We start from the raw sequence: 57,671 nt of genomic DNA on the forward strand, positions 1-57,671 counted from the left end.
GGGTGCTGCCTGGGCTACAAATATCGGGATGCTGGTCTACACCTTGCTGGGATGGATTTATTTTGGCAAAGGATTTGCCTCATTCCGAACGAATGTCTTCGCAATTTATCGGGATGCTGCCACAATCAAATCCATAGTTGGACTGGGAATGTCCTCTTTCATTATGAACTTTATGAATCTGGTACAGGCTGTTGTAGTATTTAATGCACTGTCGAGATACGGGACTACAGCAGATATTGCATTTTATGGTGTGGTTTTCCGTGTATTCACCTTCCTGTTGACGCCGATATTCGGATTAATGCGCGCCTTGCAGCCAGTCATCGGCATTAATTTTGGAGCAGAACAGTATGAGCGCGCCATCAAAGCCTATAAAATATTCACACTCGTCTCCATGCTGCTGACTTTGCCTTTCTGGATAATTTCCATGATCTCGCCGGCTTCCATTCTGGGACTAATGCTGCCGGATCAAATCTTTAAAACCAGCGAAATGTTATATTTCCGGTTGAACATGGCGGTTCTGCCGTTATTGTCGCTCATTTTTATGGCCATGACCTTTTTCCCTGCGATTAATAAAGGGAAGCCGGCGGCCGTTATCGGCATCACCAGACAACTTGTTTTTTATGTGCCAGTGATGCTTGTTTTGCCAAGATGGTTAGGCGTCTCCGGAGTATATTGGGGTTCGCTTGTGATTGATACTGTGGTTGTAGTGTGGACGGTAATCCTGGTAACTAAGGAATTCACCCGGCTCAGAGCTAAGTCCAAGCTAGCCAGGACTTACAATATGTGAAGGTAAGATGCTGGAACTTCTGCTTTGCCTGGATGGACAATTTAATAGATATACCCCAAAAGAGCCTTGGAACTATAAGGCTCTTTTTTGTGCTACTGGTTGACATTATAAACAAAAAGAAAGTATGATATTTTAAATCGTAATAATTACGAATAAATATAATTTGGAAGTTGAATTGATTTGTGGATAATGAATGGTCACAAGCCGGCTCTATCGTTCCTCACGAGGACTTCGAACGGCAATTAGCGCAGGTTGAACTGGATTCAGAAAGGATCTTTTGGATTTCTTGAAAATAACCATTTTAAAGGAGCTTTAATAAATAATGAACAAAAGCAGCAACAATCAACGTCTACCCAGAGCAAAAGGGATTGATATGGGTACCTATTATACACCCAAAGAATGTGCCAAAAAGGTTAGACATCTCGTCCTACCCGATATGAATCGAAAGATTGTCGAAGAATTCATTACGATCTTAGGTATGAGGGGAAGCTTTGAAGAACATCAAGTTCCCATTCCCAATAAAGTGGTTATGTATGGTCCACCGGGCACAGGGAAAACACTTACGGCATTTTATATGGCGCAAATGCTGGAGCTTCCACTTATCCTGGTTAGACTTGATGCAATTATTCACAGCCATTTGGGTGAGACTGGAAGTAATATCCGGAAAATATTTGAGTATGCCAAAGCATCTCCTTGTGTTCTTTTCCTGGATGAGTTTGATGCCATTGCAAGAACACGGGAGAGTAATGACGAGGTTAAAGAAATGGCCCGTGCGGTGAATACACTGCTGCAATGTCTCGATGATTTTGGTGACAATAGCATTTTTGTAGCAGCAACGAACCTAGAAAATGAACTGGATAGAGCTATTTGGAGAAGGTTTGATACAAAAATGATTTATGCTAACCCGGATGAATCAAGTAGGCGTCAATATGTTGAACTGTTAATTAATGACTTTGAAAGTGAAGCTGGGTTGATGGAGGAGGCATGCGAACGTCTTTCCGGTTGCAGTTTTGCTGATATTGAACAAATTGTCCTGAAAGCGAAACGTAAGGCGATCATAGAGCATTGTCTGCTAAAACGAGAGCATATTGTTCTATCCTATGAAGAATACAATCCTTCCATAAACTAATTGTGGGCGATTATATATACAGGATATTGTAATTGGAACAATTCAACGAAAAAAAAGAACCCCAGCGACGGAATTATTAATCGCTTGGGTTCTTTTTAAATTCATCAACTGATATTAGGTGTAGAGTCTCTTATGATGAGTTTGGTATAAATATGAGAAACCTGATAGGGTTGCTTCGGATCATGAATTCGGGAAAGTAGCATTTCGGCTGCTTTGACACCCATCTGATTACTATAAATATGAACAGTAGTGAGATGGGGTTCAACAATGTTTGATTCAGGACCATTATCAAAACCACAAATGACGATGTCATTAGGAATGGAAAGCATGTTTTTGAGTGACTTCATAAAGGTAACCGCAATATAATCGTTAGCACACACGAAAGCAGAAGGAAGCTCATTGATTTGACTCAGCCTAGTATCTGCCCACTCCGGATTCGAAAAAAATAGTCGATCGTCATCGAGAATACATTGTGAGAGATCAAGCTGGATGCCAGATTCTATCAATGCGCGATTAAAGCCCACCCATCTTTCATTAAAGCTCCTACAGTGATTATAGTCCCCGATGAACCCCAGTGATGTGTAACCGCCATCAATTAACTTTTTTGTAAGTTGATATGTGCTATGTTCGTTTTCCATGAGAAGTACATCCGCTTGGAATTCAGGGTAGCAGATATCTGCAGAACAGTCGATGAAAATAGTTGGAATGCCAAGACTTGTAATCAGCTTACTATATTCCGAATTGAACAACTCAATACAAATAATTCCGTCTACATTGGCGACATCAAAATTATTTGGAAGAGACAGGGACGCCTGATCAATGTCTCTTATAATGTGCATGGATAAATTATATCCTTCTGCACTGATTCGTTTCTCCATGCCACTGATCAGTTTCGATCCAAAGTGGGAAGTGTTAGGTAAGTTTTCTGTTAATAAAGCGATATTTCCAGAGTTTCTTGGTTGAACACTCTCGGTGTCCATAAAAGCAAATTGTTTATATTTTAACTCTATCGCTTTCTTTATAACCTTGTTTCTAGTTTCATCAGGTATACCATTCGTTCCATTTAAGGCTTTGGAAGCTGTATTTCTGGAGATTCCTAAAGCATCCGCGATGTCTTGTATGGTTACTTTTTCCCTGGCCATCTATGTAATTCACCTCTATATTCTTGTTCTTAACCTTCGCCACAAATAGTGTACTATTTGGCATGATTCCAACTCTCTTTAATGTATATTAGTTTACTCAAAATAGCAATATGATATTTACAAATGCACAATTTAGTTTACATTTTATCGGCGTATAAGTGTGCGAAAAAGGTATTATTCTTTTCATATTCATGAGAATATGTTGACTTTAAAGTATATAATCCTATTTAAATTGGCTGTATTTGTAATTATGTAAAATTATATGCATCATTTATGAACATAATGCTTTGTCATATGCACATAAATATTTTTACAAAATGTATTGACGAACGATTAAGTGTTTGGTAAATTGTAAAAGCAGCAGGACATAAGCCAATTGAAAGCCCTTACTGCATCAAGATATAAACATTGATAAGAACGGAGGTAAAGGCATTGCAAAACCTAATAGAAGCTGAACACAGAACAATGGTGACCAAACATAAGAGCTCCTTACTAGACTATCTAAAGAAGTACTACTTTCTTTATATTTTGCTCGCACCAGCTGTGATCCTGACCCTGATTTTTAAATACGGTCCTATGTATGGTGCGATTATCGCCTTTAAAGATTTCAGCCCAATCAAAGGGATTATGGGAAGTGAATGGGTAGGCTTGTACAACTTCGAGAAATTCCTGTCATCCCCCAACTTCGAAGTTATCTTTATGAATACGCTTAAATTAAGTTTCTTCGGATTAATTCTGAGTTTTCCAATTCCTATCCTGCTTGCGTTGATGTTAAATCAAATTCGCCGTGCAGGCGTCAAAAAGAACATTCAGTTGTTCTTGTATGCACCTAACTTTATTTCTGTTGTCGTTGTGGTCGGGATGTTGTTTATCTTCTTGTCCCCAACGGGACCGATTAACCAGTTTTTTACCTGGCTTACAGGTGAACCAATCATGTTCATGTCTCGTCCGGAGTACTTCCGTTCGATCTACATTCTGTCCGATATTTGGACCGGAGCCGGTTGGGCATCCATTATTTATGTAGCAGCGCTTGCTAATGTCGATCCTGAGTTACATAATGCAGCCAATCTTGACGGCGCTAATCTTCTACAAAGAATCCGCCATATCGATTTGCCAACCATTCGTCCAATTATGGCTATTGTATTTATCCTTGCAGCTGGTGGGATTATGTCCATTGGCTTCGAAAAAGCCTATCTCATGCAAACGGCGATGAACTTGCCAACCTCAGAAATCATTCCGACTTACGTTTATAAAATTGGTTTGCAGTCGGGCGATTATGCCTATTCAGCCGCAGTAGGATTGTTTAACTCTATCATCAACATCGTCCTGCTCATCACCGTTAACTTCACCGTGAAGAAACTGAATGAGGGCGAAGGTCTTTACTAAGAAAGGAGCAACAAGCTATGCCCATTAAACATTCCGGATTAGATCGCTTTATCGTCGTGCTTAACGCGATCTTCCTGACACTGGCCGTACTTATCATTGTACTTCCTTTGATTTATGTAGTGATTGCATCTTTTATGGATCCATCAGTTCTGCTCAGTAAAGGATTATCATTCAACCTTTCGGATTGGTCATTAGAAGGGTATATAAAAATTCTTTCTAATCCGGCCATGATCCGAGGTTTTGGAAACTCTGTTTTATACTCTGTTTCATTTGCTATGCTTACCGTTCTCGTCTCTATCTGTGCAGGGTACGCACTGTCTGATGACAGGCTCAAAGGAAAAGGATTCTTCATGACCTTGTTTATTATCACCATGTTCTTTGGGGGTGGGCTTATACCAACCTATCTGCTCGTTAAGAATCTTGGTCTGCTTGATACAGTCTGGGCGGTGATTATTCCAGGGGCAGTTAATGTATGGAACATCATTCTCTCTAGAACTTTCTTTAAAGGAGTACCGAATGAAATGAAGGAAGCCGCTAATGTAGACGGAGCTTCGGAGATGCGGATCTTCTTCAGTGTCGTATTACCGCTCTCCAAACCGATTGTTTTCGTGCTCGCTCTTTATGCCTTTGTGGGCCAATGGAATTCCTATTTTGACGCGATGATCTATTTAGATAATCCGAATCTTCATCCACTGCAGCTCGTGTTGCGTTCCATCTTGATCCAGAATCAGGTAGATCCGGGCATGATCAGCGATCAACTCGCCATGGCGGAAATGAAACGATTGTCTGAAATCATCAAGTACGCTGCCATCGTTGTTTCCAGTTTGCCACTTATTGTTATGTATCCGTTCTTCCAGAAGTACTTTGAAAAAGGTGTTATGGTCGGTTCCCTTAAGTAGGAAACAGGCTGCACATAGATAAAGATTAATTCATTCATATCTAATTTGGAGGTCATACCCTATGAAAAGAATTAAGAAATCAAGAGTATCAACGAAAGTAGCTTCTGCATCTGTACTTGCTTCGTTTATGTTCCTTACTGCATGCGGTGGCGGAGGAGGAGGGGGAAGTGCGGCTAGTAAAGAACAGGACGCCAGCGGTAAAGTAACTTTGAACTTTATTACGCAAAGCTCTCCACTTGCACCAGTTGATCCAAATGAAAAACTGATTAATAAGCGTCTTGAAGAAAAGACGAATGTTCATATTAATTGGAAGAATTTCACGAAAGACGTATTTGTTGAAAAAAGAAACTTGGCTGTGGCAAGCGGTGATCTTCCTGATGCGATTTTTAATGCGGACTATAGCGACTATGAGCTGCTCAAGCTTGCTAAAGACGGTGCCATTATTGCGCTGAATGATCTCATCGAGAACAATATGCCCAACTTCAAAAAGGTGCTGGAAGAAGCCCCGGAATACAAGAGTATGATTACGGCACCAGACGGTAATATTTATGCCTTTCCGTGGATCGAAGAGCTGGGCAATGGCAAGGAAAGAATCCAGGCGGTAGACAGTATGCCTTGGATCAATGTGGAATGGCTTGAGAAGCTGGGCCTTGATATGCCTACGACAACAGAAGAATTAAAAGAAGTATTAATTGCATTCAAGACAAAAGATCCAAATGGCAACGGTAAGGCTGACGAAATTCCTCTGTCCTTTATTAACAAGCCTGGAGCAGAAGATCTGGTTTTCCTATTTGCTTCGTTCGGATTGGGTGAGAACCCTGACCATGCGGTTGTGAGCAATGATGGAAAGGTAATATTTACGGCGTCACAAGATGACTACAAAGAAGCCGTTTCTTTTATTAACGAGCTGTATAAAGAAGGACTCATTGATATTGAAGCCTATACACAGGACTGGAGTACTTACCTTGCAAAAGGGAAGGATCAGAGATACGGACTTTACTTCTCATGGGATAAAGCCAACATCACTGGAGCAAATGATACTTACGAGGTTATGCCTCCGCTTGCTGGACCAGATGGTGAAGTTAACGTAACAAGAACGAACGCGCTTGGTTTGGGCAGAGGCAAGATGGTTGTTACTAGCGCCAATAAGAACTTAGAAACGACAGCGAAATGGGTTGATCAACTCTACGATCCGATTCAATCTGTACAGAACAACTGGGGAACGTATGGAGACGATAAACAGCAAAATATCTTCGAATTTGATAAAGAAAAAGAAATGCTGAAGCATTTGCCGCTGGAGGGTGCAGCTCCTGTAGAACTACGTGAGAAAACAAGTGTCGGTGGACCATTAGCTATCCTTGATTCCTATTATGGAAAATTCACAACCATGCCGGATGATGCCAAAGGCAGAATGGATATTATCAAGAACATCATGGCGCCAAAAATGAAAGCAGAAAACGTAATGCCGAGTGTATTCCACTCCATTCAAGAGCTTGATCGCCTAACGACAATTGAGACGGATCTTTTTGCCTACGTGCTTAGAATGCGTACTGAATGGTACCAAAACGGTAAAGTTGAAGCGCAGTGGGATGAATACCTGAAAGAATTGGACCGTCTGGGCTTGCAAGAATGGCTTGAAATTAAACAAGGCGGCTATGACAGAGCAAGCAAATAATAAACTATAAATAATATACGGTAAAGACCGTGTTCGGGAGTAAAGGAGAAAACAATAATGTCTACGATTGCGAAACAAAATTACCGCGGAGTGTATCATTTTTCGCCTAAGGAAAAGTGGATGAATGATCCAAACGGAATGGTTTATTTTGAGGATGAATATCATTTGTTTTTTCAGCACCATCCAGGTGGAATGACTATGGGCGCTATGCACTGGGGCCATGCGGTCAGCAAGGATCTTGTTACATGGGAGGAGCTGCCTATCGCTCTTGCTCCAGATGAATTAGGTATGATTTTTTCCGGCAGTGCCGTAGTCGACTGGAACAATACGACTGGATTTTTTGAAGATAAACCAGGTCTAGTAGCAATTTTTACACACCATTTGGATATGCCGGAAGGCAAGCCAGCCATTCAGCGTCAAAGCTTGGCCTATAGTAAAGATAACGGAAGAACCTGGACGAAATATGATGGGAATCCGGTACTTGAACATGATACATTCATTGATTTCCGTGACCCGAAAGTATTTTGGAATAAAGATACTAATAAATGGGTGATGATTGTAGCTTGTGGCCAAACGGTGTGTCTATATCATTCTTCTGATCTGATGAACTGGACATTTGCCAGTGAATTCGGAGAAGGAATCGGTTCTCATGACGGGGTATGGGAATGCCCGGACTTGTTCCCGCTGGCCATTGATGGCGATCCTTCGAACACGAAATGGGTGATGCTAGTGAGCATCGGTGCGGATCCCGCTTTTGTGGAAGGATCAAGAACACAGTATTTTACAGGGGATTTTGATGGAGAAGTGTTCACGCCAGATGAAGATTCGATAAAAGTTCGCTGGCTTGATTATGGAAGAGATAACTATGCAGGTGTAAGCTGGTCCGATATACCGGCTGAGGATGGAAGAAGACTATTTATCGGCTGGATGAGCAACTGGATGTATGCTAACAAGACGCCAGCAGAAGAATTCCGTGGTGCGATGACAATTGCAAGAGAACTTCAGCTCGAATCAAGACAAGGGGGAACTTTTCTTGTGCAGAAGCCGGTACAAGAGTTGGAATCAGCTCGTGTACAAGTCCTTTCTATAAAAAATGCAACGGTGCAAGAAATCAATACTCTTCTTAAAGAGATTCGCTTGGAATCTCATGAGATTATAGCTGAGTTCACTCGGGGTAAATCTGTAGGTTTCAAAGTAAGAATTGGTGCGGATGAACAAACAGTGATCGGTATCAACGGTGACACAGAGGAACTTTATGTAGACCGGAAGGCTTCGGGCCAGCATGATTTCCATGAACATTTCGTAGGACATCATTCAGCCAAACTCGCAGCGCTTGATGAGTCAAATGATCTCCGTATTTATGTGGATCGCTCTTCCGTTGAGGTGTTTAGTAATGGAGGTCAGGCAGTGATTACGGATCTTATATTCCCTGGACTAGAATCTAAAGGTATTGCTGTGTTTGCAGAAAATGAGAATGACTTGCTGATTTCCCTGGATATCTATGAGCTTACTCTCTCTGCTGAGCAAGACAAGAATTAGTCACCGAGAGGAGTCTTGTATATGCGTATAGGAGCGATAGAAGCTGGCGGGACGAAGTTTATATGTGGCATCGGGAATGAAAATGGGATCATTGAAGATCAGATCAGTTTCCCGACAGAACATCCTGAGTTGACGTTGCCCAAAGTTATTCAATATTTTCAAGACAAACCAGTAGAAGCTATCGGAATTGGATCGTTTGGTCCAATCGATATACGCCCAGATAGCCCGACGTATGGTTACGTTACAACAACACCAAAACCAGGTTGGGGAAATTACGATATGCTGGGCACTTTAAAAAGATACTTTTCGGTTCCCTTTGGCTGGGACACGGACGTCAATGCAGCGGCATTTGGTGAAGCCAAATGGGGCGCTGCCCAAGGGTTATCCAACTGTTTATACTATACAGTTGGCACGGGTGTTGGTGTGGGAGTGTATTCAGAAGGCAAACTTATTCATGGTCTTGTGCATCCTGAAGGGGGGCATGTTCTTACAAGACGCCATCCTGAAGATGAATTCCCAGGGGGATGTCCCTATCATGGGGACTGCCTAGAAGGGATGGCGGCAGGTCCTGCTATTGAAGCAAGGTGGGGGAAGAAGGGACATGAACTTCCTATAGATCACCTTGCATGGGAAATGGAAGCATTTTATATTGCGCAGTCGATTACCGGTGCTATATTGCTTAACTCTCCTCAGAAAATCATTCTGGGTGGTGGTGTTATGCAGCAATCACAATTGTTTCCACTTATTCGGCAGGCCGTGCTTCAGAACCTGAACGGTTATGTTAGCTCAAGTACTATTTTAGAACACATAGATGAGTATATCGTTCCACCAGGTCTAGGCCAACAGGCGGGATTATGTGGTGCTCTGGCTCTTGGACTCACAGCACTGGAAAGTCAGATTTCTGCTCAATTGTAAAAGAATATAGAGAGGAGGTCAGTGCAGTAATGAATTGGCCTCCTTCTTGTTTTTCAATATTAATGATAGAAAAGAGGCTGAAGAAGATGAGAAATAAAGGGAAATTAGTTTTGTCCTTTCTCATGGCAACAGGATTTGTTATGACTTCAGCAGGCATTTATGTAGCAAATCCCGGTACTGGGTGGGCTGCGCCCGCTGATCAGGAGGTAAGTAAACAAGCTAAGGAGGGGCTTTCTATTTTTGAAAGCGTAACCAAAACAAACACAAACTTGACAGGTTGGCAAATAAAAGGAAAAGGTAAGTTGGCGGATACTGTTGAAGGGATTTTACTGACTTCTGATCCACAAGAAAATGTAATGGCAATCTCCGAAACGGTATCAGAGGATTTTATCTATGAAGCTGATGTCATGATCAAGGATATGCAAGTGGACGCGACCTTATTGTTCCGTTCTAATGAAGATGGCTGGGGTTCCTACATGCTACAAATTGTTCCGAATGCAGGTATGATCCGCTTACGAGACGCAAGTGATGGTGAAGGGAAATTAAAAGAGGAGCGGAAGGTTACTGTTAAGGCAGGAGAGATCTATCATCTCAAGGTAAAAGCAGAGGGTTCATCACTGAAAGTATATTGGGACAACGAATATAAATCTGTGATTGAGGTTCAGGATCATGCGTATCGTACTGGTAAGCTAGGGCTCAATGTATGGAATGGTTCTGTTTTGTTCCAAAATATTATCGTAAGCGACCTGAAAGGAAATCTGGGTGCTGTGGTTACAAATAAAGGACAATGGCAGCCTAATATCAACGGCAAAAAAGGAATGGCAGTAAACCAGATGAAGTCACAGCAAATTTATAATAAACAAGCTGCTGATTTTGTATATGAAGGAAATATATCTCTTCGTCCTGATTCTGTTGCAGCGCTCGCATTTCGTTCATCGGCTGATGGAACAAAGGGATATGAAGCATCCCTGACAAAGGAAGGAAATCAGGTTCGTGTAAGTTTGACGAAAGCTAACGGAGCAACAATTGCAAGTTCACAGCAAACCTATCCAAGTCAGACCGGAGCAAAACATCATGTAGAGATAAAGGCGAAGGGAAACAGAATTCAGGTCTTCCTAGACGGATACACCCCGGCTGCGATCGATCTAACAGATAAAACCTATACCGATGGATATGCAGGAATCGTCGTTAAACAGGGAACGGCTTACTTCCAGGATACCTATGTGACGGATGCCAGCAGTTATTATAATGAAAAATATCGTCCTCAATACCACTATACGCCAATTCGTGGTTCTGCCAGTGATCCTAATGGACTTGTCTACTTCGATGGAGAATATCATCTATTCCATCAGGACGGAGGCACATGGGCACATTCTGTCAGTAAAGATATGCTGAACTGGAAGCGCCTTCCGATTGCGCTGCCGTGGAATGATCATGGGCATGTCTGGTCTGGATCAGCTGTGGCAGATTTGACGAATGCATCAGGTTTGTTCGGGGATTCAGGAGGCAAGGGGCTGATTGCCTACTACACTTCCTATAATCCCGATGGCCCGAATGGGAATCAGCGTATCGGTCTTGCATACAGCAAGGACCAAGGTCGTACTTGGGAATATTCCAAGACGCGTCCTATGGTTATCGGAAATCCAGGCGATAATGGAGGGGAGCCCGGAGGTTGGGATTTCCGTGATCCGAAAGTGATTCGTGATAACGACAATAACAGATGGGTAATGGTTGTATCCGGTGGAGATCATATTCGTTTCTTTACTTCAACAAATCTACTTGATTGGACCCTAACAGATAGCTGGGGATACGGGGAATATGTTCGCGGCGGTGTATGGGAATGTCCGGATTTGCTTCAGCTTTCGGTAGACGGAACATCACAGAAAAAATGGGTTCTGATGATTAGTACAGGAGCGAATTCAAAAACAGGCGGATCAGATGCTGAATATTTTGTGGGTCATTTAACAGCGGAAGGTAAATTCGTTAATGATAATCCGGCAGGGAAAGTTTTGCGAACAGATTTTGGAAAAGAATTCTACGCTTCAATGTCTTTTTCGAACATGCCAGATCATCGCAGCGTAATGATGGCGTGGATGACAAACTGGGACTATCCGTTTGCTTTTCCAACAACCCATTGGAAAGGCGTACTGTCAATCCCAAGAGAAGTCTCATTAGTAACGACAAAAGATGGGATTCAGCTCGCTCAAAGTCCGATCAAGGAGTTGGAATCGCTGCGTAATCAGCTGTATTCTACTGCTAACAAAGAGGTGAGTCCTTCTTCTCAGAATCTATTGAAAGGGGTTACCTCTGGTGCATACGAAATTGAAGCTGAAGTAGAAATTCCAGCAGGTAGTCAGGTTAGTGAGTTTGGCTTTAACGTTCGTGTAGGGGGAAGTCAGCAAACGGTTGTTGGATATAAACCTAGTGAGGGTCGGATTTTCGTGGATCGGTCTGCATCTGGTTTGACGGATTTTTCGAATCTATTTAGTACAAGACATGAAGCGGCAATGCAAACGGAGAACAAGCGAGTTAAGCTGCGTATCCTTGTAGATGAGTCTTCTGTTGAGGTTTTTGGCAACAACGGTAAAGTTGTTTTCTCTGACGTCATTTTTCCGGATCCAGCCAGCAGAGCTTTGAGTTTTTACACCAAAGGAGGCAACGTAAAAGTCGTATCTCTGAAGGTGAATCAGTTAGGCTCTGTATGGAATCAGGAGACGGGCTCAGCTACCAAGATAATGATGGATACAAGTGATCGCGAACTGAGCAAGGGGCAAAGCGACATACTTTTGGCGATGGTAGAGAATGGTACCGGTAATGGGGCACAGCCGCTTAAATGGAATTCCAGTAACAAGGATGTAGTTGAACTAAACGTGGTGGATAAATCCCAGGCAACCCTTGTAGCTAAAAAAGAAGGCGAGTCTATCATTACCGTCTCTACTCCAAATGGGAAGACATCAGCTAGCTTATTAGTTAAGGTATCTGGGGGTGAATTTCATACGAACTTAAGCGGGTGGACTAAAGATCTATCTGCAGCCTCCTGGGTCATTGGTGAAAATGGGATTCGTGGAAATTATTTGAGTGACGCGAATTATATCGCAGAGAAGCAGGCAGGAGATTTTACTTATGAAGCAGATATGATGTTAGGGAAATCCGGAGGAGCAGGCTCTATGTTGTTCCGTGCCAGCGAAGATGGACGCAGCGGATACTACTTAAATCTGGATCCGAATATGAAGTCCATCCGTCTGTTTTATAAAATCGACGGCCGTATTGAAGAGCGTCAGATTCTAGCAAAAGTTCCGACGTTCATTCAGCCGGGTCAAACCTACAAAGTGAAAATCGAAGCGAAGGGCCCGCATATCGTGGTTTATGTGGATGGGCAGAAAGTCATCGACCTCCAGGACGGCACATTTGCCGAAGGCCGCTTTGGACTACATGTATTTGGCGGAAATGCTTCATATCAAAACGTTAACGTGAGCGGAGAAACACCTGCCAATTTAACCACTTCCAGTCTAGTAAATGCAGAACTACAGAAATCCCTTTATACAGCAAATCTCGCAAATGGTGAAGCTGTTACACTGAAGGATGCAAATGATTCTACGGATCAGAAGTGGGTATTCGTGCCGACGGGGGACGATGCAGGTACTTATTCTATTCGTACAACAGCCGGTCAGGCGCTTGATCTAGACACAGGGCAAAATAAAATTCAGTTATACCCATATCTCGGATATAACAATCAGCGTTGGATTTTTCACAAGAATGATGATGGTACCGTAAGTATTATTTCTGCTCATCATAAGAAAGCGCTAGAAGTATCAGCGGATGGGACGACACTGTCTCTAAGCGAGCTTGATCCTACTCTTGATCGACAAAAATGGGTAATTACCAATTAACCTGAGGAAGATAGAAGCAAGGGAAGGGGGAATAGCGTGTCTAAAAAGCAACTTGTCTGCGGATGAGTTGCTTTTTGTTTTGGCTGCATTTTATGTATTGACGGATATTGGAAATGTAAGTAGAATGTAAATTAGTTAAAACCTTAAAACTTTTGTAAAGAATTTTGGTGTTCTTGATAAAGGCAAAGCTGACATTCAGTGTGCAATTTTCAATCAGAACATAGAAATATCACGAAAGGTAAGGTTTTTTTATTTACCTAAAAAGTTTAATCGTTTAAACTTTCGGGTGACGGAGGTATGGAAGCTAAGATGAATATACATGATGTAGCCAAAAAGTCGGGACTCTCTGTAGTGACCGTATCCAGGGTGCTTAACAATTTACCCTCTGTACGGGAAGCTAATAGACAGAAAGTGCTGAAAGCTATGGAGGAATTGAATTATCAGCCCAATTCAGCAGCGCGGAGTCTTGTGAGGGGCAAAACGGGAGTCATCGGGATGTCGATTACCAACTTTAACGACTCTTTCTATGACCGGGTTATTCGCGTGGTGAACCGGAAGCTGGCAGCGCAAGGGTATTTTTTAGCCCTATCGATCGCCGAGAATGAGGATGAGGGCGACAATTTCCTGTTTCAGAAGGATCGCGTTGACGGAATTATCCTGTTGTCCCCACTTGAAGAAAAGGCATATGTAGAGGAACTGAAAAGAAAAAACATTCCGTTTGTATTGCTGGATAACCAGTTTCAGCATGAGGATGTGCCTAGCGTCGTGGTCGATAACTATCAAGGCGGGTATGAGGCTACAAAGCACTTGATCGATCTTGGGCACACTCAAATTGCCTATATTGGCGGCCCTTCGGTATTTCTAAGTGTAGCGGAGCGAAAGCGAGGTTATGTCCAAGCGCTCGAGGATGCCGGGTTAACGCCATTCGGAACGGAATACTGCAGCTTTACAGTAAGCGGCGGCTATGAGGTGGCCAAGAGATGGATCCGCGAAGATAAGCTGCCGACAGCTTTTTTTTCGGGGGACGATTTTATTGCTCTTGGAATGGTTCAGGCTCTCCGGGAAGAGGGAATTCGAGTACCCCACGATATCTCAATTGTTGGATTTGATGATCAGCAGTTCGTAGGTGAATTTTACCCGCGGTTAACGACGGTCAGACAACCTGAGGCACAAATGGGCAATATAGGCGTTGATTTACTACTAAAAATGATCAATGGGGAGGTGATGCCGCCCGCTGTAACGAAGCTCGCTCCGCAGCTACTCATTCGTGAATCCACCGCATCTGTTAGATTACCTTGAATTTTAGGAGTGAAATCATCCGTGAAGTATTTTTTGGGAGTTGATGCAGGAGGCAGTAAAACCCACGCAATGATTGCAGATGAACAAGGGAAGGTCATCGGAGTTGGCAAGGGTGGGATCGGAAATCATCAAATAAATCGTGAGCAGGCGGTGAACAGTTTGCAGCAGGCCCTATCGGAAGCAATTATGGCGTCAGGGCTGACCAAGGATCAGCTGGATTACTCCTGGTTCGGCTTAGCGGGAGCGGACAGAGAGGCTGATTTCCGGATTTTGCGACCGATCATCAGCAGCTTTGATCTTCCCCAAACTGAGATTTCCTGCGATACATGGATAGCCTTGCGGTCAGGTACAGAGAAGAACTACGGGATCGTGCTGATTTGCGGATCGGGCGTGAACTGTAGTGGTAAAAATCCGTTGGGTGCTACATACCAATGTGGTGGATTCGGCTACCGGTTCGGGGATTATGGCGGTGGCTATGATTTAAGTATTGAGGTATTCCGTAGCGTCCTTCGGGCGGATGAGGGAAGAGAGAAGGAGACGGTCCTAACCGAACGCTTAACGCAATTGTTGGGCTATTCCAATGTGTCGGAATTAAGAGAGGATTACCTGGATCATTTCAGAGACCTGCCTCCCCATATTGCTGAACTATTATTTCAAGCGGCAGAGGAAGGGGACCAGGTTGCCACCGAGCTGCTGGTCAAGCAAGGGGATGAGCTGGGTTTGGCCGCGGTATCGGCCATCCGTCGCTTGGGCATGGAGGAGGACTTCTTCGACATCGTACTTGCAGGCAGCCTGCTGACAAAGGGAGACCGCTCAGGCATCATCCGGCGGGCCATTGAGAGAAGAGTGAAGTTGTCGGCTCCGAATGGCACTTTAAGGATTTTGACCCGGGAGCCGGTTGTAGGATCGGTCGTTCTGGCTATGGAAAGCAGCGGTATGCGTGTAGATCAGAAGGTTCTAGATAATCTATCACAGGGGAAAGTACCGAACACAATAGGCTAGTTTTTATAAGACCAAAATGAAAAAGATGAAGGAAGGGTCTATCATGGAGGAAACATTGAAGCTGGTTGTCATCGGAGCGGGATCATCGTATACGCCTGAGCTTATTGAAGGCATCATCCTGCATCACCAAGAGCTTCCCATCCGCGAAGTATGGCTGGTGGATATTGAGGTGGGAAGGGAGAAGCTGCATACGATTGCAGAACTGAGCAAACGCATGATCGCTGAGTCCGGACTGCCGATTACCGTGGTCCAGACGTTGGAACGCAGGGAAGCCATTGCCGGAGCGGACTTTGTATGCACGCAAATCCGGGTAGGCATGCTGGAAGCGCGCAAATGGGACGAATTAATTCCGCTTCAATACAATGTCATCGGCCAGGAGACGACAGGTCCCGGAGGGATGATGAAAGGCCTACGGACCATCCCGGTCATTCTGGATATTTGCAAAGACATTGAGGAGCTGGCTCCGGATGCCTGGTTGCTGAATTTTACGAATCCGGCTGGTATGGTGACTGAAGCTGTTCACAAATACTCATCGGTAAAAAGCGTAGGATTGTGCAACTCACCGATTGGTTTTCAAAAGTGGCTCTCCGAGTTCTTCGGACTTCCTATGGAGAAGATCTACGCGGAGTTTGTCGGCATCAACCATCTGCACTGGGTATCCGATATCGTGATTGACGGTAAAAGCAAGCTGCAGGAGCTCATTGATTACCCGCAGAGTTACAAGGCGAGCAATGTGCCGTTTGATTCCTGGGACTACCGGTTTCTGAATGCTTTGAAAGCGATTCCCTCTTATTACCTGAGCTATTACTATATGACGGACGCGATGCTTGCGGAACAGAAGGAAGCAGCAGCAACGACTGGATCGCGCGCTGAGGTAGTGAAGAAGGTGGAGGAAGAGCTGTTTGAACTGTACCGGAACGTAGAGCTGAAGGAAAAGCCCAAGCAGTTGGAACAGCGCGGCGGAGCCTACTACTCGGAGGCGGCAGTGCTGCTGATGCGCTCCATTTATAATGATTCCCGCGATATCCAGACGTTGAATGTAAGGAATAACGGAATGATTGACTTCTTGCCGGACGATGCCTCCATTGAGGTGAATTGTATGGTCACCAAGCAAGGTCCGCTGCCGATTCCGCTGCGCATAATTCCTCAGCCCGTAAAAGGCTTGCTGGCTGCAGTCAAACAATACGAGAGCCTCACCATCGAAGCGGCTGTGCATGGAGACCGGGATATAGCCCTGCAGGCTATGGTTCATCATCCGCTCGTGCCTTCGGTCACCGTAGCTGAACAACTGCTGGATGAAATGCTGGAGAAGAACAAATCGTTGTTGCCGTTGTTTCACTAGAATCGTCCAGAGGAGGAAAAGCGGATGAACACGGCCGAGAAACCGCGTAGATGGAAGAAATTTATCAGTCAATTGGATTTGCAGTCCATGGTTTGGCCGGGAATTATCTTTGTATTCATTTTTAGCTACATTCCGATGTATGGCGTGGTTATGGCATTCCAGCAATACGATATTTTTGGCGGCATTATGAAGAGCCCCTGGGTTGGATTTATGCATTTCAGAATGTTCTTCGAGGCGCCGGAGTTCTGGAATGTGATGCGAAATACCCTTGTGATCAGCTTGCTTAAATTGATTATCTCTTTTCCTGCCCCGATTCTTCTTGCGCTGATGCTGAATGAAATCGGGAATATGGGCTTTAAACGCATTATCCAGACCGTCAGTTATTTACCTTATTTCCTGTCCTGGGTTATAGTATCCGGTTTTGTATTTTCGCTGTTATCCGTTGACAACGGGACGGTGAACTATGTGCTGGAGCGATTCAATCTGGTAGGGGAACCAGTTAACTTCCTGGCGTTACCCAAATACTTCTGGTCGATTCTAGTAAGCGTAAATGTGTGGAAAGAGGTCGGATTCGGGAGCATTGTCTACATGGCCGCGATTGCAGGCATTGATCCAACCCTATATGAGGCCGCTTCTATAGATGGAGCAAGCCGGTTTAAGCAAATTCACTTGATTACACTCCCCAGCATTACCCCCATTATCATCATCTTTATGATTCTTGCCATCGGCAGTCTGCTCAGTGCGGGCTTCGAGGACATTTTGCTGCTGGCAACCAATCCAATTCTGCGACCCTACTCCGATGTTATCGACACCTATGTGTACCGTGTTGGGATTTTAAATGCCAGATTCTCTTATGCGACAGCGGTAGGGCTATTCAAGGCGGTGATCAGTGTCATTCTGCTAGTGACGGCCAACAAAATCGCTCGCCGGGCAGATGTTAGTCTCTGGTAGTACTACTACTCATAGCGAATGCTTTCGATGCTCCATAAACCTTTTAGGAGGGGTGAACAATGAGACTAAGCCTAGGCGACAAAATCATGCAGCGGAGTATGTATATCCTTTTGACGCTGCTGGCGTTACTCATGCTATACCCGTTTTGGAATGCGCTGGTCATTTCCTTTAATCTAGGGAGCGATACGGCGCTCGGTGGTGTAACCTTGTTACCGAGAGCTTTTACTCTGGAAAATTATTATATTGTGTTTCAGGATCAACGCCTGCTGAATTCTTTTCTGATCACCATTCTTAGAACGTTATGCGGCACGGCATTGTCTGTCTTTTTCACGGCACTGTTAGCCTACGGAATGTCCAAGAAGACATTGCTATTTCGAAAACAATATATGGTGTTCTTCATGATTACGATGTTCTTCAGTGGAGGGCTCATCCCTAGTTATTTACTAGTTCGCTCTTTGGGTATGCTGGACACCTTTTGGGTGCTGATTATCCCCGGCATCATAAGTGTCTGGAACATGATTGTCATCCGCACCTTCTTCCACGCTCTGCCGGAGGGGTTGGAGGAATCGGCCAAAATCGACGGCAGCAGCAACTACGGCATTTTTTTTCGAATCGTCATTCCCGTCTCCGGTCCGGTGCTGGCCACGATTGCCTTATTCACCGCAGTAGGTTACTGGAATGACTGGTTTACGGGAGCGATCTATATTACAAAGGATCACTTGCTTCCTATACAGACCCTGCTGCGCCAGATTATGAACTCCAACATCATGACCCAAATAGGCTCATCGAATGCTATCGCGCTGGATCATATGAACCGAAATCGGACGATTACCACGAAGTCACTGACTATGGCTACGATGATGATCGCTACCATTCCAATTATCCTGACGTATCCTTTTCTCCAAAAGTACTTTGTTAAGGGCGTAATGATCGGTTCGATGAAAGAATAGCAGTCTCCATATTATGTAGAAAGAAGGGAAAAGATGCGCAATCGTATGAAATGGGTATCTCTTTTGCTGACTTCACTGGTGCTTCTTCTCGCTGCCTGTAGCGGAGGAGGAAATTCTAACACTTCACCAACCACAAGCGAGAAAAATCTGAATACTGAGGCCGCCACAGATGACGGCAGCGGGATCAAGCCCGTCACCTTCAGCTTCTATGGAAACTATGACTGGCTTACGACATCACCATGGGGGGATAATGAGGCGACAAAATGGATTCAGGAGAACCGTAAGGTTACTGTTGAACCCATACAATCCGGAGGAGCGGCCGGAGAAAAGCTCAACACGATGATCGTCGGCGGTGATTTACCGGATGTCATTTTTACTGACCGGGGATCGTCAGTGGAACGGCTGGTGCAGGCAGGACAACTCGTTGCGCTGGATGATTACTATGAGAAGTATCCGAACTTCAAGAAATATGTGAAGGAATCCACCCTGAATTTGCTCCGTTCAGAAGACGGGAAAATCTATCAAATTCCGAACTGGTATACATCCGGGCAATTCGGCAACGGCGGATGGATGGTGAATAAAGATATTTATAACGAACTCGGCAGACCGTTGCTGGAGACCTTTGATGATTTGTATCAATATTTGCTTAAGGTGCAAGAAAAGTATCCGGATGTAGTACCTCTGGAGGTTGGGGAGAAGGGGGCAGGTCTGGAAATTATGTATGGTGGTTTTAAGGAGAACTCCACCAGTAAGTTCATTTCACTCATGGGATATCCGGATGGCGACAAGCTGTCATCTATCTTGGACGATCCCGCTTACGAGGAGATGGTGCTGTATATTAATAAGCTGTATCGTGAACGGCTGATTACGCAGGATGCTCTGCAGCAAACCCAGGATGCGGTCAAAGAAAAGGTCAATACCAACCGGGTAGCAGTCATGGTCGAATCCAATATCACTACGTATGGAGCCGAGGGACACCGGGCACTGACAGCGAATAATCCGGACAGCGGTTATGAGATTATATGGCCGATTCATAAAGCCGGTCTAGACAAAACACAAGTGTTTGTAAGCGGCTTTGAGACGCTGGGTTGGAACGTTAATGTCATTACGAAAAAGGCCAAGGATCCAGAGGCCATCTTCGCTTATTTTGACTGGATTACGGGTCCGGAGGGACAGAAGGTGCTTTTCTTCGGTCCTAAAGGCTTGTACTGGGATGAAGAGGATGCGGACGGAGCGCCAATCCCGAACGAGAAATACAAGACGACTCCTGCTAACGAGCGCACGGAAACGATGCGGAAATTCGAGGACTTTAACTGGGCGGGAAATACAACCTTTATTGATACGGCGAAAATGAGCCTCGAGGCGCTGCTTTCCGCGAACCAGAAATCCTGGGAGACCGTGGCACAGTCCACGGTGACCTGGAAAACCGCGTTGGATATCACGGAGTTTGTAAATACCGATCCGATTCCGGATACGGAGATCGGCATCATCGCACAGAATATCGGGGATATTTATACCCTTGCTTACGCCCAGATGGTACAGGCGAAGTCGGATGAAGCGGTGCTGTCGGCGCTGGAGACAGCTAAAAAGAACACCGAAAAAGCGGGGCTGGCTAAGCTGCTTGAATTCAGAACCGAAAAATGGCAGGAAAATGTTAAGAAAATCAACGCGACGAAATAAGACTATTTATAAAATCTTATACTAGTGGAGGCGAGATTATGGCATTTGCGTTGAGATCGAGGTTCATAGCACTGTTAAGCATCGTGTTGGTTTCTTCGATAGCCGGTGGTTCCGTTCCTGTTATGGCCGAGGAGGAGAGTAACCCCCCTTTCGAAACGGAAGTTATTGTACGGACCGTAAACCAGTTTAAGAACATGGCGGATGTCCAGAATTTCATCGCGCTGTCTACAAGCTATGGCGTCGATGTTATTAGCATGAACGTGAAGCAGGATGAAGATGATGAGGTTCCGTCTGGAAGTGTATTTTATCAGAGTGATATCGCACCAATTGCCCAAGGCTACCAGAATTTCGACGCCCTGCAGGCTGTCATTACGGCAGCCCATGCTGCAGGAATCAAGGTTCATGCCTGGATTCCACAGTTCCATGATCAGCAGGCCTTCCTGGAGCACGATGAATGGCAGATGCAGGCGCTGGTTGACGGGGTTCAGACTCCGTTTACAGGTTCTAACGGCAACGAATACTTCGTCAATCCAATTCACCATGAAGTGCAGCAGTATGAGCGTTCCATCATTCAGGAAGTGATCGAGAATTATGATGTGGATGGCGTTGTGCTGGATTGGATCCGCTTCGATAATTACAACATGGACGTCAGTGATTACACGGTTACGAAGTATCAGGCGCAGTTCGGGTATTCACCGCTCAGTATTGACTTCGAGACGGATTCGCCTCAGAGAGAGCAGTGGAATGAATGGAGGACCGATCAAATTGGACAGTATGTGGGCGATATCCGTCAGGATATCACCCAGTCCTCGAAGCCGGATGTGCAGCTCGGTGTGTATATTTTGCCGCCAGAATTCATTGAAGTTGGGCAGAATGTAGCGAAATTCAAGGATGATATCGACTTTGTTGCACCAATGGCGTACTTTGATGACTGGGAGTTCAACAGTGATTGGGTATACAGCACTTCCTACGGAATCCTGAAGGATACGAGCGACCGGATTAGCGGCAGTGACGTGGAAATTGTTGCGACGCTGGATAATGACTGGACAGATGATCAATATCAGGAGATTTACAAGGGAATCCGCGAGAATTATCCAGGTGTGAAGCGTCTGTCGTTCTTTGCTTACGGGGCCTGGCCAGAAGATGAGCTGGCCAATATCAAAGAACGTGAAACCTGGCCTACGCCAGGCTGGACGCCTCCGGTAGAACAAGACTATCCGGCTCAATTACCAACAGGATGGAAGGCGCGGAATATCGGTTCCATGCCAGGGAACGTTACCTACAATTCTTCCAATAAGCAATTTACACTCAGCAGCAGCTCTACGGATATTTGGGGAAATGGAGATCAACTAAATTATATATACCAATCCGTGCGAGGCAATGCGGAGATTATTGTTAAAGTGCAGTCCACTAGCCGATTGGACGGCTGGGCCAAGGCCGGCATTATGATTCGGGAGTCGCTGGGTCATAATTCGAAGCATGCAGATATGATGCTTACCCCCGAAAATGGGGCAGCCTTCCAGTATCGTGCAGAGACTGCCGGCAATATGGTTGATCAGACTGCGGCTGCCTCGGCTCCAAGATGGCTAAAGCTGACCCGAAGTGGAAATACCTTCAAAGGGGCTATTTCGACGAACGGGAATAACTGGAAAACGGTCGGAACTGTTCAGATTCCGATGAACCGCAAGGTGTATATTGGCATAGCACTTAGCAATCCCGGGGATGACTCGAGGAATAAGGCTGTGTTTGGAAATGTGAAGATTACGGATTAAGCTTAATACAAGGGCACCGGTTCTTCTTTATCCGGGGGAGTTTTCGTTTATCAGGTTAACCAGAAATATCTGGTTAACCTTTTTTATTTCGGTATAAGGTGATGGTGGGGGATAAATCCAATTGAAATCTGAAATGAATATAAAGCTGCTAAATCTGGTGGTATATTTAATGCAGCTAATTTTATAATATAGCTAATTCTATAATGCAGTTTAGCTTATTAATAATAGTCTTTGAGAATAACTTATACAGAATAGGAGAGATACGATGAGCGAGCGTATACCCTGCCAAACCTCAGACTGCAAGGGAAGCATACTTCCTGCAACTGCTTTAAAGACAGGTGGAATCTGCATGCCCTGTCATCAAAGGAAGCTTACGCTGGAGCAAAAGGCTTATATTGAACAAAATCGAAAAGACATTGATTTGTACGCAGGTGTGAATGATCCGGTTGAAATTCTTAAAATCATGCACAAACCGCGGAGGTTGAGCCCGCTTGAACACGTAATTCCCTATCACAAAACCGCGCAAGAGTTATATCGTCAACTGACTGAAAGCGAAAGGGAGCGATTGGAAACCTACGCCATTAAATTGATGGAAGAAGATGATTTTGACCAGGCTGAGACTATTTTACTGTCGCTTATATGTTTTTCAAGTGCTTCCATTGAACGGGGGCTGGAGGCTTTTTTTCTTAACGGGAAGTATTATCCCGGTATTCTCTATAAAGAAGCGGGTCAGGAGATCCGTGATAAGATCATTCATCAGTTAGAGCATGACTCGGAAAACCGTAATCATTTGCTGCTTGCAATGGCCTGGATTGGTGATGAAGAGGTTGTTCGGCAGTTCGAGACATGGCGGCAGAATCCGCCTCGATGGACATCGGAGTTAAATGTGCCTCCGGAAACCTATGCTCACGAAGCAGGATGGGAATTAGATCCCGATGGTGGGAAAAGGCTGCTTTTTTACCCCGAGAGTTATCATTTTGAAGTAAACAGGGACGGAAAAAATGGGATGGATCGGGATCATACGGCGGTAGCGGCGCTACAGGCGGGTGAGCATTCCTGCCCTTGGTGTGGCGGTAAGTTGACAGTGCTGTTTGATTACGATTTGCAGAATCCACTGGTTCAATTTATGAAGCTTTCCGGCCAGCGGTTAAGGATTGCAGCTTGCATGCATTGTAATTGTTATGGCACCGTGTTTATGAAAGCGGAGCTGGATGGCCAATATTCGTGGAGTGAATATAATACCGTTCCTGATTTTTTGCCTGCAAATGAAGACAGGGAAGAAATAGCATGGCATGCCATGCAGCTATCGGAACGGCAGATGGGAACCTATGAAAATTCATATTGGATGCTTGAGGCGCCTGCGTCGCAGATTGGAGGACATCCGGCTTGGATTCAGGATGCGGAATATCCTGTGTGCCCTTGCTGTTCGACGACGATGAAGTTTATTGCCCAAATGGACATGGAACAGGCCGAGGACAGCGAGGGGATTTATTATGCATTTTTGTGTGAGGGTTGCCTGCAGGTAGCTGTGAATTACCAGCAGACGTAAATCAACTTATTTCTGGTTAGCGTAGATTGGAACTTCAGACTTAAAAGAGAAAAATGCTGCCTTAGACAACTAAGGACGGCATTTTTTTATTTTGTATAAACATGATGATCAAAGTACCTTGACTGTCACAGTAGTATGATATACAATGCGATTATGAGGTGATGAAATGAGTGAGAACAAAATCACATCCGATCTGCTGCGAGGACATACCGATACGATGGTATTACGGCTCTTGTCCGAAGCCGATCGTTATGGATATGAAATCGTCAAATTAATTGCTGAGCGTTCCGGAGGCGAATATGAATTAAAAGAAGCTACGATGTACTCCAGCGTCCGGCGGCTTGAGGCAGACGGTGACATTGAATGGTATTGGGGGGATGAGTCTCAGGGGGGACGACGGAAGTATTTTCGGATTACCGAGAAGGGGAAAGCTGTTTACGCCAATAACAAGACTAATTGGGAGTACGCAAAGCGTGTGCTTGAAAACTTATTATAAGGAGACTTGATAATATGAATGAGAAATTAAACATGTATTTAAATGGCGTATTCGCACCCTATGACGGGATAAAAAGCGTTGCTGAATTAAAGAGTGACCTCCTTTCCGATTTGCAGGAGCGGTTCAGTGAACTCAAGGCTGAAGGCAAGGATGATGAAACGGCGTTTAAGATGACGATAGACAGCATTGGCGACATTGAACAGACGGTGCAGGAGGTTGCCAATCTCTCCCGTTCACTTGAGCGGCAGGTGGTGACGAGCTTTAGGGCGAGCAACTTATCGAAGAGCGATTTTGCAGGCGTTACCGCCCATAAAGGGGATTTTAAAGTGAGCGCGTTGCGGGGTTCCGATTTTACAGGCGCTGACTTGACTGGCAGTTCTTTCGCGGGCAGTGACGTAGGCGAGGCCAAGTTCGACAGCGCTAATCTGACCGACTGCAATCTGTCCGGCATTGAACTGGCAAATGCGAGCTTTCACAAATCTATTCTTGTTCGCACCAACTTTAGCTCATCAGGACTTACAGGGGCGAAATTTATCAGTGCAAGACTGACCGACGTCAAGCTGTGTACGACTGATCTTACGAAAACAATCTTTGAGAGCTGTATCTTTGACGGTGTGGAATTTAAAACCTCAGATCTGCGGGGATTATGTTTTGACGGCCAGACCTTTATCGGGGTCAAGTTTGAAAAGTCGGCGCTGAACGATATTTCGTTTAGAGGTGCGACGTTAAAAAATGTGTCATTCCTCTCCGGGTTTTCGTTATCCAAGAAGTTTTATCGTGCAATTAAAACGATCAACTTTGACGGTGCAATGATGGATAAGTTGACCTTCGCTGCGCTCAAAGGCATGGAAGCTGATTTGACAAAGGTTACAGTCCTATAAGCCTGAGCTTCCGAAGTGAGTTTTGCGGGGAAAATTCCATGAAGATATGCTAACAAAACCTTAGGGAGGGAATGCAATGAACAAGTCCATTAAAGTGGTTGGGTTGGAAAAGTCCTACAGACAGCTTCAAGTTTTAAAGGGGGTGGATTTTGAAGTGGAGCAGGGCAGCGTTTTTGCCCTGCTTGGCTCCAATGGCGCAGGCAAGACCACCATTGTCAAAATCCTCACCACTTTGCTAAATCAAGATGGCGGGACTGCTGCAGTGAACGGATTCGATGTCGCCACAAAGCCTGATTATGTACGCCAGTCCATCAGCCTGACGGGTCAATTTGCCGCCGTGGATGAGATTCTGACCGGCCGGGAAAATCTGATCATGATTGCGAGGCTCCGCCATGAGAAGCATCCGCGTCAAGTTGCGGACGATCTGCTGGAACTCTTCACTTTGACCGATGCCGCGGATCGCAAGGTATCCACTTATTCAGGCGGGATGCGCCGGAGATTAGATCTCGCGATGAGCCTTGTTGGAAAACCGCAGATTATTTTCCTCGACGAACCAACCACTGGACTTGATCCTGAGGCAAGGATTGATGTATGGAAGATGGTTAAGGAGCTTGCCGACGGCGGTACGACTGTCTTTTTGACGACGCAGTATTTGGAAGAAGCAGAGCAGCTTGCTGATCAAATTGCCATTCTACATGAAGGTAAAATTATTGCGAGCGGTACACTCGAAGAACTAAAAAAGCGTTTCCCGCCCGCAAAAGTTGAGTACATTGAAAAGCAGCCGACGCTGGAGGAAATATTCCTCGCAATCATCGGCAAAAAGGAGGGGAAGTAAATGGAAATGATTAAGAAGCACTTTTTCAGTGACATGAGTGTAATGCTTGGACGCTCTATGCGCCATATTCTCCGCAGTATGGATACCATCATCACGGTAACTATCATGCCAATTGCATTTATGCTGTTGTTTGTTTACGTGTTCGGTGGGGCCATCCAGGCGGGTACGGATAACTATGTGAATTATTTGTTGCCCGGGATCATACTGATCGCTATTGCAAGTGGTGTAACTTATACGGCTTACCGCCTGTTTAACGATGTGCAAAAAGGGATTTTTCAGAGATTCCATTCTATGCCGATTGCACGTTCTACCATGCTGTGGGGACATGTGCTGACCTCCCTGATATCCAATGCGATTTCAGTTAGCGTCATCATTCTTGTTGCATTGATTATGGGGTTTCGTTCATCGGCAGGAGTGCTCTCATGGCTGGCGGTTGCTGGCATCCTCATATTGTTTACGCTGGCTCTAACTTGGGTCGCGGCAATTGCTGGACTATCCGCAAAATCGGTGGACGGCGCGACTGCTTTTTCCTATCCGATTATTTTCCTTCCTTTCATCAGCTCGGCCTTTGTGCCTACCGAATCGATGCCGCCAGTCGTTCGCGCCTTTGCTGAAAACCAGCCCGTTACATCTATAGTAGAGGCGGTTCGCTCCCTCCTGATGGGGCAGCCTGTCGGCAATGATATTTGGGGAGCCATCATATGGTGCATAGCCATTCTAGTAGTTGCGTATTTATTAGCGATGCGGGTATACAAACATAAAGTTGTTTAATTGCCAGATAACGTTACAGGATTTAGAAGCGACTTGTCTGCGGATGGGTTGCTTTTTTTCATTTCTCTACGTATCACTAAGCTGTATCCCTTTTTCTTTCACAAACTTCTCCAGAACCTTGAAATCCTCAGTAACCTTTTTAAAAGGTAAGGCTTCCAGTACCTGATCCCGGTAATCCTTTTTGGCGGCAATGGATAGGCGGGAATCGAGTATGCTGAGTACACCAAGGTCAGTTTCACTGCGGATCAGGCGCCCGGTTCCTTGTCTTAACCGAAGCAGCATGTCCGGTACAAAAACCTCCTTCAAGGGATTCTTTGCCATCGAAGTCTTATATTCATAGACAGGATCGGCAGGAACAGGGAAAGGCAGACGGAAAATGATTAACTGTGACAAATCGGAACCTTCGATATTCACACCTTCCCAGAATACACCGGTACTAAGTAGAACGCCTTTACTGCCCCGAAAGTCAGCGATCACCCCGTCCTGGGACGAGCCTTCCCTTTGAACATGTAATGCCCATGCAAGCTTCTCAGAGTTTAACTTCTTATGAATATACTTCATATCCTCTTTAGCTGAAAAAAGAACTAATGTCCGCCCGTCTGTTAAATTACAGAGCCTCATCATTTCCTTGTATGCCGCTTCAAGATAATCTTCCCGCCGCTGATGGTTATAGTAGGGGATGTCCTTGGCAATATACAGCATGGTGTGGTTGTCATAATCAAACGGTGAAGCTTGGCGCTCCATATAATCTCCCCTGTAACCGAGGGACTCAGTGAGATAAGCGTATTGTTCCTCCAGCGTTTCTCCGCTTTGACACATGGTTGCTGACGTTAAAATAACTGAGGTTTTCCCGTTAAATAAGGTATATTTCAGAAACTGGCTTATCCCTTTAGGGCAGATACTAAGGGTACTCTCCCGCTGGGTATTACTTGCCCAGATCAGATAGTTATCCTCTACTCCGGCGAGTACATCAAAGAGGTCGATAAGTCCGTTCATGGATTCAAAAATATTGTCAATCTCCCGTTCATGCCGTGAAGTTAAGACGGAAAGGCTGAGATTAAAATCTTTTAAAACCTGTGCCGCTCGTCTTAAGGGGATTCCTGTGATCTGCGATATTTTTATACGGTCATTGTCCTGCTTGGCTGTTTGCAGTAAGTCTGCCTCTACTTGTTTAAAAATATGGCCAACGCATCTTTTTATAAATTTAAATTGCGGCATAAGCTCCGTATCGGCAGATTGCTTGAAGAGAATCTGTAAGGCGTCATCCAGAATACGGCAGGTTCCCCGGTAAGTAAATTCGAGCGTTCTTGCATCTCTAACCTTCGCTTCCAGATTATGAGCTTCATCAATTACGATCAGAGCCGGCCGTTCGGTGATTAACCCCTTCGTTCCTTCCTTTTTCTTGATTAAATCACGGATGAGCAGATCCTGGTTTACGATAATAAAATCCATGTCACTCGCGTTGGCATTAATTTTAGCTCTCATCTCATAAAACGTACATGTACTTTTATAATGGCAACGTTCAAATTTGCAATCATTCACACAAACGTTAGACCATACAGCATCACTAACCCCGCCCTTAATATCTGCCCGCTCATCAATTTCATAATTCACAATCTGTTGAGCAAGCGCAGACAGAGGAGTGTTTGAATCATCCGCTTGGAACAGATCTGCTGCCCTATACCGGCAAGCATACTGCCCCATGCCTTTTCCAACTACCGAACGTACCCTTGTAAATCCGAGACGACTTCCGATGAATCTCAGATCTTTATGTATTTGTTCTGAAAGTTGTATGGAGGATGTCGCAATAATAACCGGTTGCCTTGAGATTTGGTTAATAAGCAGGCTGGGAATGAGGTAGGCAAAGGACTTGCCGATACCGACTCCAGCTTCAATCATCGCGTTATGGCCATTAATATAGGCATCAGCGATATCTAGAGACATATCCTGCTGGCCGATCCGCTCTTTAAGTCCAATCCTGGGGAATTTATCATACATTCGAAAGATAGCATTGACTAAAGAGGGCTCGATGTCCTTCTTTAGCTCCTGCTTCTGTAATTTATAGAGATCACTTAACCAGCTAATGACGACCGCCCCTTTTCAAAATCAATGATCTTCCTAATTATAGTTTTTTTGGTGAGGTTGTAATTATCTTCGATGCTACTCTAACAGTCAAGTGTCAGAATATAATATAGTGATTAAAACAAAGTGAATTACTGTGTTTTTGAAGCAGGAAAATATACACATATCTTGAATACAAACTACAAAGAAGGAGGATGAAAATGTCATACAAAGAAAATGAATTGCGTTCGTCATTAACCTTAGCAGTTCCAATCATTTTAAACAGGCATTATCATTCTATGACTATGAAAAACATCGAATTCTCCTGGTTTGTAGAGGCGCATAAGGAATTGTTAGATTCATCATTCAGTACGATATTAATGAGTATGGTAGAAGCCTTGTTTTTTGATTCTTTTGGTTACGATCAATACTTAAACCTGCTAGAAAAAGAGGGGGCTGAGCAAGGGGTTTATACTGCAGAAATATTCGGTGATCATTTTGATATTTTACTTGATATGAGCAAGGATTTAAATTTAACCGCTCAGAATATTATGTTTAAGATCATTGAAGAGTTTGTAGATGATTCCGCGATCCGATTGTTTTTTTATAATCGTTTAATGGAATGCAACTGGACCCGTTTTACTGGCTTTGCACAAGGTTATTTGTCTAATAAAAATCAACAGATTGACAATTTACATGAACAAAAAATTGCTGTTATGGGACAAATGGCAGCAGGAATGGCGCATGAAATAAGAAATCCGCTAGCTTCGATTAAAGGTTTTGCTCAGCTTGTAAATATCAGGCTAAATGAGCCGGAGATCAAAGCGGATGAATTGCGTGCATATCTGGATATAACCATCAAAGAGATTGATGCTCTGAATGGATTAGTAACGGACTTTCTAATACTGGCTCGAAAAGGTGACAGTACAAAAAATAACGGCGTAGTATTTAACGTTATGGAGGTTATACATAGAGTTAATAACATTGTGAATCAACTCATACTTAGTGATGATATTATACTTTCAGTAGAGTGCTCTTTAGAAAAAGTACTGACGTTTGGGAGCGCCTCTCAGCTAGAGCAGGTAATTCTTAATATTTTGAAAAATAGTATCGATTCCTTCACAGCTTTTAGAGGCAGAATAGATATTTCTGTTACCACAGCTGCTGAGACAAACGAAATTATTCTACTCTTTAAAGACAATGGAGAAGGAATTCCACAGGATAAATTAAAACGGATATTTGACCCTTTCTTTACTACCAAGCAAAAAGGGACAGGGATTGGATTATCGATTTGTAAACAATTAATTGAAATGTATGGGGGGCATATTAAGGTAGATTCAGAGGTTCAGGTTGGAACTAGCGTGAAGGTTATTTTGCCTTGGGTTTATGATTATCATATTTGAGATGCTGCTGCATCTAATGAATGAAGGAGCGACTTGCCAACAGGGAAGTTGCTTTTTTTGTTATAGTTCTACAAAAAAATAGGATGTGCGTAAGATCACAAAGCAATTATTGGATACGTTTATACTCAATATATCAATTAAATTTGAAATATAAATTACATAAGCAATTGGAGGCTACTGGCATGGATCAATTTACTTTTACAGATATGAAAAAAATAAAGAGAAAAAATTTAGGTAATGTCGTACCTTTAGAGCTTTTCAGAACGATCAGACTGATTGGTTTATATCAAGCGTTACCCATGAATGGTAAGGGTACAACGTTGACTATAGGAAGAAAAATTGGGGAAGAATTTGGTGTTACCTCGGTTAATGAACTATTCGAGTTATTCGAAGAATTGAAGATAGGGATTCCTATAATAACCCATGAAGATGACAAGGGGATGACGATTGCAGTACACGATTGTTTCTGCGAAGGGTTACCTATTATGGAAGGGAAAATGGTTTGTGACCTGGAGGGGGCCATTATCGAAGGAGCACTTACTAAAATTCGTGGAAAGCGGGTTTCCGTCCGGGAAATAAAATGTAATGTTAATGGGGATGAATATTGCGAATATATCGTCAAATATTAAATCATATATAAAAGCGAGTAAGCGACCTTTCGATTTTTAAAAGGTCGTTTTTTTATGAAGAAGTTGTGATGGAATTAACATTCATTTAACATGGTTCTTATGCTGAAATGATATAACAGTTACAAATAGGTGAAAAGGTGGCTGTTAGATGAAACTTAGCAAAGAGGAAAAATCATGGATTTTATATGACTGTGGTAATTCAGCCTATTCGATGGCGGTTACAACTGCATTATTGCCTATTGTATTTGGCATGTTTTCAAATGTTAACAGCAGCATGGATTTAGGGTACTTTAACTCCATTGCTAGTATTCTTGTGGCTATCCTTAGTCCGATTTTAGGCACGATCGCAGATTACAAGGATAAGAAAAAGCGCTTTTTCTTATTTTTCTCTTTGATCGGTGTGCTGGCTACGGCTTCGTTGGCATTCGTTGCACCTGCGAGCGGGCAGTGGCAGTTATTGATTGTGTTTTACATCCTGTCTGTCATAGGTTTTGCTGGAGCCAATATTTTTTATGACTCTTTTCTTGTGGATATAACCACTGATGAAAGGATGGATAAGGTATCCACAAAAGGTTTTGCTTATGGATATATCGCCAGCGTCATTCCATTTGGCATCAGCCTACTATTGATTCTGTTTATGGGGATGGAGAAGTCGATCGGTTATCAGATTGGGTTTATCATTACTGCCCTTTGGTGGGGGCTGTTGACCATACCCATGATCAGAGATGTGAAGCAGAGATATTATATTGAGCCTGAACCAAGACCTGTAATCAACAGTTTTAAAAGACTGGGAGACACCTTTAGGAATGTTAGACAGCATAAAGTTGTATTTGTTTTCTTAATTGCGTACTTTCTTTATATTGATGGGGTAGATACGATTATTAAAATGGTAGTGCCCTATGCCACATCGGTTCTGGGTGCGGATGCTTTTGACACCTTTACCTTACTGGGGATATTATTAGTTATCCAGATCATCGCTTTTCCTTCTGCAATCCTGTATGGTAATCTCGCCAAAAAATACTCCGCCAGGACTTTGATAATCGTGGGAATTGTTACATATATCATTTCCTGCATCGCGGCTTTTTTTATCACTTCAGTGTGGCATATATTTATTTTAGGTGCGCTAATTGGTTCCGCTCAGGGAGGCATTCAGGCGCTCAGCAGGTCTTATTATGCGAAGATCATTCCAAAGGAGAATTCCAATGAATTCTTTGGTTTTTACAATATTTTTGGCAAGTTCGCGGCCATTGTTGGTCCTGCTGTAATGTCTTTAACAACAACCTTAACAGGTAATGCTAAATTTAGTATTTTAGCGATTATCCCACTTTTTATTATTGGATTATTCGTATTTATAACTTTACCTAAAGAGCAGCCTGAACATGACGAACCTAAGGGGCTTATTCTATGAAGTCAATTAAAGCACAAACGGCTATGGCCAAGCATTTGATCGTCATCTCTTACGATGCCTTTTCAGAAGACCACTGGGCATTGGCCAGCCGGCTTCCAAACTTAGCGGAATTAATTAAAAACGGAGCCCATAGCGATAAATTGAAAAGTGTGTATCCCACGCTCACATATGTAGTGCATACCACCATAGCAACCGGTGTATATCCGGATAAGCATGGCATCCATCACAACAATCCGTTTCAGCCTTTTATTAAGGAAGAGGAGCAGAATTGGTTCTGGTTTAGAAATGCGATCAAGGTGCCAACGATTTACGATGTTGCGCGCGAGCATAAGATGAGCACAGCCGGAATCCTATGGCCAGTATCGGGTAAATCCTCCATCCAATACAATATACCTGAAATCAGAGCCATCAAAAACGAAAATCAGGCACTGAAGATATTAAAAAGCGGAAGCCCCTTATACTGCGTGGATATGGAGCTGAAATATGGCCGGATCCGCAAAGGGATTGAGCAGCCCTATCTGGATGACTTCACGACCAAATGTGCTATAGACACGATTAAGCGCAAAAAACCTAATCTTCTAATGATGCATCTGATCGATCTGGATGATGCCAAACATGCTTATGGAACTGACAGTGACGAAGTGAAGCAGGTAATCACACGTATGGATAAAAGGTTAGGCGATATTATGCAGGCAGTGGATGAAGCGGGGATGAAGGATGATACGATTTTTTTAATTTTGGGGGACCATGGCCAGTTTAATGTTAGGTACAGAGTGCATTTGAACAACCTTTTGCAGGAAAAGGGCCTGATCTATGAAGAGAACGGCGAAATGAAGTGGAGAGCTTACTTTCAGTGTGGGGGTGGAGCGGCTTACTTGCATATCCGGCAGGGCGATGAAGAAGCTGAGCAAATAGCATTAGCTGTTATTGGAGATCATATGAGAGATGAATCCTCAGGTATAGAGAAATTGTATGCTAGAGATGAACTGGATTTTTTTCATGTGGGCCAAACCACAAAGTATATGCTTGAGGCTAAGAGAGGTTATTGTTTCGACGAAAGTATGGATGAACCAACGATTGTTGATTTGGACAAACAAGGCGTTAAATTTGCCACGCATGGCTATTCTCCTGATAAAGACGGCTATAGATGCAACTTGGTTGTCTCCGGGGAAAAGATTAGAAATGGGTATCCTATAGGGGACATCGAAATGGTAGATATAGCCCCCACGATGGCAAAGATTTTAGGGATTGATTTTAATCCAGGTGACGGAAGACCTTTAGAGGAAATTTTTATGGACTAAATTAAGCAATGTGAAACGGAGAAATTCAATGATTGAAACGCGTAAACAGAAATCAAATAAACTCAAGATATTCTCAAAAGTATTCATGATTATTATTGGGGCGCTAATAGCTGCCTATGGTCTAGAATCGGTATTGATACCCAACAATGTCTCAGATGGAGGTGTCACAGGTCTAAGCATCGTTGGCTCTGAACTGTTTGGCTTACCGCTAGGGCTGCTAATTGGCATAATTAATATCCCTTTTGTGTGGCTAGGATATAAGCAAATTGGTAAAAGCTTTGCTCTTTATTCCGTTATCGGTATTGCTTCACTGGCTATTGGCACTAGTCTTATGCATCATGTACCGACGATTATAGAAGGTGATACTTTATTAATTACCGTTGTTGGCGGGATTATTATCGGTTTTGGTATGGGGTTAGCCTTACGTAATGGTGGAGCATTAGATGGGATAGATATGTTAGCTGTCTTACTTTCACGAAAATTACCTTTTGGGACCAGTGATTTAATCTTATTTCTAAACATGTTTGTATTTATTGTTGTTTCAACAGTATTTGGCCTACAAGGGGCTATTCTATCAGCACTTGCTTATTTTATTGCTTCTAAGGTCATTCATATTATTGAAGAAGGTTTGAGTGGCTCTAAAACGTTTAAAATCATCACTATTCAACCGGAAATCATGGTCGAGACTATTCGTGACCGATTGGGTCGTGGAGCAACTTATACAGATGCTTATGGCGGCTACTCAAATGAACAATTCAAAGAAATCACTTGTGTCATTAACCGTCTGGAAGAAAGTAAAATAAAAGACATTATTCGTGAAATTGACCCGAATGCCTTTGTAGTAGTCTACGATGTTGCAGAAGTTAAGGGCGGCAGTTTCAAAAAGAAAAATATTCACTAATGACTATAAATCGCGTTGGAGAGAAGCTAATTATGCTCTTGCCAGCGCGTTTTTTGTTTTCTTTGAAGGAGAGGAAAGGCTTGGTATAGATTTAATATAATTAAAGTTGGAATACCTACTCTAACAACATGCTTATACAATAGAATTAATAAGGTTGGAGAGGGGACATGGATATGGATGCTGTTCATAAAGAAAAGATCTTAATCAAAAATGAAAAGCTTATTAGCATGGTCATTGAACGGGCTAAGAGAGATTTTTCTGATGATATTGCAATTATTGGGCTTACAGGTTCTTTTAGTACTGGGGATTTTCATGAAAAAAGCGATCTTGATCTAATCATAATTAATAACACAGAGCAAGGCTGGGGAATATCTTCGTGTTTTATCTTGGATGATATTGGATACGATCTATATTGTACGCCATGGGAAACAAGGATAGAAGATCAAGCCAATCTCGAGAGTCCAATGATTTCATGTCTGGTGGATTTACAGGTGTTATACTGTGCAAAACCCGAATATTTGGAAAAGCTAAATTTATATAAACAGAGAGCACTCGATGCTCTGGCCATGCCTATAGGGAGAGAATGTATCAGTAGAGCGAAAAAGTGTATAGACATAGCAAAACAGGAATATGCGAATACATTACTTTCTGAAGATATAGGAGCAGTAAGGTATGCTTCAAGCGAAGGTTTATACAATTTGTTAAATGCGCTAACTCATTTGAACAATACTTATTTCAAACGGGGAATTAAGAGATATTTGGAGGAAATAGCTACGTACCGTTATGTTCCTGATGATTTTGAAAAGACATATATGGCTGTGATAGAGGCGAAGACTATCGATGAAATCAGAAGTGCAGTATATAAGGCACTTAAAAACATCAATGATTTATATAATAAAATGTATAAGGATTTTGTAGTGCAGCCTGTCCCAAGCTATGATAATCTTGGCGGAACTTATGAGGAATTATGGTGCAACTACCGCAATAAGATTATAGCAAGTGTAGAATCGGGTGATAGATCGTATGCGTATCTTGCAGCAATGGGCATACAAGGTTTTCTTGATGAAATGACAGAATGGAAGGGAACTAAAAAGTTTGATATCATGCAGTATTTTGATTCTGACCATCTTCAAGTCTTTAAAAATGAGTTTCTGAAGGTCATGGATGAATATCTGGAGGAATATAACAAGGTAGGCAGGAAAGTCGAACGATACAATACTTTCGAGCAATTATATAACCAATATATGAAGGTATAGAAAATAGCCCACTACCAATCTTTGGATTGGAGTGAGCTATTTTTTATTTGACAAGAAAACTTGGCGTATTATAATAATGATGACAAGAAAACTTGTCATCATCTTTTCAATTTGAAAGGAGAAATTTTTATGAAAAAGGAAGAAATATTAGAAAAAAGCAGAAATGAAAAAGGAGACGAAGGAAAAGAATTTGTATTTGCTAAAGGCAGAAAAAGCGGATTCATTGGAATGTTGATTGTATTTTGCATTCTGAGTGTCTTCAGTTTATATAATCATAGTCAAGAAACAAATCTTGCATTAAAAGCCTTGATAGCCATGTTTTTTGGATATTTGAGCTGTGAAGGTCTTGGGATGTATTCTGTAACTAAGAAAAAGATGCATTTACTCAATTTCATTTTAGGATTAATTATAAGTGTTTCGTTTTTGTTTATTTACTTTTATGGGATGAGTGATTAGTATGAGTGAACCTTTGGTTTTAAAAAATAAACTGCGCGAAGCAAGAACGGAACAAAAATTATCGCAAGCACAATTGGCAGAAATGGTGGGAGTCTCAAGAAATACTATAAGCTCGATTGAAACCGGACAGTTTAACCCTACTGCAAAATTAGCTTTGATTTTATGTATTGCGTTGGATAAAAAATTCGAAGAATTATTTTATTTTGATTAAAATCAACAGAAGCTTTTCTGGGTTTAACTCTAGATGTCAGAAAAACAGCGATACTCCATCATTGGAGATCGCTGTTTTTTTTTTTTTTCAGTCGATTATAGCTTACTCAGGAATTTACAGGGTTCTGTTCAACAGATTTGGGTGTAAAAGCTCTTCGAACAACCTTCGTTAATTCCATTAGGATGAGGGAGCCGAGGGCTAAGCCTGCTGCAATCAGCCACTCTGACATTCCAAATGAAGCCGGAATCGAGAAGATTTCTCTAACTCCTGGCAGAACCGCAATGCCGTAAAAGGCAAAGCAGACCAGAACGGCTCCGATGACGTATTTGTTGCTGAAAAGGCCAGCTTCAATAGCAGTTTGACTGTTCGAACGGGCGGCAAAGGTCTGCAATGTACGAGACAAGATCAGGGTTGTGAATGCCATAGCTACGCCCATATCAGGTGAATCCTGAAGTCCGATATACAGGGATATGATAACAGCTATACCTATGAGTAGACCACGAGTGACAATGGCCTGCATCATTCCTCCTGCGAATATTCCTTCCTTGAGCTCTCTTGGTTTTCTGTTCATCACATTAGGTTCAGGTTTTTCCATCCCGAGAGCAATGGCGGGCAGAGAATCATTCGCCAGATTGATGAATAGAAGCTGAATCGCTGTGAAAGGATTAATCCAGTTGAAAATAAGGGCAAAGAGGATGGCGATAATTGCACCCAGGTTACCGGAAAACAAATAGGCGATCGCTTTTTTGATATTGTCAAATACCGTTCTGCCCACAGATACAGCATTGACAATGGATACAAAATTATCATCGGTCAAAATCATGGCAGCCGCATCTTTGGCAACATCGGTTCCACTGCCCATGGCAACTCCGATATCTGCTTGCTTCAAAGCAGGTGCGTCATTTACACCATCACCGGTCATGGCTGTTATTTTGCCTTTCCGCTGCCACGCGCGGACAATCCTGATCTTGTTCTCCGGAGAGACACGGGCGTACACACCAATCTGCTCGAGTTTGTGATCAAGTTCCTCGTCAGACATGGCATCGAGTTCTTGGCCGGTTACGGCAATTTCATTCTCAGTCATCAGACCGATATCGCGGCCGATCGCTTGTGCGGTTGTCTTATGATCACCGGTAATCATGATGGTTCGGATTCCAGCCTTCTGAGACTCTGCGATCGCGCCGTAGACAGCTTCCCGAGGTGGATCAATCATAGCTGTCAAACCTACGAGCACTAGATTTTGTTCATCCTCCAATCCGACTTCAGTAACTGTATTTGGTACGGTTTTGTAGGCATAGGCAAGTACACGGAGTGCTCTGCTGGAGAACTCCTCATTGGCTTCGAAGAAGCGTTCAAGAACTTCTGGTGTCATCGGCACTTCTTTTCCACTTAACAGTACATGCGAGCATAGACCAAAGAGCACATCGGGTCCACCTTTAGTAATCATTGCTTTTTGTCCGTTAAAAGTATGCAAGGTCGTCATCAGCTTGCGATCCGAGTCAAAAGGTAGTTCGGCTTCGCGAGGGAAATTATCGCGTATTTCCTTATAATCTTTATTCTTGCTGTTGCTGAAGGCAATAAGTGCTACCTCTGTAGGATCACCCAGCTCTTTACCATCCTCATTAATGTTAGAGTCGTTGCAGAGCACGGCAATATGCAGGAGCCGCCGGGCTTCTTCAGACCATTCTTCAGGCGCTTGATTGAATTGATCACGGTCACCTTCTGGTAGAAAGTAATCTACAACAGTCATTTTATTCTGGGTGAGGGTACCGGTTTTATCTGTACAGATGACACTGGTTGACCCAAGGGCTTCGACAGCGGGTAGCTTACGAATAATCGCATGTTGCTTAGCCATCTTATTAGTACCTACGGATAGGACAATAGTTACTATTGAGGAAAGAGCTTCGGGAATCGCAGCAACCGCCACAGCGACTGCAAACATTAACGCATTCAGGATAGCTTCTGTTGTATCCACAGTCTCATTCGATAACCAAACACGTCCGGCCTGGATGGCAAAGATTACAATGGACAGGAGTATAATTGCTACCCCCAGCTGCTTGCTGAATGTTTCGAGCTTGCGCTGCAGCGGCGTTTGCTTGGCTTCGGCGCTTTCAATGAGTTCAGCAATTTTTCCGATTTCGGTAGTGAGTGCAGTTCCCGTTACTACTAGCGTTCCGCGGCCATATACAACTAGTGAACCGCTGAACGCCATATTACGCCGGTCTCCAAGCGGAGATTCTTTCGCGATGATATTTGTATGCTTTTCCACAGCTTCGGATTCTCCGGTTAGCATACCCTCATTTATTTTTAAGCTTTCCGATTCTATAATCCGGCCATCGGCGGGTACAAAATCGCCGGCTTCCAGCCAGACGATATCACCGCGTACAAGTTCCCTTGCCGGGACGGTTTTTAATTCTCCATCACGCAGCACTTTGGCCTCGGGGGCTGACATCTGCTGCAAGGCATCCAGTGAACTCTCCGCTTTACGGGTCTGGATGACACTTATAACTGCATTGAGAATCAACACGAGGAAAATAATAAGCGACTCCATAACTTGTCCCATAACAATCTGGACAATGGCGGCTATAAGCAGTACGACTACCATAGGGTCTTTGAAGTTTTCAAGAAAAAGCTTCCAAACAGGATCTTTTTTCTTTCCTTTTAATTCGTTAAAACCATAATCTTTTAGACGATTGTCGACTTCTGCCGAAGTAAGCCCGTTAGCTGAACTCTGAACATCCTGTAAACTGTCGGCTACATTGTTGCGGTAATATTCCACTAATGATAGCTCCTCTCTGCTGTGCTGTGTCTTTGTTCTTAAAAATTACGGTTCAAGCCGGGACAAGTTTCAAAATATCGAGCTGCATAAACTGTTTTTACATTATAAATGTGTCTTTTGAGCTTGAAATTGGACTGAGCATTGAGCTTGACGTATAGTATTAATACTGTCGAACCTTGTAATAAATTGAGTTCTGAACTAGATAGAAATTTGGAGGAACCTCGTGAAGTTTACATTCAAGGAAGAAAAAATATATGTAAATCTGGTTCGTTTCGTTGGGTCATTGCTCTTAGCAATTTCCTATTACAAAGATTATAGCGGTCAAGGATTCATTAACCTTCTAGGTGGTCTGATCGTGTTGTTGCTATATATGGTGTTGATTTGGGTAAAAAACGCTTGGTGGACTGAAGTGAAATATTATGCTGTTACTTTTATAATGATTTTGATTATATTAGTGCTTCATTATGTTTTTGGCTCACCGAATACAAGTTTACTATGGCCGCTTTATTTTATTATCCTATTTATGAATCGAGTTTATCCCCGTGTTTCTTTTATTGTTGGAATCACTACACTTACTGCTGTTTTTCTGATTTATTCATTGTCCTTAAGCAGTTTTTTAGGGCTGCTTTGTGTAATCCTCGTAGCGCGAAGTATAAAAATCAGAAGAGATGCTCACTACTTAACAACGCTCCACCTTGAAGAGTTAAATAAAACTCATAAAGAGCTGGAGGCTACGCATAACGAACTTCAAGAAGCTATGGTTCATTCGGTACGTTATGCAGCTTTAGAAGAAAGAACCCGGCTTGCCAGCGAAATTCATGATGGAATGGGTCATCAATTGACTTCACTGATAGTACAATTGCAAGCCCTTCAGATTATGCAAGTAAATGATCCTAAAAGAGCAGCTGAGTCCACCAGCCAGTTAATTACTATTGCTCGTCAAGCTATGGCGGAAGTTCGAGTTGCGGTAAAGGAATGGTCAAATGACGAAATGGGTTTAGGGCTAGTTGCTTTAAAAGGCCTCGTAGCCCAAACTCAAAGCAGATCTTCTATACAGTTCAAACTTAATCAAAAATCGGAAGTCACAGAGTGGCCTATTGAAACAAGTATCGTGTTATATCGAGTTCTGCAGGAGTCATTAACCAATGTGCTTCGTCATTCAAATGCGACTATTGCCAGCATTGATATTGAAGAAGTAAACGATATGATTTACCTTACGGTCACAGACAATGGAGTAACTGCTAAAGAAGAACCTTTAAATTTAGGGTATGGTCTAAATGGCGTAACAAAGCGGTGTAAAGCATCGGGGGGCTACTGTTTTTTTTCGTCTATAGAACCTCATGGCTTTCGCCTGCAGGCAGTCGTTCCCGTTGCATGTAGACCTATTGTGGAAGAGAAGGAGTAGTTCACTTGGATAAAATAATTAGGATTGTACTTGCTGACGATCAGCCTTTCGTCCGGCAAGGATTAAGGTACATTATAGATTCACAACCTGATATGGAATGCGTAGGAGAAGCCTGTGATGGGGAGGAAGCTTACCTTGTTTCACTTGAAACTAAACCCGATATTGTGTTAATGGATATTCAAATGCCTAATTCCTCGGGGCTTGAAGCAACTCGCAAAGTTCTCCGTGTAAGTCCAGAAATTAAGATTGTACTTCTAACCACTTTTGATGTTCAAGCCTATGTTATTGAAGGGATACGTGCAGGCGCAGTAGGGTACTTGTTGAAGGATACGGATATGCAAGAAGTTCTTGCGGGAATACGCTGGGCGAATCAAGGTAATGCAATTTACAGGACACCTACTGCAAGTAAGGCGCTTATAGCAGCCATTTCGAGTGATGCTAAACTAAACAAAACAGAGCAAGCATCAGATGATTTTTCTGAATCTCTGACCGAACGTGAACTTGATGTACTCCAACAAATGGCATACGGGCGCAGGAACTCTGAAATTGCGGAAATTCTGAATATTTCACAGGGCACGGTTAAGACTCATATTCATCGTATTCTCCAAAAGCTTGAGGTCGAAGATCGTACACAAGCTGTTGTATTGGCTATACGGACAGGGATGGTAGAGTAACAGAGGGAGAAGTTGTTCTATAAAAAAATAGCCATGTAGTTAGAAAGACCGGCCACAACCGGTCTTTTTTTGTTTTGTTTGTGGGGTCTGCTCAAACATTGTATATCTCTAGATAGAGGTATCGTTGCTTATAAATCAATCGCTGTGTAGATGTGTTAGTCCCTATGATTTTTTATTATTAGTAAGGCAACACAGTGGAACTGCAACGCTCTATACAAGGAGGAAATATAATGCACATTACAGTCACACAAGTAATTTCAAGCACACCATCATGGGTGTGGATATTATTCATTCTTTTGTTCATAATGGGGATTAAAAATTCTCAGGAACGGCCTGTTATTTTTTCACGGATGTTTATTGCCCCGCTTATTTTTATGGCATGGGGATTACGGACAATAACAACTACTTTTCCTCAATTAGGTCTAACGTTGACGAGTTATATGATCTTTATCATTCCAGGTTTCCTGATTGGCTATCTTTTAAATAAGAGGTACCAATCCTTTGTTAGAAAAGAATCAGTAGTGTTCAAAAAGAAAAGTTATCTTCCATTATTTATTGTCCTACTGAATTTTATTGTTAAATATATTCTGAATGTGATGTCGATTTTTTACCATAGCAGCGTATTTCATATCATTTATTCTTCAGCAAATGGGCTAACTGTTGGATTGTTTTTTGGAGGTATCGTATATACCTTTTATATGCAATGTAAGCTTGAAAACTCTATAAGTGGCAGAAGGGGGATCAATTGATCTCGTTAAAAGAACAAAATAAGACCTGTCTGATGACAGGTCTTATTTGTCTATACTTTCCTATTTGTTAGCGCCCGAATTAGCCGGCTCATGCAATTGCCCTGACTCACGGTGCCTCCGACTCATGAATACCAAAGACAATGCAATTACCGTGAGGATAACCCCAAGGACTTGAAATCCCTCGAAGCTAAACTTACCTCCCATTATGATACCTATTAACAATGAAGAGAGAATGGTTCCCAGGTATCTCGATGTATTAAATAATCCGGAGGCAACACCGATGATTTCTTTTGGAGAACTTTGGAACAAGGCTGCTTGCAGGCCGACATTGTTCAATCCGTTGCTAATACCAAATGCAGCTAAAGCCACACATACACTGATCACCGGTGAAGTCTGATTTAAGGTCACAAGCCACACTGATCCCAATGTCATCAGGACCCCGGACACCAGCAATGCTGGCCGGGGTCCTGATCTATCGATCCAGCGTCCTGCTATTGGAGCAGTAACCAGCGAGCATAATCCCAGCGTTAGCATGAGAATCCCAGTTTGGAATTCACTGACATGACGTACCATTTGCAAGTAGGATGGAATCCCGAAAAAGAGTGAGTAAAAAAGTACATTAACGAGCATGAATTCAACATTAACCCAAGTCATTGCCGGATATTTGGCAAATGTACGTAAAGGAATAAAGGGTGACGCCGCTTTTAGCTCATGCCGGACGAATGCCCCCAGCAGAACGAGTCCTGTTAGCAAGGTAATGACATGTATTAATGAGATATGTCCGGATGATTTTGCTGAAAGCAATCCAAGGAGCACGCCAACCAGCCCCACAGTGAAGAGCAGGATTCCTGACGCATCAATCAAATCAAACCATTTGCGCAGGGACATTCCCCGGGTAATGGTTGTTGACGGTTCGTCCTTGGGGATATGCCTCCAAGATAATAGAAAGCTCGCCACCACGAATGGAATATTGACGAAAAAGATAGCTGGCCAGTCCCACCAGTGAATAATAACCCCGCCAATAAAGGGTCCAATTGCTGCCGCGCCGGATAGGAAGATGGATAAAACAGACAGTGCGGTCGCTTGTTTCTCCGTAATATGAATCCGCACAATGGCCATTCCAACGGCAACCATCATGCTAGTTCCAATGGCTTGCACAATACGGAACACGATGAGACAGCCAAAGTTTGGGGAGAGAGGAGCTAATAAACCTGCAATGAAGGATACGACAAGCCCGGTAAGAAATAATTTCCTCCGGCCGAATAAATCGCTGGCCTTTCCCATGACAGGTTGAGCGATGCTGCTTGCAATGTAAAAAGAAAAAATAATCCAGGAAACACCTGTATAGTCAAGCTGGAATACATTTTGCAGCCTTGGAATAGCCACAGACACCATCGAAGAATTTAAAGGGTTCAATAAAATCCCCAGACCTACTGAAATCATTAACCACCTGTTGCGAACACTCATTTTAAATCCCCCTAAAGCTTATTAATGTCATCGTACTTGAAATCGATTATTCATTCCAACGCATTTTATGTTATGATCTCATTGACTTGAGGGAATGAATGGAGGTGCGAAATGGAACTTCTGCAACTGCAATATTTTCTCGCTGTAGCTCGGTTGGAACATATGACTGAAGCTGCACGAAATCTACACGTTACTCAATCTTCACTAAGCAAAACGATTCAGCGTTTGGAGGAGGATCTGGGGGTACCTTTATTCGATCGGGTAGGAAGAAAGCTGCGACTGAATGAGTCCGGAAGCCGGTTTCTTCGCCGAGCTGAAAGGGCATTATTTGAATTGGAGCAGGGAAAACAGGAGCTTAGCGATTTATCCAGTCCTGAACATGGCACACTCGAATTAGCGGTGACGACCGCAAGCACATTACCCAATATCCTGCGAGAGTTTCGGAAAAAGCGGCCTGATATTCAATACCATGTGCAAATGTTGACCACGCAGGAAATGGTTACACTTCTTAATAGAGGAGAGGTTGATTATTGCTTATCCTCACCTCCAATAAAAGGGGATGACATCGAATGTCAAATCGTCTTTATCGATCCGATTCTTGTGGCTGTTCCAAAGGGGCATCGGCTGGCTAATCGAAGCAGCGTATCTTTGACAGAGCTAAGGGATGAATGGTTTGTTGGTGTAAAGAGTGGCTATGGTACTCGCGATTTAATAGACTCTGTATGCAAATCGGTTGGATTTGTGCCTAAATATGTGTATGAGGGGGATGAACCTGCAAGGCTTAGCACTCTTGTGGAAGCTGAAATTGGCTTAGCTTTCATACCAAGCACGGCACGGAATTCACGGGAAGATATCCAATACCTCCAAGTAGAGAATCACGAATTGGAAAGGGAGATAGCTCTATTGTGGCACAGGAGCCGGTACATTTCTCAGGCTGCTTTGGAATTTCGGGAGGTAGTTGTAGAATATTTTGGAGCGTTATCCAAACAGACAATTTAATTACGCCGCAGAACAAATAACAAACCAAGTCCCCGTTACCTTCCGTTACGTTCAACGGTCCGTAAGTGGGGTTTTCTTTTGGGTTAAATACGTAGAATCTTTAATCATACATACGTTTTCCTATAATTATGGGGGGTAACACCTTTAATATTAGCGTAGTAGTGCGTAGCAGCGAGGCTGTAAAATAGTGTGAGTACACATGAAAGCGTTTACATAAAAGGAGGGGGTCTGTAAGTAAAAAGATTCATTTGTGATGATGTTCTACTGCTCTTCGGAATGATTGTGCCACTGTTGAAATTGAGGATTTAGCAGGTAAAGAAATTAGCGTGGGAATATAGGGCTGGTGCTAATAAGGTAGGTCATTAACTGATTTGTATGAAAATCACTAGAGGAGGAATGCATTAAATGAGTAGAATGCTTAAACAAGTAATCTCGATTTTACTCGCAGCTGCCTTGCTTATTCCGACAAGCTGGATCGCTCCGGTTACTGAAGCTGCGGCGCAGGATACGACAGTATCATCAGATACGGTAACGGTATATCACGAAACTTTTGCGAGTGGCAAGGGTATTGCAGCTCAAGCAGGCAGTGCTAGCCTTACACCTGTGACTGATAAAGTTTTTACTGGCAATGCTGACGGCGCAGCTTTATATGTAAGCAACCGAGCGAATAACTGGGACGCGGCTGATTTTAAATTCAGCGATATGGGCCTAGAAAACGGCAAAACCTACACGGTAACTGCATCCGTGTATGTAGACGCTGATGTGATTGTACCTAGCGGTGCCCAAGCTTATCTTCAAGCGATAGGCAGCTACGCTCTTTTGGCAAATGTGAATTATGAAGCAGGCCAAGCGGTCACCTTGACGAAAGAATTTACCGTGGATACGGACAAAGATACAACGCTGCGTGTTCAATCCAACGATGACGGGAAAACGGTTCCGTTCTACATTGGGGAGCTCCTCATTACAGCAAAAAAAGCAGTGACGGAAACGGATAAAGAAATCTATCACGAAACTTTTGCGAGTGGCAAAGGTTTAGCCTCACAATCAGGTAGCGCTAACCTAACCCCTGTCACCGATAAAGTTTTTACTGGCAATGCTGACGGGGCAGCTTTATATGTAAGCAACCGAGCGAATAACTGGGACGCGGTTGATTTTAAATTCAGCGATATGGGTCTAGAAAACGGCAAAACCTACACGGTAACTGCATCCGTGTATGTAGACGCTGATGTGACTGTACCTAGTGGTGCCCAAGCTTATCTTCAAGCGATAGGCAGCTACGCTCTTTTGGCAAATGTGAGTTATGAAGCAGGCCAAGCGGTCACCTTGACGAAAAAATTTACCGTGGATACGGACAAAGATACAACACTGCGTGTTCAATCCAACGATGACGGGAAAACGGTTCCGTTCTACATTGGGGATGTATTGGTCACAGAAAAGGTGGCTACAGTAGAGCCAACTCCAACACCAGAAACACCTAGAGACCCAGCTTTACCTTTTACCACTGTTACTTTTGAGGATCAAACGGCAGGTGGTTTTGAAGGCAGAGCAGGTACTGAAACGCTTACGGTTACTAATGAAGCGAATCATACGGATGGTGGTTCATACGCTTTGAAGGTTGAGGGCAGAACCAGTACATGGCATGGGCCGACATTACGTGTGGAGAAGTATGTGGACAAAGGCTACGAATATAAAATTTCGTTATGGGTCAAGCTGATCCAGCCAGCAAGCTCGCAGCTTCAGCTGTCCACGCAGGTTGGCGATGGAAGCAGCGCCAATTATGTGCAGCTCGCACCTAAAACCATCAGCGCAAGCGATGGCTGGATTCAGTTCGAGGGAACTTACCGTTATAACAATGTAAGCAGTGAGTATTTGACCATTTATGTGGAAAGCTCCAGTAATAGCGCGGCCTCATTTTATATCGATGATATTAATTTTGAAAAGGTAGGCTCTGGCCCGGTTGATATCGAAAAAGATCTTGTGCCGATTAAGGATGCTTACCAGAGTGATTTTCTGATCGGAAATGCGATAACCGCTGAGGATCTGGAAGGTGTCAGACTTGAGCTTCTGAAAATGCATCACAATGTTGCTACGGCAGGTAATGCCATGAAGCCGGACGCGTTGCAGCCTACGAAGGGCAACTTCACGTTTACCGCGGCAGATACAATTGTAGATAAAGTACTGGCTGAGGGCATGCAGATGCATGGACATGTGTTGGTATGGCATCAACAATCGCCTGCATGGCTGAATACAACAACAGACGCAGCTAACAACACGATCCCCTTGGGACGGGATGAAGCTCTTATGAATTTGCAGACCCATATCCAAACCGTTATGGAGCATTTTGGTGACAAGGTGATCTCCTGGGATGTTGTAAATGAGGCGATGAGCGATAACCCATCCAACCCAACAGATTGGAAAACTGCGCTGCGTTCCGCCCCATGGAAAAGTGCTATTGGAGCAGATTACGTAGAGCAAGCCTTCCTGGCGGCAAGAGAAGTGCTGGACACGCATCCAGATTGGGATATTAAGCTCTATTACAACGATTATAACGAAGACAATCAGAATAAAGCGCAGGCCATCTACAGTATGGTCAAAGAAATCAATGATAGGTACGCGCTGACTCACCCTGGCAAATTGCTTATCGACGGGGTTGGCATGCAGGGGCACTACAGCATCAATACGAACCCAGAGAATGTGAAGCTATCCTTGGAAAAGTTCATTTCCTTGGGTGTCGAAGTAAGCATAACTGAGCTGGACATTCAGGCCGGAAGCAACTATCAGCTTTCTGAAAAGCTTGCTAATGCGCAGGGTTATCTGTATGCACAGTTGTTAAATATCTTCAGGGATCACGCTGATTCTATCAAACGTGTTACCTTCTGGGGAATGGATGATAATACAAGCTGGAGAGCTTCATCCAATCCGTTGTTATTCGATAAAAATCTGCAAGCTAAGCCGGCTTACTATGGCGTTATCGATCCTGATACCTTCATTGAAGAGCATGAGCCTGAATCAGTAGAAGCCAATCAATCTACTGCCAAATTCGCTGCACCTGTTATAGACGGAACAGTTGACGAGATCTGGAGCCAGACCGCTGAGATTCCGGTCAATCGGTATCAAACCGCTTGGCAAGGAGCGAGCGGAGTAGCAAAAGCACTCTGGGATGATCAATATTTATATGTCCTAGTCCAGGTGAGTGATACGCAGCTTGATAAGAGCAGCGTGAATGCACATGAACAGGATTCGGTCGAAATCTTCGTGGACCAAAATAATGGGAAAACGACGTTTTATCAAGATGATGATGGCCAGTACAGAGTCAATTTTGACAACGAGACTTCATTTAATCCTTCAAGTATCGCAGCCGGCTTCGAATCGGCAACCCAGATTTCCGGAACAAACTATACGGTTGAAGTGAAGATTCCACTTCAAGGGATCACTCCGGACAACGATAAAAAGCTTGGTTTCGATGTACAGATCAACGATGCTAAAGAGGGCTCACGTCAAAGTGTCGCGGCTTGGAACGATACGAGTGGAACTGGGTATATGGACACATCCGTTTATGGTGTGCTTACTTTAAAGGGGAAATCTGCCGGTCCGGAACCAACCCCAACGCCGACAACAGCACCGACACCGACACCAACGAGCCCAACCGATCCAACAGACCCAACTGACCCAACAGATCCAACGGATCCAACAAACCCAACGGAACCATCGGCAACCCCGACACCTGTTCAAACAGCGACGCCAGCGCCAACAAATGCACCAACGGGTAGCAGCACCGGTAATGTTGTATCAACTCCACAACCTGGAGCCATTACAAACAAAGATGGTATTGTTACGATTAAACTGGAGGTAAAGTCCGATAATGGGTATGTCATAGGTACGATCTCCAGCGACAACATGAAAAAAGCGCTTGAACTGGCTAGTGTAGCGGCAAACGGCAAGAAACAAATTATCATTGAAGTGCCAAAGCAAACGGACACGAAAGGGTATGATATACAATTACCGACCCAAAGTCTAATGGGGAAAGAAAACTATGAACTATTGCTTAAGACGGAAAAAACCACAATTCAAATTCCAAGCAATATGTTGTCCAATGTAACAGACAGTGCTGAACAAGTATCCATACGAATAAATAAAGTCACCAAGGACAGCTTGGAAGCAGCTACCCGCAATATGATTGGCAACCATCCAATTATCGGTCTAAGCTTAGTAGCAGGTGACAAAGTTATTCCTTGGAATAACCCTAACGCACCTGTAACGATAGCCATTCCTTACGTGCCGACAGCGGAGGAGCTTAACCATCCAGAGCTTATCGTCGTTTGGTACATCGATGGCAAAGGCAACGTAATGCCGGTTCCGAACGGTCGATATGATGCTGCAACCCAAACGGTTGTCTTTCAAACAACCCACTTCAGCACTTATGCAGTAACCTTCGTAAAGAAAGACTTCGGAGATCTGCAGAATCTGTCATGGGCTAAACAAGCTATAGGCGTTATGGCGGCTCGCGATATCATCAAAGGAACGTCGGTGAACAACTTTTCACCTGCAGATTCAATCAAACGAGCGGATTTCATTGCTCTCCTCGTAAGAGCGCTTGAACTGAAGGGAACGGGCAAAAGTGCAATAATGTTCAACGATGTCCAAAAGACGGACTATTATTATGATGAACTGGTCATCGCGAAGGAACTGGGAATTGCTACAGGTTTTAAAGATGATACGTTCAGACCCAATAGCAATATCTCCAGACAAGATATGATGGTGCTGACAGCACGCGCGCTGGCGGCAGCCGGCAAGCAAGTTAAGGCGAGCGGTACTGTAGCTGCTTATCTAGATGAAGCAAGTATATCCAGCTACGCAAAAGACAGCGCATCATTGTTGATCAAATCCGGAGTCGTAAACGGAAAGAATAATAGAATTGCGCCGAACGATACGCTTACCCGTGCTGAAGCGGCAGTCATCCTGTACCGTATCTGGAAGCTGTAGTCCCGGCAGCAGAGAAAAAAACTCTGAATTAGCTCATGTTCATTTTTAATCTGAAGAGCGGAAATACGTGTATAACCATCCCTTGCGTTCTTCTGTTTTAAGCATCGCTGCTCACCTCCCTGCGGAGAGGAGCAGCGATTTTTTTGTGTATGTTCCGTTAAATCGGAGCTAAAACGGAAAAAAATGTCACGAAACAGACCGCTCAAGTGTTATAACTGTACTGATAGTAGAAAGGAGACAGTCGTGGACTCTATTGAAGAAAAGATAAAGCGGGTACAAGCGGGGGAAGTCTACCTTTTTTCAGATATTATCAGACTCTACCAACAACGGATCTACCTCTACTGCTTTCGCTTGTTGAACAATAAGGAAGAAGCCGAGGATGCGGTTCAGGACATATTTATTAAGGCTTACCAGAACATCGGCCATTTTGAGTCTCAGGTGAGTTTTAACTCATGGCTCTACAGGGTTTCCTATAATCATTGCCTGAATCAACTGCGCCGGAAGAAATTTCAAAATCAGCTGCGAAAATTACTCAGACAGGATGTAACCACTAAAAGCGCTGAACAAATGGTAGAAAATCAGTTGTTCAGTGAATCCGTGGCCTCTGCCCTGGAAAAGCTTAGCGTGGAGGAACGCAATCTGTTGATTTTGCGCATTTTTGAAGATAAATCATTTGCAGAAATTAGTGAAATTCTGGGTAAAAGTACGGTCACAGTTAGGAAACGGTACGAGCGGACAAGGTGCAAGCTCAGAGAAGTCATTGAAAGAAAGGAGAAACAACTATGCGCAAGGACGAATTGACTTCCGAAGAGTTGTTTCTGAAGGAGGGGGATAATTCTGCCAAACTTCCGCTGGTTGATGTTCATGATTCTGTAATCCAAGCCATCGGGCTAGGTAATGGTCGCCTTGCTGTTAAGCCTGTACCTCACCAGCAAGAGGGAGACATCCCAGATATTATGCATAGAGTGGAGCCAGAAACCTATGCCAAACGATACCGTAAGCGCATGTGGAGCAGGCCTGTAAGGAGATGGGCAGCGGTGCTGATCCTGGTTATCTTGGTAGGAGGCAGCTATTCCTTGTTTAAGGAGAGTCCCTGGCAAGCTGCCCAATTTCAATATGAGGTGCTGCCATACGAGCCGCTTCTTGCAACGAAGGAAGGGGGGACGATTGAAGTATCTAAGAATCCGTTAGTTCCTTCAAAGGTAAAAATTCCTCAGAGAGTGGCGACCAAAGAAGAAGAGCTGCTGAGTGAAAAAAATTTAGAGGCATATAGAGTTGTAGAGAAATTATTACTACCGGGAGAGGGCGCTTCTTACGTGTTAAAAAAGGAAGGTGCTGGAGATGAACGTCCTCAGCTTGGCAGAGTTATTCCTGCGATGCTATTTAATGATTATTCCAGTTATTTAGCCAAAGCAGAAGAGTATAAGGTGCCATATTTGCCACGTCCGGAGTATCTGCCAGAAGGGTATGTTTTTGATCAAGCATGGATACAACCTGATTTTGAGGTCAACGAGAATGAACTGCTTGCCCTGACTGATGGTATAAAGCTGGAAGGCGGTTACCGGGTTATGTGGAAAAAAGAAGCTACGGCCAGTATTAATTATGACTATTCGTCGATGAGATACAAAAAAGGGGAGAGTATGGTAAGAATTAATGCCAAACACATCAAGGCAAAGTCCGGAACGGTGGAAAGCTTACTAAGGACGAACACCACAATCGTACAGAATATTCTTGTTAACGGAACCCAACTGATCTATACGGAAACTACAAACAATGAAATAAAGTTGGGGTATAGATACAGACTTGTCTGGACGGATCCAGAACAAAATGTAGTATACGATATGACTGCTGCACCGGAGTCTTCTTCTTTAACCAAAGAGGAGGTTATCCGAATTGCTGCCGACATGATGAAATAAGTATAGAAATTTGATGTCACAAATCCGGTAACGTAAGTGTTATGTAAGAGTACTACATATACAGGAAGGTGAGGTATTTTAATGAATAATAGAAAAACACTCATTGCCATGACCAGTATGACCCTAATGTTCGGTTTAGGTTATGGCTTCAAAGGAGAAGCTTACGCCGAGAAGTCTGTTGCTCAGTCTGTGGAAGAAACCGCCATTAAGGCGGAAGTCAAATATATAGCTCAGGGCATCGATGAAGCTGCCAAAGCGAAAACAGATCAGGAACAAAAAAAATTCAAGAATCTCAAAGATCTGCAGCAGAAAGCATTAAGTGAAGAGCTTAAACCTGGAGAAATCAGATATGTGTATATTAATGACAAGGAATATCAAGCCTATGCTAAGGGATCACCCACTGCGGGTGCATATTATTCCCTTTCGTTTAATACGTATAATGAATATGTGGAAAAGTATGCTGCCGGCAATACCTCCATGCCACTGCAATTGCAAGAGCCTCCGGAAGGCTACAATTTTTTCAGGGCAATTGTTTCTCCATATATGACGAAAAAAGAACAGGATAAGATATACTATCAAGTGATCGCCGAGGGTAAGGCGTCCGATAAGAAAATATATGTAAAGAAATTGCAGGAGAAGCGTACAGCTATCAACATCATCTATAATATGACCACAGAGAAAAATGGTAAAAGAGGAGTTCTTGCCATCGCTGCCGAACCTGCAGGACCTAAGGATACGACTGTTGAATCCGAACCAGCAAATGCACAGTCGCAGAAGCTAAAAGTGAGTGGCCAAGAGGTGGTATACACACCTATTGATAAGATGGAGTACAAGTCAGTTGCATGGATGAATCCAAAGACCCGTGTCAATTATATTATTCGGGAAACCGGTGGACACCTGACCAAGGAGGATTTGATTGCTTTGGCAGGACAGATCATTGAAGCTTCGGCGTAGAATGATTCTAAGACACTTACTAATTAATTTGATTAAGGCAGCCCCCAGGGCTGCTTTTTGGTTTGAGTATAAAGATCTATAGTATTCACGCTATTTAGGAGATTAAAAGCGAAATGTGGCGTTGGCAATGGAAATGTGTCTTTTTTAAGTATTCACAAATAAAGAACGAATATCCTATCATTCCAATATTTACAATATTCGATATAAAGTGATATAATTTTCGAGATTCATATACATAAACATGAAAGAAGAGTGTAAGATGCTAAAGGTAACAAGTAAAAAAGTCATGTCAATTATTACAGTTAGCTCAATGCTGTTGGCTGTGGGTGCAGTCGCTTACGCAGACACGACATTGAAGAAGATTTCTGCATATCAGAATGCGGCCATCAGCATTGAAGTGGATAATCAGAAAGTGAACCTGTCAAGTAGTGAAGGAACAATGTACCCAATTATCTATGAGGGACATAGCTATGTATCCGCCAAGGCTGTATCTGAAGCACTGGGGGCAACCGTGAAATGGGATAACAGTCGTCAAGCTGTTGTGATCACATCGGCGAACGGCGGAACATCTACATCCGTTGTCCCGGATAAGGACAATACCGTTGCACAAGCTACTGCGAAGCCAGCAACCGTATCTACTCCGCCTGCAACCGAGTCCACACCGCAGGCAACACCAAAGCCTGCTGCCTCATCTTCCGCTACGACTTCCAGTAACAGCGGCGTTTCGTTTGCAGATGCAGTGAAGTTAGGTACTTCTTTTACTTATACGGACCTTGATAACAATTATAGCCCTAAAGGTGATTCAACATCTGTTCAATATACTTTCACTATCAATAAGGTTACGTCGACTACTCTCGGACAATTACATGCTCTTGGGTTTGAGGAACATGTCACTGATCCCGATGTAGCTGTAGATTATGTCCTGCTTGATGTAACGCTTAAGGTGAAGAACGCCACTCTTGTAAAAGGTAGTCAGGACCAAGGGCGGAAGTTCCTTTCAAGTTTTACACCTACCATTTGGGGGGTAGAAACATCCAGTGGACAATACTATATTGGTGGCTCTAGTGATTATTTTGAGGGATCTCTCGGAGAAAATATCGAAAAGTTGTTAGCTGATTTTCCTGAAGTCACCCCAAGTAAACCGGGTTCTTTTGAAGCTTCGGGTAAAGTTATTCTGCCAATAATCAAAGGCAAGGAGAACAACCTTGTTCTTTATAGAAACGATAGCAAGCTTGAGTCCGACAAAAGGTCCATCTATTTTAAACTGAAATAGTTATGCAAGTTAGCAGATGGTTTGGTCGCTAATTGTTGTAATAAAGATCAAACTAAAAAGAGATCAACGATGTCATTCATCGTTGATCTCTTTTTTATGATTCTTAAACAGTGCTGATAACTTCTATATATCAAGCTTCTTTGGCAATGACTTTTTTTAGCTTCACTTTGGGTTCTTGCTCAGGATCAGGCGCTTGCCCAACACGTTTAATAAAGAAAGATAGCAGCAGACCGAGGATGCCAATTCCCACAATCACTAGATAGGAATCATTGATCCCTTGAATGGATGCTTCCATAATCATATGTTCCTGTGTTCCGTTCTGTGTGCTGCCAGAGGCCAGCATATCCTTCATATGCGTTGTAGTACGGCTCGTCATTACGGTGACGAGCAGGGAAGTCCCGACGGCGCCAGCTACTTGTCGAATGGTATTTGAAATCGCTGTACCATGCGCACTAAGCTTGGCGGGTAGTTGATTTAGACCCAAGGTTTGTATAGGCATGAGAAGGAGAGCCATCCCGATCCGGCGGCCTGTTGACATGTATACCAGATACATGTAGCTGGTTGAGTCGGTTAAGTTCACAAAGCTTAGAGTCGTTGCAATTGTAATTAACAATCCGATGATGGCGAGCCATTTCGCTCCGAACCGGTCGAACAGCTTTCCGGTTACCGGCATCAACAATCCCATTACGAGTGCACCGGGAAGCAGCAGCAAACCGGACTCCATCGCTGTAAAACCGCGGGCATTCTGCAGGTACAGAGGCAGCAGCATCATATCCGCATACATCACGATTGTAACTGCGATACTGATGACAGTCGTTAAGGAAAACATATTGTATTTAAAGGCCCGGAGATCAAGCAGTGGATTTTGGGAAGCCAGCTGTCTCCAAGTAAATAAGCCAAGGGAAAGCACACCTGCTGTTAAAGACAATAACACTTCTGCGCTCGACCAGCCTGCACTGGCAGCGCGGCTGAAGCCATACAGCAAGGTTCCAAAACCAATGGTAGAAAGAGTTACGCTAACAATGTCCAACTTGGGAAAGATGCGTTCTGATACATTTTTTAAATAAATAAATCCGCATATGATTACAATGACGGTCAAAGGAATCATGCCATAAAACATAGTCTCCCAAGAATAATGTTCCAAAATATATCCAGCCAGAGTAGGTCCAATCGCAGGCGCGAAAATAATGGCTAGCCCTACCATCCCCATGGCAGCCCCTCTCTTTTCAGGAGGGAACAGGGTCAAGATGACATTCGTGAGCAGTGGCATGATAATCCCGGCACCAGCTGCCTGAATCATACGCCCGGTCAACAGAACAGGGAAGTTTGTCGCGAGGGCCGATACGATCGTTCCAGCCAAAAATATAAACATAGAAGCTTGAAAAAGCTCTCGCGTCGTAAATCGTTGCATTAGATAAGCTGTAATTGGAATTAGAACACCATTAACCAGCATATACCCCGTTGTCAGCCACTGAGCTGTAGCCGCCGAGATATTAAAATCATGCATTAACTCCGGAACGGCAACGCTCATTACCGTTTGATTCAGTGTCGCAAGAAAGGCGCCCAAAATCATAATGAATAAGATGGGGCCCTTTTTCACGGAACTGCTTGTTACTTCTGTCTTTGTACTCACTCCACTCCATCCTTTCAACTCGTCGATCATGGACTAAATTTACAGTGTGTTGTATAGTTTACAATGCATGAATTAGATTATAAATGAAATTTTCATGTAATCAAGCAACAATTTGCGAAAAAATGTAAAGTAGTTTACATTCGTTCTAAAAATGTAGTTTTTTCTTTTTAAAAAACAACAATTATCTAAAATATGTAGCTTACAATATGAAAGTAAAAGATTGGAGAGTACAAGATGAATAACACAACGCAACGTACAGATCCCCGGGTACTTCGAACACGTCAATTGCTTAGAGATGCTGTGATTGAATTGCTTGAGGAAATGGATATTGAGAAAATATCAGTAAATCGTATTGCAGAGCGGGCTAAAATCAATCGGGTTACTTTTTATCTGCACTATCGGGATCTCCCGGATATGCTGGAAAAGATGGCGGATGAGATGGTGGAGGACATTCTACAAGTGGTGAACAACGATGACAACCATCACCAGTCGGTTGATGAAGAGAATTTGAGGATATTAGAAAGTCTGCTTAAGCATATTGCGGAAAATGCAAAATTCTACAAGGTCATACTCACATCCAAACGAAGCCCGATTTTTACAGATCGCCTGTTTAATTTGATGGCGGAAATCATTTCTGCGCACCAGGAGAAAAAGGAGGGGACTGCTGATCATTCAAAGACGCCGATACAGAAGGACATTGCCGTTTGGTACGGTTCAGCAGCTCTAATCGGCACGGTTATTTCTTGGCTCCGAGATGACATGCCCTATACGCCTGTGTATCTTGCCAGACAAATTAGTATGCTGCGTGCGAACTAGCAACGGGTTCCGACTAATGAACGGAGAGGAATTGAATGAACACGAACAAACAGCCACGCATCGTTGCGCGGCTGTTTGTCGTATTTAGAGTAGGTAAATCACTGCACACTGAGATTATCCCAGTTGATTTGGAATTCCTTCAACATCCCTTCTTTGGTCAGCTTGCCGCCGAGATACCCTTGAATGCTGCTGGATAATTCCTGTGGCATCCCGTTCGGCAGACGGGTCCAGTTCCAGGTCAGCGCTTGATCTTTATCGGTATAGGCCAGCACCTCAGCACCTAGTGCTCCAAGATCTTCTTCGGTTCCCTTAATGTTGTCGAGCGCAGGGATGAATTGGAATTCCTTGGTGATATATTTTTTTCCGGTCTCGGAGGTGACGAGCCAATTCAGGAAGACCTTGGCCTCCTCCTTAACGGGAGAGTTTTTATTGATAACCCAATTGCTGGGTACGCCTACATAAAGCTTGTCGTTGTCTTCGGGAGTGTCGTCAATGGGCATGGGCAGGAGGCCCAGATTAAGATTGGGATCGATGCCGTCGATCTGTCCTTGTGTCCAGTTACCCTGCTGCATCATCGCAGCTTCGCCGCTCGCTAGCATAGTGACTTGAGTATTATAGTCGGTCGAGAGCGGGTTCTTATTGCCGTACTCTACAGTAAGGTCAAGTAGATCGATCCACTTGGAGAAAATAGGGTCTCCGGCGAAGGTTTTGGAACCGTCTGTAAGTCCGGCGATGAATGCCTCCGGATCAGGCTGCTGGGCGAAAGGTACGTTTACATTATGATTGCCAAGCACGAACCATTCTTGGTAACCATTCGCAAAAGGTGTGATGCCTGCCGCTTTTAACTTCTCGGAGGCTTCGCGCAGAGCGGTTAGCGTTAATGGCTTCTCGGTGATTCCGGCTTTCTTAAATAGATCCTTATTATAGATGAAGCCGTATCCTTCCAGATTCATCGGCATCCCATAGAGTTTGCCATCGATGGTCATTTGTTCTGCTGCGAGTGGCTTTACATCCTTGGCCCAAGCTTCGCCGCTCAGGTCCTCCAGATATTCCAGCCACATATCACGTTCATTGTTGCCGCCGATGGTGAAGATATCCGGCTCATCTCCGGAAGAGAATTTGGCACGCAGCGAGGCGCCATAATCGGTCCCGCCTCCCACGCTTTGCACCTCAAGCTTAATATCGGGATGTTCTTTCTCGAATTCGGTCTTGAGCGAAGCCAGTGCTTCGGATATTTCAACCTTGAATTGGTAGATATGCACGGTTTTTACTCCATCTGCATTGTCGCTGCTGCGTCCGCAACCGGCTGTCAGAGCAGCCAGCAGCAGGGAGCATGCGAGGAGAATTCCACGTTTTGTTCTCATATTCATTCATCCTCTCTGGCTGAAAGCAACATGTATCGTTAGCCCTTTACGGAGCCTTGGGCAATGCCTTCAATAATATATTTTTGCATTACTAGGAAAAAGATGACCACCGGCGTAATCCCGAGCACAAGTCCTGGAAGCGC

Annotated in this window: 45 protein-coding genes (2 of these 45 cut by a window edge); 38 read left to right on the forward strand and 7 right to left on the reverse strand. The window is 43.7% G+C overall.

Features of this window, described 5'->3' with window-relative positions; all coding sequences use genetic code 11:
• Together NSS82_RS08335 and NSS82_RS08340 are read left to right on the forward strand one after the other, a co-directional pair.
• On the forward strand, nucleotides 1–787 hold the 3' portion of the coding sequence (locus tag NSS82_RS08335; protein WP_036675823.1) for an MATE family efflux transporter. Its footprint begins 611 nt before the window's first position; 787 of the gene's 1,398 nt are visible here — the last part of the coding sequence; the start codon falls outside the window, past its left edge; its stop codon occupies nucleotides 785–787.
• 322 nt (nucleotides 788–1,109) lie between these two features.
• Nucleotides 1,110–1,916 (forward strand): AAA family ATPase, encoded by an 807-nt coding sequence (locus NSS82_RS08340; protein ID WP_178944339.1) that lies wholly within the window; start codon nucleotides 1,110–1,112, stop codon nucleotides 1,914–1,916.
• A 104-nt stretch (nucleotides 1,917–2,020) separates the two neighbouring features.
• Here NSS82_RS08340 and NSS82_RS08345 read toward each other — a convergent pair whose 3' ends face one another.
• Complete coding sequence (locus NSS82_RS08345) at nucleotides 2,021–3,058, reverse strand: LacI family DNA-binding transcriptional regulator (RefSeq protein ID WP_036675820.1); 1,038 nt, start codon at nucleotides 3,056–3,058, stop codon at nucleotides 2,021–2,023.
• A 465-nt stretch (nucleotides 3,059–3,523) separates the two neighbouring features.
• Between NSS82_RS08345 and NSS82_RS08350 the strand changes: the two genes are divergently transcribed.
• The 18 genes from NSS82_RS08350 (at nucleotide 3,524) to NSS82_RS08435 (ending at nucleotide 26,890) form a co-directional block, all read left to right on the forward strand.
• Nucleotides 3,524–4,444, forward strand: a complete 921-nt coding sequence (locus tag NSS82_RS08350; protein WP_051490892.1) for an ABC transporter permease — start codon at nucleotides 3,524–3,526, stop codon at nucleotides 4,442–4,444.
• A gap of 17 nt (nucleotides 4,445–4,461) precedes the next feature.
• Complete coding sequence (locus NSS82_RS08355) at nucleotides 4,462–5,343, forward strand: carbohydrate ABC transporter permease (RefSeq protein ID WP_036675818.1); 882 nt, start codon at nucleotides 4,462–4,464, stop codon at nucleotides 5,341–5,343.
• A 61-nt stretch (nucleotides 5,344–5,404) separates the two neighbouring features.
• Complete coding sequence (locus tag NSS82_RS08360; RefSeq protein ID WP_076104753.1) at nucleotides 5,405–7,018, forward strand: ABC transporter substrate-binding protein; 1,614 nt, start codon at nucleotides 5,405–5,407, stop codon at nucleotides 7,016–7,018.
• A 57-nt stretch (nucleotides 7,019–7,075) separates the two neighbouring features.
• The gene (locus NSS82_RS08365) at nucleotides 7,076–8,557 is read left to right on the forward strand and encodes a glycoside hydrolase family 32 protein (protein WP_076273948.1); all 1,482 of its coding nucleotides are present in this window, start codon (nucleotides 7,076–7,078) and stop codon (nucleotides 8,555–8,557) included.
• Between the two features lie 21 nt (nucleotides 8,558–8,578).
• Entirely contained in the window at nucleotides 8,579–9,472 is an 894-nt protein-coding gene (locus NSS82_RS08370) for an ROK family protein (protein WP_076273947.1), read from the forward strand.
• 86 nt (nucleotides 9,473–9,558) lie between these two features.
• Nucleotides 9,559–13,362: a GH32 C-terminal domain-containing protein gene (locus NSS82_RS08375; RefSeq protein ID WP_340960543.1), complete on the forward strand. Its 3,804-nt coding sequence runs from the start codon at nucleotides 9,559–9,561 to the stop codon at nucleotides 13,360–13,362.
• 309 nt (nucleotides 13,363–13,671) lie between these two features.
• Nucleotides 13,672–14,661 (forward strand): LacI family DNA-binding transcriptional regulator, encoded by a 990-nt coding sequence (locus tag NSS82_RS08380; protein WP_244886434.1) that lies wholly within the window; start codon nucleotides 13,672–13,674, stop codon nucleotides 14,659–14,661.
• A gap of 21 nt (nucleotides 14,662–14,682) precedes the next feature.
• A complete protein-coding gene (locus NSS82_RS08385; protein WP_036675810.1) occupies nucleotides 14,683–15,663 on the forward strand; it encodes an N-acetylglucosamine kinase in 981 nt (326 codons plus the stop codon).
• 43 nt (nucleotides 15,664–15,706) lie between these two features.
• On the forward strand, nucleotides 15,707–17,005 hold the full coding sequence (locus tag NSS82_RS08390) for a 6-phospho-beta-glucosidase (protein ID WP_076104749.1): 1,299 nt from the start codon (nucleotides 15,707–15,709) through the stop codon (nucleotides 17,003–17,005).
• A gap of 24 nt (nucleotides 17,006–17,029) precedes the next feature.
• A complete protein-coding gene (locus tag NSS82_RS08395; RefSeq protein ID WP_076104748.1) occupies nucleotides 17,030–17,956 on the forward strand; it encodes an ABC transporter permease in 927 nt (308 codons plus the stop codon).
• A 59-nt stretch (nucleotides 17,957–18,015) separates the two neighbouring features.
• Nucleotides 18,016–18,906, forward strand: a complete 891-nt coding sequence (locus NSS82_RS08400; protein WP_036675805.1) for a carbohydrate ABC transporter permease — start codon at nucleotides 18,016–18,018, stop codon at nucleotides 18,904–18,906.
• 33 nt (nucleotides 18,907–18,939) lie between these two features.
• Nucleotides 18,940–20,586, forward strand: coding sequence for an extracellular solute-binding protein (locus tag NSS82_RS08405; RefSeq protein ID WP_038569391.1), 1,647 nt, complete (start codon nucleotides 18,940–18,942; stop codon nucleotides 20,584–20,586).
• 38 nt (nucleotides 20,587–20,624) lie between these two features.
• Entirely contained in the window at nucleotides 20,625–22,358 is a 1,734-nt protein-coding gene (locus NSS82_RS08410; protein WP_076104747.1) for a family 10 glycosylhydrolase, read from the forward strand.
• A gap of 265 nt (nucleotides 22,359–22,623) precedes the next feature.
• The gene (locus NSS82_RS08415; RefSeq protein ID WP_076104746.1) at nucleotides 22,624–23,907 is read left to right on the forward strand and encodes a hypothetical protein; all 1,284 of its coding nucleotides are present in this window, start codon (nucleotides 22,624–22,626) and stop codon (nucleotides 23,905–23,907) included.
• Between the two features lie 166 nt (nucleotides 23,908–24,073).
• Entirely contained in the window at nucleotides 24,074–24,403 is a 330-nt protein-coding gene (locus NSS82_RS08420; RefSeq protein ID WP_036675798.1) for a PadR family transcriptional regulator, read from the forward strand.
• A 14-nt stretch (nucleotides 24,404–24,417) separates the two neighbouring features.
• Nucleotides 24,418–25,284, forward strand: a complete 867-nt coding sequence (locus NSS82_RS08425) for a pentapeptide repeat-containing protein (RefSeq protein ID WP_038569394.1) — start codon at nucleotides 24,418–24,420, stop codon at nucleotides 25,282–25,284.
• Between the two features lie 76 nt (nucleotides 25,285–25,360).
• Nucleotides 25,361–26,119 (forward strand): ABC transporter ATP-binding protein, encoded by a 759-nt coding sequence (locus NSS82_RS08430; RefSeq protein ID WP_076104745.1) that lies wholly within the window; start codon nucleotides 25,361–25,363, stop codon nucleotides 26,117–26,119.
• Nucleotides 26,120–26,890 (forward strand): ABC transporter permease, encoded by a 771-nt coding sequence (locus tag NSS82_RS08435; RefSeq protein ID WP_038569396.1) that lies wholly within the window; start codon nucleotides 26,120–26,122, stop codon nucleotides 26,888–26,890. It abuts the gene before it with no gap.
• Nucleotides 26,891–26,956: 66 nt separating this feature from the next.
• Here the strand turns inward: NSS82_RS08435 and NSS82_RS08440 are convergent, their stop codons facing one another.
• Entirely contained in the window at nucleotides 26,957–28,888 is a 1,932-nt protein-coding gene (locus NSS82_RS08440) for an ATP-dependent DNA helicase (RefSeq protein WP_256715475.1), read from the reverse strand.
• A gap of 284 nt (nucleotides 28,889–29,172) precedes the next feature.
• On the opposite strand from NSS82_RS08440, the gene NSS82_RS08445 reads away from it, so the two are divergent.
• From NSS82_RS08445 to NSS82_RS08480, 8 genes are all read left to right on the forward strand, one after another.
• Nucleotides 29,173–30,354 (forward strand): sensor histidine kinase, encoded by a 1,182-nt coding sequence (locus tag NSS82_RS08445; RefSeq protein ID WP_038569398.1) that lies wholly within the window; start codon nucleotides 29,173–29,175, stop codon nucleotides 30,352–30,354.
• A gap of 182 nt (nucleotides 30,355–30,536) precedes the next feature.
• On the forward strand, nucleotides 30,537–30,983 hold the full coding sequence (locus NSS82_RS08450) for a V4R domain-containing protein (RefSeq protein WP_076104743.1): 447 nt from the start codon (nucleotides 30,537–30,539) through the stop codon (nucleotides 30,981–30,983).
• A gap of 148 nt (nucleotides 30,984–31,131) precedes the next feature.
• The gene (locus NSS82_RS08455) at nucleotides 31,132–32,391 is read left to right on the forward strand and encodes an MFS transporter (RefSeq protein ID WP_076104742.1); all 1,260 of its coding nucleotides are present in this window, start codon (nucleotides 31,132–31,134) and stop codon (nucleotides 32,389–32,391) included.
• A complete protein-coding gene (locus tag NSS82_RS08460) occupies nucleotides 32,388–33,692 on the forward strand; it encodes an alkaline phosphatase family protein (RefSeq protein WP_076104741.1) in 1,305 nt (434 codons plus the stop codon). The genes NSS82_RS08455 and NSS82_RS08460 overlap by 4 nt, the downstream gene beginning before the upstream one ends.
• Before the next feature lie 28 nt (nucleotides 33,693–33,720).
• Nucleotides 33,721–34,593, forward strand: coding sequence for a YitT family protein (locus NSS82_RS08465; protein WP_036675789.1), 873 nt, complete (start codon nucleotides 33,721–33,723; stop codon nucleotides 34,591–34,593).
• 167 nt (nucleotides 34,594–34,760) lie between these two features.
• Nucleotides 34,761–35,849 carry a nucleotidyltransferase domain-containing protein gene (locus NSS82_RS08470; protein WP_256715474.1) on the forward strand — a complete coding sequence of 363 codons (1,089 nt, stop codon included), beginning with the start codon at nucleotides 34,761–34,763 and terminating at the stop codon, nucleotides 35,847–35,849.
• Between the two features lie 129 nt (nucleotides 35,850–35,978).
• Nucleotides 35,979–36,305 (forward strand): DUF6442 family protein, encoded by a 327-nt coding sequence (locus NSS82_RS08475; protein WP_036675787.1) that lies wholly within the window; start codon nucleotides 35,979–35,981, stop codon nucleotides 36,303–36,305.
• 1 nt (nucleotide 36,306) lies between these two features.
• Nucleotides 36,307–36,516, forward strand: a complete 210-nt coding sequence (locus NSS82_RS08480; RefSeq protein ID WP_036675786.1) for a helix-turn-helix transcriptional regulator — start codon at nucleotides 36,307–36,309, stop codon at nucleotides 36,514–36,516.
• A gap of 106 nt (nucleotides 36,517–36,622) precedes the next feature.
• On the opposite strand, the gene NSS82_RS08485 is transcribed toward NSS82_RS08480, so the two are convergent.
• Entirely contained in the window at nucleotides 36,623–39,295 is a 2,673-nt protein-coding gene (locus NSS82_RS08485) for a cation-translocating P-type ATPase (protein ID WP_076104740.1), read from the reverse strand.
• Between the two features lie 223 nt (nucleotides 39,296–39,518).
• Between NSS82_RS08485 and NSS82_RS08490 the strand changes: the two genes are divergently transcribed.
• The 3 genes from NSS82_RS08490 to NSS82_RS08500 all read left to right on the forward strand — a co-directional run bounded on the left by NSS82_RS08490 (nucleotide 39,519) and on the right by NSS82_RS08500 (nucleotide 42,123).
• Nucleotides 39,519–40,700, forward strand: coding sequence for a sensor histidine kinase (locus NSS82_RS08490; RefSeq protein ID WP_076104739.1), 1,182 nt, complete (start codon nucleotides 39,519–39,521; stop codon nucleotides 40,698–40,700).
• Between the two features lie 5 nt (nucleotides 40,701–40,705).
• Nucleotides 40,706–41,374 carry a response regulator gene (locus NSS82_RS08495; RefSeq protein ID WP_076098888.1) on the forward strand — a complete coding sequence of 223 codons (669 nt, stop codon included), beginning with the start codon at nucleotides 40,706–40,708 and terminating at the stop codon, nucleotides 41,372–41,374.
• A gap of 230 nt (nucleotides 41,375–41,604) precedes the next feature.
• Nucleotides 41,605–42,123 (forward strand): DUF6622 family protein, encoded by a 519-nt coding sequence (locus NSS82_RS08500; RefSeq protein WP_076104738.1) that lies wholly within the window; start codon nucleotides 41,605–41,607, stop codon nucleotides 42,121–42,123.
• 60 nt (nucleotides 42,124–42,183) lie between these two features.
• Here the strand turns inward: NSS82_RS08500 and NSS82_RS08505 are convergent, their stop codons facing one another.
• Nucleotides 42,184–43,590, reverse strand: coding sequence for an MFS transporter (locus NSS82_RS08505; protein WP_076104737.1), 1,407 nt, complete (start codon nucleotides 43,588–43,590; stop codon nucleotides 42,184–42,186).
• A 111-nt stretch (nucleotides 43,591–43,701) separates the two neighbouring features.
• Here NSS82_RS08505 and NSS82_RS08510 point away from each other — a divergent pair, with 111 nt between their 5' ends.
• The 6 genes from NSS82_RS08510 (at nucleotide 43,702) to NSS82_RS08535 (ending at nucleotide 53,715) form a co-directional block, all read left to right on the forward strand.
• Nucleotides 43,702–44,589: a LysR family transcriptional regulator gene (locus NSS82_RS08510; protein WP_038569403.1), complete on the forward strand. Its 888-nt coding sequence runs from the start codon at nucleotides 43,702–43,704 to the stop codon at nucleotides 44,587–44,589.
• Nucleotides 44,590–44,994: 405 nt separating this feature from the next.
• A complete protein-coding gene (locus tag NSS82_RS08515; RefSeq protein ID WP_076273944.1) occupies nucleotides 44,995–49,572 on the forward strand; it encodes an endo-1,4-beta-xylanase in 4,578 nt (1,525 codons plus the stop codon).
• Between the two features lie 243 nt (nucleotides 49,573–49,815).
• Entirely contained in the window at nucleotides 49,816–50,373 is a 558-nt protein-coding gene (locus NSS82_RS08520) for an RNA polymerase sigma factor (protein WP_036675772.1), read from the forward strand.
• Complete coding sequence (locus NSS82_RS08525) at nucleotides 50,355–51,488, forward strand: hypothetical protein (protein WP_076104735.1); 1,134 nt, start codon at nucleotides 50,355–50,357, stop codon at nucleotides 51,486–51,488. Before NSS82_RS08520 ends, NSS82_RS08525 begins: the two co-directional genes overlap by 19 nt.
• Before the next feature lie 81 nt (nucleotides 51,489–51,569).
• A complete protein-coding gene (locus NSS82_RS08530) occupies nucleotides 51,570–52,442 on the forward strand; it encodes a hypothetical protein (protein WP_038569409.1) in 873 nt (290 codons plus the stop codon).
• 259 nt (nucleotides 52,443–52,701) lie between these two features.
• Complete coding sequence (locus NSS82_RS08535) at nucleotides 52,702–53,715, forward strand: stalk domain-containing protein (protein ID WP_076104734.1); 1,014 nt, start codon at nucleotides 52,702–52,704, stop codon at nucleotides 53,713–53,715.
• Nucleotides 53,716–53,845: 130 nt separating this feature from the next.
• Here NSS82_RS08535 and NSS82_RS08540 read toward each other — a convergent pair whose 3' ends face one another.
• Nucleotides 53,846–55,288 (reverse strand): DHA2 family efflux MFS transporter permease subunit, encoded by a 1,443-nt coding sequence (locus NSS82_RS08540; RefSeq protein ID WP_256717717.1) that lies wholly within the window; start codon nucleotides 55,286–55,288, stop codon nucleotides 53,846–53,848.
• A gap of 294 nt (nucleotides 55,289–55,582) precedes the next feature.
• On the opposite strand from NSS82_RS08540, the gene NSS82_RS08545 reads away from it, so the two are divergent.
• Nucleotides 55,583–56,164, forward strand: a complete 582-nt coding sequence (locus NSS82_RS08545) for a TetR/AcrR family transcriptional regulator (protein WP_036675766.1) — start codon at nucleotides 55,583–55,585, stop codon at nucleotides 56,162–56,164.
• A gap of 98 nt (nucleotides 56,165–56,262) precedes the next feature.
• On the opposite strand, the gene NSS82_RS08550 is transcribed toward NSS82_RS08545, so the two are convergent.
• A complete protein-coding gene (locus NSS82_RS08550) occupies nucleotides 56,263–57,534 on the reverse strand; it encodes an ABC transporter substrate-binding protein (RefSeq protein ID WP_143761404.1) in 1,272 nt (423 codons plus the stop codon).
• A 32-nt stretch (nucleotides 57,535–57,566) separates the two neighbouring features.
• A protein-coding gene (locus tag NSS82_RS08555) for a carbohydrate ABC transporter permease (protein ID WP_036675762.1) crosses the window boundary here: on the reverse strand, nucleotides 57,567–57,671 show its 3' end. 735 nt of this gene lie beyond the right edge of the window; 105 of the gene's 840 nt are visible here — the last part of the coding sequence; its start codon lies off the right edge, out of view — the gene reads right to left on this strand; it ends in the stop codon at nucleotides 57,567–57,569.

This window comes from Paenibacillus sp. FSL H7-0735 (assembly GCF_038008505.1).
Taxonomy (GTDB): Bacteria; Bacillota; Bacilli; order Paenibacillales; family Paenibacillaceae; genus Paenibacillus_AQ; species Paenibacillus_AQ odorifer.

Excerpts from the sequence above, each read along its gene's own strand:
- NSS82_RS08545 (WP_036675766.1), top strand. The coding sequence starts at position 55,583 with ATGAATAACACAACGCAACGTACAGATCCCCGGGTACTTCGAACACGT.
- NSS82_RS08505 (WP_076104737.1), bottom strand. The coding sequence starts at position 43,590 with ATGAGTGTTCGCAACAGGTGGTTAATGATTTCAGTAGGTCTGGGGATT.
- NSS82_RS08345 (WP_036675820.1), bottom strand. The coding sequence starts at position 3,058 with ATGGCCAGGGAAAAAGTAACCATACAAGACATCGCGGATGCTTTAGGA.
- NSS82_RS08510 (WP_038569403.1), top strand. The coding sequence starts at position 43,702 with ATGGAACTTCTGCAACTGCAATATTTTCTCGCTGTAGCTCGGTTGGAA.
- NSS82_RS08415 (WP_076104746.1), top strand. The coding sequence starts at position 22,624 with ATGAGCGAGCGTATACCCTGCCAAACCTCAGACTGCAAGGGAAGCATA.
- NSS82_RS08440 (WP_256715475.1), bottom strand. The coding sequence starts at position 28,888 with ATGTATGATAAATTCCCCAGGATTGGACTTAAAGAGCGGATCGGCCAG.
- NSS82_RS08550 (WP_143761404.1), bottom strand. The coding sequence starts at position 57,534 with ATGAATATGAGAACAAAACGTGGAATTCTCCTCGCATGCTCCCTGCTG.
- NSS82_RS08420 (WP_036675798.1), top strand. The coding sequence starts at position 24,074 with ATGAGTGAGAACAAAATCACATCCGATCTGCTGCGAGGACATACCGAT.
- NSS82_RS08365 (WP_076273948.1), top strand. The coding sequence starts at position 7,076 with ATGTCTACGATTGCGAAACAAAATTACCGCGGAGTGTATCATTTTTCG.
- NSS82_RS08350 (WP_051490892.1), top strand. The coding sequence starts at position 3,524 with ATGGTGACCAAACATAAGAGCTCCTTACTAGACTATCTAAAGAAGTAC.
- NSS82_RS08400 (WP_036675805.1), top strand. The coding sequence starts at position 18,016 with ATGAGACTAAGCCTAGGCGACAAAATCATGCAGCGGAGTATGTATATC.
- NSS82_RS08390 (WP_076104749.1), top strand. The coding sequence starts at position 15,707 with ATGGAGGAAACATTGAAGCTGGTTGTCATCGGAGCGGGATCATCGTAT.
- NSS82_RS08405 (WP_038569391.1), top strand. The coding sequence starts at position 18,940 with ATGCGCAATCGTATGAAATGGGTATCTCTTTTGCTGACTTCACTGGTG.
- NSS82_RS08370 (WP_076273947.1), top strand. The coding sequence starts at position 8,579 with ATGCGTATAGGAGCGATAGAAGCTGGCGGGACGAAGTTTATATGTGGC.
- NSS82_RS08500 (WP_076104738.1), top strand. The coding sequence starts at position 41,605 with ATGCACATTACAGTCACACAAGTAATTTCAAGCACACCATCATGGGTG.
- NSS82_RS08460 (WP_076104741.1), top strand. The coding sequence starts at position 32,388 with ATGAAGTCAATTAAAGCACAAACGGCTATGGCCAAGCATTTGATCGTC.
- NSS82_RS08380 (WP_244886434.1), top strand. The coding sequence starts at position 13,672 with ATGAATATACATGATGTAGCCAAAAAGTCGGGACTCTCTGTAGTGACC.
- NSS82_RS08480 (WP_036675786.1), top strand. The coding sequence starts at position 36,307 with ATGAGTGAACCTTTGGTTTTAAAAAATAAACTGCGCGAAGCAAGAACG.
- NSS82_RS08445 (WP_038569398.1), top strand. The coding sequence starts at position 29,173 with ATGTCATACAAAGAAAATGAATTGCGTTCGTCATTAACCTTAGCAGTT.
- NSS82_RS08410 (WP_076104747.1), top strand. The coding sequence starts at position 20,625 with ATGGCATTTGCGTTGAGATCGAGGTTCATAGCACTGTTAAGCATCGTG.
- NSS82_RS08425 (WP_038569394.1), top strand. The coding sequence starts at position 24,418 with ATGAATGAGAAATTAAACATGTATTTAAATGGCGTATTCGCACCCTAT.
- NSS82_RS08455 (WP_076104742.1), top strand. The coding sequence starts at position 31,132 with ATGAAACTTAGCAAAGAGGAAAAATCATGGATTTTATATGACTGTGGT.
- NSS82_RS08515 (WP_076273944.1), top strand. The coding sequence starts at position 44,995 with ATGAGTAGAATGCTTAAACAAGTAATCTCGATTTTACTCGCAGCTGCC.
- NSS82_RS08340 (WP_178944339.1), top strand. The coding sequence starts at position 1,110 with ATGAACAAAAGCAGCAACAATCAACGTCTACCCAGAGCAAAAGGGATT.
- NSS82_RS08530 (WP_038569409.1), top strand. The coding sequence starts at position 51,570 with ATGAATAATAGAAAAACACTCATTGCCATGACCAGTATGACCCTAATG.
- NSS82_RS08395 (WP_076104748.1), top strand. The coding sequence starts at position 17,030 with ATGAACACGGCCGAGAAACCGCGTAGATGGAAGAAATTTATCAGTCAA.
- NSS82_RS08435 (WP_038569396.1), top strand. The coding sequence starts at position 26,120 with ATGGAAATGATTAAGAAGCACTTTTTCAGTGACATGAGTGTAATGCTT.
- NSS82_RS08465 (WP_036675789.1), top strand. The coding sequence starts at position 33,721 with ATGATTGAAACGCGTAAACAGAAATCAAATAAACTCAAGATATTCTCA.
- NSS82_RS08475 (WP_036675787.1), top strand. The coding sequence starts at position 35,979 with ATGAAAAAGGAAGAAATATTAGAAAAAAGCAGAAATGAAAAAGGAGAC.
- NSS82_RS08470 (WP_256715474.1), top strand. The coding sequence starts at position 34,761 with ATGGATATGGATGCTGTTCATAAAGAAAAGATCTTAATCAAAAATGAA.
- NSS82_RS08355 (WP_036675818.1), top strand. The coding sequence starts at position 4,462 with ATGCCCATTAAACATTCCGGATTAGATCGCTTTATCGTCGTGCTTAAC.
- NSS82_RS08450 (WP_076104743.1), top strand. The coding sequence starts at position 30,537 with ATGGATCAATTTACTTTTACAGATATGAAAAAAATAAAGAGAAAAAAT.
- NSS82_RS08375 (WP_340960543.1), top strand. The coding sequence starts at position 9,559 with ATGAGAAATAAAGGGAAATTAGTTTTGTCCTTTCTCATGGCAACAGGA.
- NSS82_RS08360 (WP_076104753.1), top strand. The coding sequence starts at position 5,405 with ATGAAAAGAATTAAGAAATCAAGAGTATCAACGAAAGTAGCTTCTGCA.
- NSS82_RS08540 (WP_256717717.1), bottom strand. The coding sequence starts at position 55,288 with ATGATTTTGGGCGCCTTTCTTGCGACACTGAATCAAACGGTAATGAGC.
- NSS82_RS08525 (WP_076104735.1), top strand. The coding sequence starts at position 50,355 with ATGCGCAAGGACGAATTGACTTCCGAAGAGTTGTTTCTGAAGGAGGGG.
- NSS82_RS08430 (WP_076104745.1), top strand. The coding sequence starts at position 25,361 with ATGAACAAGTCCATTAAAGTGGTTGGGTTGGAAAAGTCCTACAGACAG.
- NSS82_RS08535 (WP_076104734.1), top strand. The coding sequence starts at position 52,702 with ATGCTAAAGGTAACAAGTAAAAAAGTCATGTCAATTATTACAGTTAGC.